At 48.6% G+C, this 42,980-nt stretch carries 32 protein-coding genes and 1 pseudogene (1 of these 33 cut by a window edge); 28 read left to right on the top strand and 5 right to left on the bottom strand.

Translation table 11 applies throughout. The annotated features are described in order from the left end of the window. Positions 1 to 243: 243 nt before the first annotated feature. The 8 genes from DWX26_RS07495 (at position 244) to pulA (ending at position 14,334) form a co-directional block, all read left to right on the top strand. On the top strand, positions 244 to 639 hold the full coding sequence (locus DWX26_RS07495) for a hypothetical protein (RefSeq protein WP_117761309.1): 396 nt from the start codon (positions 244 to 246) through the stop codon (positions 637 to 639). Between the two features lie 198 nt (positions 640 to 837). Then, positions 838 to 2,361, top strand: coding sequence for a response regulator (locus DWX26_RS17375; protein ID WP_117761307.1), 1,524 nt, complete (start codon positions 838 to 840; stop codon positions 2,359 to 2,361). Between the two features lies 1 nt (position 2,362). Next, on the top strand, positions 2,363 to 4,093 hold the full coding sequence (locus DWX26_RS07485) for a sensor histidine kinase (RefSeq protein ID WP_158568552.1): 1,731 nt from the start codon (positions 2,363 to 2,365) through the stop codon (positions 4,091 to 4,093). Then, complete coding sequence (locus tag DWX26_RS07480) at positions 4,090 to 5,835, top strand: extracellular solute-binding protein (protein ID WP_117761303.1); 1,746 nt, start codon at positions 4,090 to 4,092, stop codon at positions 5,833 to 5,835. The genes DWX26_RS07485 and DWX26_RS07480 overlap by 4 nt, the downstream gene beginning before the upstream one ends. Positions 5,836 to 6,112: 277 nt before the next feature. Next, complete coding sequence (locus DWX26_RS07470; protein ID WP_117510163.1) at positions 6,113 to 7,426, top strand: extracellular solute-binding protein; 1,314 nt, start codon at positions 6,113 to 6,115, stop codon at positions 7,424 to 7,426. 101 nt (positions 7,427 to 7,527) lie between these two features. After that, the gene (locus tag DWX26_RS07465) at positions 7,528 to 8,901 is read left to right on the top strand and encodes a carbohydrate ABC transporter permease (protein ID WP_117761299.1); all 1,374 of its coding nucleotides are present in this window, start codon (positions 7,528 to 7,530) and stop codon (positions 8,899 to 8,901) included. Further along, positions 8,901 to 9,779: a sugar ABC transporter permease gene (locus DWX26_RS07460; RefSeq protein ID WP_227094136.1), complete on the top strand. Its 879-nt coding sequence runs from the start codon at positions 8,901 to 8,903 to the stop codon at positions 9,777 to 9,779. The genes DWX26_RS07465 and DWX26_RS07460 overlap by 1 nt, the downstream gene beginning before the upstream one ends. Before the next feature lie 589 nt (positions 9,780 to 10,368). Beyond that, the gene (gene pulA, locus DWX26_RS07455) at positions 10,369 to 14,334 is read left to right on the top strand and encodes a type I pullulanase (RefSeq protein ID WP_118601171.1); all 3,966 of its coding nucleotides are present in this window, start codon (positions 10,369 to 10,371) and stop codon (positions 14,332 to 14,334) included. A 221-nt stretch (positions 14,335 to 14,555) separates the two neighbouring features. Here the strand turns inward: pulA and DWX26_RS07450 are convergent, their stop codons facing one another. Then, on the bottom strand, positions 14,556 to 14,936 hold the full coding sequence (locus tag DWX26_RS07450) for a 4Fe-4S binding protein (RefSeq protein WP_022463049.1): 381 nt from the start codon (positions 14,934 to 14,936) through the stop codon (positions 14,556 to 14,558). A gap of 314 nt (positions 14,937 to 15,250) precedes the next feature. Between DWX26_RS07450 and DWX26_RS07440 the strand changes: the two genes are divergently transcribed. From DWX26_RS07440 to DWX26_RS07415, 6 genes are all read left to right on the top strand, one after another. Beyond that, positions 15,251 to 16,090 carry a C39 family peptidase gene (locus DWX26_RS07440; RefSeq protein ID WP_118595557.1) on the top strand — a complete coding sequence of 280 codons (840 nt, stop codon included), beginning with the start codon at positions 15,251 to 15,253 and terminating at the stop codon, positions 16,088 to 16,090. Between the two features lie 68 nt (positions 16,091 to 16,158). Beyond that, positions 16,159 to 16,416, top strand: coding sequence for a sporulation transcriptional regulator SpoIIID (gene spoIIID / locus DWX26_RS07435; protein ID WP_055220903.1), 258 nt, complete (start codon positions 16,159 to 16,161; stop codon positions 16,414 to 16,416). A gap of 86 nt (positions 16,417 to 16,502) precedes the next feature. Next, positions 16,503 to 17,249: a copper homeostasis protein CutC gene (locus tag DWX26_RS07430; RefSeq protein ID WP_117510171.1), complete on the top strand. Its 747-nt coding sequence runs from the start codon at positions 16,503 to 16,505 to the stop codon at positions 17,247 to 17,249. Positions 17,250 to 17,282: 33 nt separating this feature from the next. Next, positions 17,283 to 18,542 (top strand): M20/M25/M40 family metallo-hydrolase, encoded by a 1,260-nt coding sequence (locus tag DWX26_RS07425; RefSeq protein WP_117510157.1) that lies wholly within the window; start codon positions 17,283 to 17,285, stop codon positions 18,540 to 18,542. 15 nt (positions 18,543 to 18,557) lie between these two features. Then, the gene (locus DWX26_RS07420) at positions 18,558 to 19,487 is read left to right on the top strand and encodes a nucleotidyltransferase family protein (RefSeq protein ID WP_055220899.1); all 930 of its coding nucleotides are present in this window, start codon (positions 18,558 to 18,560) and stop codon (positions 19,485 to 19,487) included. A gap of 98 nt (positions 19,488 to 19,585) precedes the next feature. Continuing rightward, positions 19,586 to 20,311 (top strand): glycosyltransferase family 2 protein, encoded by a 726-nt coding sequence (locus tag DWX26_RS07415; protein WP_117510155.1) that lies wholly within the window; start codon positions 19,586 to 19,588, stop codon positions 20,309 to 20,311. An 89-nt stretch (positions 20,312 to 20,400) separates the two neighbouring features. Here DWX26_RS07415 and DWX26_RS07410 read toward each other — a convergent pair whose 3' ends face one another. After that, positions 20,401 to 21,528 carry a hypothetical protein gene (locus tag DWX26_RS07410; protein ID WP_118601170.1) on the bottom strand — a complete coding sequence of 376 codons (1,128 nt, stop codon included), beginning with the start codon at positions 21,526 to 21,528 and terminating at the stop codon, positions 20,401 to 20,403. 562 nt (positions 21,529 to 22,090) lie between these two features. Here DWX26_RS07410 and DWX26_RS07405 point away from each other — a divergent pair. Then, the gene (locus DWX26_RS07405; RefSeq protein ID WP_118601169.1) at positions 22,091 to 23,065 is read left to right on the top strand and encodes a cell wall hydrolase; all 975 of its coding nucleotides are present in this window, start codon (positions 22,091 to 22,093) and stop codon (positions 23,063 to 23,065) included. A 236-nt stretch (positions 23,066 to 23,301) separates the two neighbouring features. On the opposite strand, the gene DWX26_RS07400 is transcribed toward DWX26_RS07405, so the two are convergent. Beyond that, entirely contained in the window at positions 23,302 to 24,498 is a 1,197-nt protein-coding gene (locus DWX26_RS07400) for a nucleotidyltransferase domain-containing protein (RefSeq protein WP_117510152.1), read from the bottom strand. A 288-nt stretch (positions 24,499 to 24,786) separates the two neighbouring features. On the opposite strand from DWX26_RS07400, the gene DWX26_RS07395 reads away from it, so the two are divergent. From DWX26_RS07395 to DWX26_RS07345, 11 genes and pseudogenes are all read left to right on the top strand, one after another. Then, positions 24,787 to 25,056 (top strand): PqqD family protein, encoded by a 270-nt coding sequence (locus DWX26_RS07395; protein WP_158555018.1) that lies wholly within the window; start codon positions 24,787 to 24,789, stop codon positions 25,054 to 25,056. Positions 25,057 to 25,104: 48 nt separating this feature from the next. Beyond that, positions 25,105 to 27,282, top strand: a complete 2,178-nt coding sequence (locus tag DWX26_RS07390; protein WP_118601168.1) for an NAD-dependent epimerase/dehydratase family protein — start codon at positions 25,105 to 25,107, stop codon at positions 27,280 to 27,282. After that, positions 27,282 to 28,235 carry a hypothetical protein gene (locus DWX26_RS07385; RefSeq protein WP_118601167.1) on the top strand — a complete coding sequence of 318 codons (954 nt, stop codon included), beginning with the start codon at positions 27,282 to 27,284 and terminating at the stop codon, positions 28,233 to 28,235. The genes DWX26_RS07390 and DWX26_RS07385 overlap by 1 nt, the downstream gene beginning before the upstream one ends. A 43-nt stretch (positions 28,236 to 28,278) precedes the next feature. Continuing rightward, a complete protein-coding gene (locus DWX26_RS07380) occupies positions 28,279 to 30,585 on the top strand; it encodes a hypothetical protein (RefSeq protein ID WP_118601166.1) in 2,307 nt (768 codons plus the stop codon). Between the two features lie 89 nt (positions 30,586 to 30,674). After that, entirely contained in the window at positions 30,675 to 32,543 is a 1,869-nt protein-coding gene (locus DWX26_RS07375; protein ID WP_118601165.1) for a DUF2194 domain-containing protein, read from the top strand. Continuing rightward, positions 32,540 to 34,003, top strand: a complete 1,464-nt coding sequence (gene pelF / locus DWX26_RS07370) for a GT4 family glycosyltransferase PelF (RefSeq protein ID WP_118601164.1) — start codon at positions 32,540 to 32,542, stop codon at positions 34,001 to 34,003. Before DWX26_RS07375 ends, pelF begins: the two co-directional genes overlap by 4 nt. Before the next feature lie 35 nt (positions 34,004 to 34,038). Continuing rightward, a complete protein-coding gene (gene pelG, locus DWX26_RS07365) occupies positions 34,039 to 35,511 on the top strand; it encodes an exopolysaccharide Pel transporter PelG (protein ID WP_117510145.1) in 1,473 nt (490 codons plus the stop codon). Continuing rightward, positions 35,508 to 35,891 (top strand): DUF2304 domain-containing protein, encoded by a 384-nt coding sequence (locus tag DWX26_RS07360; protein ID WP_117510144.1) that lies wholly within the window; start codon positions 35,508 to 35,510, stop codon positions 35,889 to 35,891. The genes pelG and DWX26_RS07360 overlap by 4 nt, the downstream gene beginning before the upstream one ends. Further along, positions 35,888 to 37,090, top strand: coding sequence for a glycosyltransferase (locus tag DWX26_RS07355; RefSeq protein ID WP_118601163.1), 1,203 nt, complete (start codon positions 35,888 to 35,890; stop codon positions 37,088 to 37,090). Before DWX26_RS07360 ends, DWX26_RS07355 begins: the two co-directional genes overlap by 4 nt. Positions 37,091 to 37,100: 10 nt before the next feature. Next, the gene (locus DWX26_RS07350; protein WP_118601162.1) at positions 37,101 to 37,931 is read left to right on the top strand and encodes a glycosyltransferase family 2 protein; all 831 of its coding nucleotides are present in this window, start codon (positions 37,101 to 37,103) and stop codon (positions 37,929 to 37,931) included. Continuing rightward, positions 37,843 to 39,087, top strand: a pseudogene (locus tag DWX26_RS07345) (DUF4874 domain-containing protein); the annotation flags it as partial. The gene DWX26_RS07350 and the pseudogene DWX26_RS07345, both read left to right, overlap by 89 nt. 118 nt (positions 39,088 to 39,205) lie before the next feature. Here DWX26_RS07345 and DWX26_RS17140 read toward each other — a convergent pair. Continuing rightward, positions 39,206 to 40,609, bottom strand: a complete 1,404-nt coding sequence (locus DWX26_RS17140) for a DUF4832 domain-containing protein (protein WP_118601160.1) — start codon at positions 40,607 to 40,609, stop codon at positions 39,206 to 39,208. A gap of 34 nt (positions 40,610 to 40,643) precedes the next feature. Between DWX26_RS17140 and DWX26_RS07335 the strand changes: the two genes are divergently transcribed. Then, positions 40,644 to 42,305 carry a lipopolysaccharide biosynthesis protein gene (locus tag DWX26_RS07335; RefSeq protein ID WP_158580593.1) on the top strand — a complete coding sequence of 554 codons (1,662 nt, stop codon included), beginning with the start codon at positions 40,644 to 40,646 and terminating at the stop codon, positions 42,303 to 42,305. Between the two features lie 29 nt (positions 42,306 to 42,334). On the opposite strand, the gene DWX26_RS07330 is transcribed toward DWX26_RS07335, so the two are convergent. Next, entirely contained in the window at positions 42,335 to 42,772 is a 438-nt protein-coding gene (locus tag DWX26_RS07330; protein ID WP_118601158.1) for a S24/S26 family peptidase, read from the bottom strand. 80 nt (positions 42,773 to 42,852) lie between these two features. Between DWX26_RS07330 and DWX26_RS07325 the strand changes: the two genes are divergently transcribed. Next, positions 42,853 to 42,980 carry the start of a PqqD family protein gene (locus tag DWX26_RS07325; RefSeq protein WP_118601157.1) on the top strand. Its footprint extends 1,039 nt past the window's final position, so the window shows 128 of its 1,167 coding nt (coding positions 1–128); the start codon lies at positions 42,853 to 42,855; the stop codon falls past the right edge of the window.

The following is a 42,980-nucleotide window of genomic DNA, read 5'->3' as shown; positions in this document are numbered from 1 at the left end:
TAACTGGGAGAAAGGAAAAATCCAATTACCATCTAAGATAATTGGATTATACGAGGTATTATGAATATTGAAAATCGTAATATTCGTTTTACTTCAACGGTAATTTGCAGGATCTTTTTGGGGATTTGCTGTTGTTTTTTAGCTGCATGTTCCTCACAGAGTTCCCAAAATAACAGCAACATCTTTCTGTATGCCGTTGATTTCAGCCATTCCACCCTGTCGCCCGGGAATGTGAAATTTGATATGTCTATGGAAGATGTTTTGCAGAAGACGCAGCTTTCGGAAGATGATGTTGATACCACGTTAGGAGAAGCGTATCCGCGAATCATTCATTCGATCAGCATTTCCAGTCTGTCGGATGATATTCAGGAAATCTTTTCTTTTCAGAATGATCAACTGGTATCTGTGGAATATGCCATAACGGTTCCGGAATCTGAATTTCAAACGGTACTGCAGACGCTGGCTCATCAGGCGGCAGAATTACTTGAAGATTTGCTGGTGGGAGAGAATCAGATTCTTGAGGGAAAGACGACAAGGTGGGAAGATGAGCAGAAAAACAGTCTGATCCTGTCTTTCCCGGACACGGATACATCGGAAGAGCGCGTTATTTTTCTGGGCTTATACAGGACGAAGGCCTGATTCGGGACAGGATGAGTGGTGTCCTGAAATCATGTAATAGAAAAACCAGAGTCGGATGAGAATGTTTTCACCGGCTCTGGTTTTGCGTTTCCGGTAACGGTTTTGAGCGGTAAATGCTATGCAATTCTGCCGCGGGAATGGTATAATAAAACCAGTATGCGCCGCTTTAGGCAGGCTGCTTAGAAAGAGGATCGATGCATGTACACATATCTGATTGTAGATGATGAAATGATAGAGCGAAAGGGCATTCGGATGCTGCTTTCGCGGATGAATATCCGGGAGAATATTCTGGAGGCCTCCAATGGAGAGGAAGCGCTGGAGGTGTTTGAAAAAGAGAAAATTGACGTGCTTTTGACCGACATCAATATGCCGTTCATGGATGGAATTGAGCTTCTTTCCCGGATTCATGAGGAGTATCCGGGGACGGAAACTGTGATTTTCAGTGGGTATGATGAGTTTTCCTACGCAAAAAAGGCGATTTCCTATGGGGTTTCCGCCTATATTTTAAAACCGGTCAACCCGGAAGAATTTGAAAAGGTGGTTGGTGAAATCAACGAAAAGCTTGCAAAGAGTGAGCGTGAGGAAAAACGGAAGGACGAAAGTATGGAGTTTCTGCGGGAACATTTGCTGTATCTGATGGTCAATGGGCAGAGCCGCAACGCAATGCAGGAGAAAACACAGACGCTTCTCGATATGAGCTTTGTCCGGGATTTTTGCCGTATGGTACTGCTGGAGTGTGCCAACAACTATTTTGAACAGGTAAACAGCGAACAGATTGAAAAGATGCAGAGCGATTTGCAGATGCCGTTTCACTATCTGAACCTGAACCCACAGCAGTCCATCCTGTTTTTTAGCGAGGAGCCGGATGGCGGCTGGGAAGCGTTCGGACGGAAGCTGTACCATTATATTCGTGAAATGTGGGACCAGGAATGCTTTCTGGCCGTGTCGGGCGAGATCACGCCGGACGGTGAGCTTTACGATGCATTTGCACAGACGGAGCAGCTCATGGAGCGGCGCTTTTATCACACGGGAAACCATGTTTTTCTTCCTTTTCAGGAGGAGCAGTCCGAGGTGCTGGTGCAGATTGATGCTGAAATCCTGATCCGCCAGATCCAGCAGGACATTCGCATGAAGGATCTGGAGAGCCTGCGTGAACACTTTGACCAGTTCTGCGAGAAGTATGAACATCAGACGATTTTCTCCCAGATTTACATTAAGTTTATGTTTTCCAATCTGCTGAAAGAGATTTACGACAATCTCGAGAGAAAAGATGAGCGAGAGCTGGACCGTGAGATCGACGCCCTGTATCACAGCAGCAACATGGCCGGTGTGATTCAAGCGGTCCGTATGGGTATTGACCGGCTCGAAACGGTCTTCCGCGCAGACGGCGGTGTTGCGAAACGCAGAGAAGTCGAGCAGATTAAACAGTATATCCGTGAGAACTATTCTGACAGTGGCATGGGTGTTGACCAGCTTGCGCGCGAGGTTGGCATGACACCGAATTATCTGAGCAGCATTTTCAAGAAAAATACAGGAGAAAACCTGAGCCGCTACTTAAAAGGTTTCCGTATGGAGCGCGCACGGGAAATGCTCGAAAATACAAACGAAAAAATCGGCGTAATCTGTGAAAAGTGCGGTTTTGTGAATGTGTCCTATTTCTGTCAGAGCTTCCGCGAATATTTTGGAATCAGCCCGCAGAAATACCGGGATCAGGGGGAGTAAGATGACATCATTTGCCGCTAGAATAAAAAAAGCATTTTCAGATATGAAGGTACACCGGAAGCTTATCGTGGCTTACGTTCTCACAGGACTTTTCCCAATGTGCCTGATGTTCACACTGTTTTACACCCAGATGCGTCGTGTACTTGTCGAGCGTGAGATCAAAAATCTGCAAACCACCTTTGATCAGGCAGTGGACGATGTGAATACGGAGCTTGCGCTGCACCAGAGTATGTCGGACTATCTGGCATTCGACCAGACAATTGTTCAGATTGTAAAGGCAGAAGACAAAAACAGCTTCGAAGCATACGAGCGCATGGTGAAAGAGTTTGATCCGATGATGGATTCCTTAAGTTATTTTTACCCGGAAATCCGACAGTCTACGGTCTATGTGCGTGATTTCGTCATTCCGCACGGCACGTATCTGCGTCCGGCGCGGGAAATGGAAAATGATGAATGGACAGCACCGGCAGACAATGATGTTCACTGGTATGCTGATATGGATCAGGGAACGGTGACGCTGGTGCGGTCTATGCCGCTGATTGATGACGGAAAAGGCGGTTTTTTATACATTTCCATGGACTACAGTAAGATTTTTGGCTCCATGGAGCTTACAGTTAATGAGGATTACGGTGTTTTCGTCTACAATGAGGACAAAGAAGTGCTGTATGAAAATCAGAAGATGACCAGGAATGCAAAATACCAGATGGAATTTTCAGACTTTCAGAAGATACAAAAAAAAGAGAAGCAGAATACAGCGAACTACATTCTCCTGGAAAAGGAGATTGAGCAGAATGGATGGCATGCCGCGTGCTATCTGCCGAAAAAAGGCATCATCAGTCCGATGCAGCCGATTCTTCTGATGGTTCTTCTGATGTGGGCAGGCTGCGTTATTTTCTCTGCGGTCGTGATTATGAAATTCTCCGGAAACATGGCGCACCGCCTTGAAAAGATAAAAATGACAATGTCCGAGGTAGAAGAAGGAAATCTGGAAGTGGAACTGGTTTCTACAGAAAGGGATGAAATCGGTGATCTGACGCGTGGCTTTAATCAGATGCTGTCACGCATCCGTCAGCTGATTCAGGAAGTCTATGAGAGCCGCATCCGCCAGAAACAGTATGAGATGACGGCGCTCCGCGCACAGATTAACCCGCATTTTCTGTATAATTCCCTGTCGCTGATCAACTGGAAAGCGCTGGAAATCGGTTCGGATGATATCAGCAAGGCGACGCTGGCGCTTTCGCGGTACTACAGGACTTCCCTGAACAAAGGCAAAAATACGATGTCCATCCGCGAGGAGATCGACAATGTGCGTTCGTATCTGCAAATTCAGGAAATGTTTCATGACTACAGCTTTACGGTTAAAATGGATGTAGCGGAGGATATTCTGGATTACCGTACATTGAACCTGATTCTGCAGCCGCTTGCCGAAAATGCGATTGCGCATGGAATTGACCGGCGGCGCGGCAGTGAGCCCGGCGTGATCACAATCAGCGGACGGCGTGACGGAAATTGTGTGGTACTTTCCGTGGCAGATAATGGTGTTGGTATGGAACAGGAGAAAGCACAGACAATTTTGACGGAGAAGAGCAGCGGCTACGGTGTGCGGAATGTCAATTCCCGGATTCAGCTCGAATACGGAGAAGCGTATGGTCTTTCGATTGAGAGTGAGCCGGGAAAGGGAACAAAAGTGACGGTGCGGATTCCGGGCGTGGAAAGGGAGGTACAGGCATGATGCAAAAAAAACTTGCGGCAGGCCTTGCTGTACTGCTGGCAGCGGGAATGGCGCTGAGCAGCTGTGGAGAAAGTGGCGCAGCAGGAAATGATTCTGTTTCCGATGCTGCCGGAAATGAGGCTGCGGCTCTTACGGAAGCGAAAACAACGCCGTACGGACGTTACCCGGAAACCATCACGTACACGCTGGCAAAAATGACGGGTGTGAATAATTCCAATCTCCCGGAGGGAGAAACCTATGAGGACAATGCCTATACACGCCTGATCCGCGAAATCATTAATGTACAGAACGAGGATGTTTATGAAAACTACGGTGATACCTATAACGTTGGCATTTCTACCATGATTGCAACAGGAAACATTGCCGATATCATGGTTGTGGATCAAAAAACGATGAATGCCATGCAGAAAAACGATCAGCTTGCCGATCTTACAGAGGTTTATGCAAATTGTGCCAGCGACCGTATCAAGGATATTTATGCAAGCTACGGTGAGGAGATTCTGCAGGGCTGTACCTTTGACGGAAAGCTGATGGCATTCCCGGAAACCAACATTTCGGACGGTCCGAATCTTCTATGGGTGCGGAAGGACTGGATGGAAAAACTGGGACTTTCCGTACCGGAAACGATCGATGATGTGAAACATATTGCGTTGACGTTTGCAGAGGAGAATCCGGCAAACCAGGAGATGGGTAACATCGGTCTTGCAGTCAGCACAACTCTGTACGGCGGCACGGGCATTTCTTCGGAATACGGCATGAATCTTATTTTTGCCTCATTTGGTGCATATCCGGGAAGATGGCTGACGGATGCGGAAGGAATGCCGGTTTATGGTTCCGTTCAGCCCAATGTAAAAGACGCACTTGGCATGCTGGCCGACTGGTACCAGGAGGGCGTCCTTGACCGGGACTTTTTGATCCGCACACAGGATGACATTGCCGAGCTCATTGCCCAGGGACGCTGCGGCATTTTCTTCGCACCGTGGTGGGCACCGAACAACCCGCTCTGGCGCTGTCATGAGACGGATCCGGAGGCCGACTGGCAGCCGTTTCTGATTCGGACCGGGAAGGATGGAAGTGTGCGATACTGCAACGAAAAGCTGACCGGAAATTATGTGGTAGTGCGAAAAGGGTATGAATATCCGGAGATTGTGCCGAAGATTCTGTCGGTGATGTTTGATTATATGCGCTATTCCTACGATGATCCAAGGGGAGAATTTCAGCAATATTATACGGGAAATATCGATCCGACGGCACGCCCCTTAGCAATCAATCTCGACTATAATCAGGCACTGACGATCTGTTACGAAAATCTGCAGGCGGCACTGAACGGGGAAAAATCGGAGGATGAGCTGGAGATTTTGGAAAGATCGTTCGAAAAGGTATGCCGCGCCTATCTGGAGAACCCGAAAACAGCGAGTGCGGAGGAGTGGAGCGCGTATTTATCCCGTATCACAGCCTGCTCGCTTTTAAGCGACGAAAAGATTCAAAGAGTGAATACGATTTATCCGACCCGGACGAAGACCACAGAAACATATCGTTACACCTTAAAAGAACTGGAATCGGAGACCTTTTTAAAAATTATCCGGGGCGAGTCTGAGCTTTCTTCTTTTGACGACTTTGTAAAAGAGTGGCAGGAGGAAGGCGGAAATGAGATCATTCAGGAGATGATTCAGGAAAGGAAAAGCCTGAGTTCACAGGAAAATCAGAAGACAGAAGAAAAAGCCGAGCAGAAGGCGGAATAAAAAACAGAAGAGGAGGCAGGACGCACCGGAAAAACGGTGCGCGGCCTCTTTTTTTGTTGCGGAAAAGAATTCTGCAGATTGCGGAAATGATTTTCCGGATACGCTCCGGTGTAGAAATGTAACGTAGAAATCCAACATAGATCATAGATTCTTGATATTTCAGAAAAATCCGCCAACTGCTATAATAAAATCAATAAGAACGAGAGATACCAAGCAGCAAATGCGATATGACAGCAGACGTTCCAGAAAGAAAAATCATATAAGGAGGATTTTCAATATGAAAAAGAAAGTAGTATCTATTATGATGACCGCAGCACTTGCAGTTGGCATGCTGGCAGGATGCGGAAACAGCGACAGCGGTTCTTCAAATGCCGCTTCCGGAAACGATTCCAAGAGCACATCCGAGGCAGGAAGCACAAGCGCATCTGCTTCCAACGCAGCAGAGGAAGAGGAAATTACCACAACCCTTACCGTATGGTCTCCATCAGAGGATCAGGCAAGCGACAGCGGTGAGTGGCTGCAGACCATGTGCAATCAGTTTGCAGAGGAGCATCCATCCTGGCACATTACCTTTGATTACGGTGTATGCGCAGAGAGCGATGCAAAAGATACCGTAACACAGGACGTTGAAGGAGCAGCAGATGTTTACATGTTTGCAAACGACAACCTGACATCCCTGATCGCTGCAAACGGAATTTCAAAACTCGGCGGACAGACAGTTGAGGAGGTAAAAGAGAACAACTCTCAGGCAATTGTAGATTCCGTATCCGTTGACGGCGATATCTACGGTGTACCATTCACCACAAACACCTGGTTTATGTACTATGATAAATCTGCATTCACTGAGGATGAAGTGAAAAACCTGGATACCATGATCGCAAAAGACAAGATTTCCTTCCCGATTACAAACTCCTGGTACATTGCTTCCTTCTACGTAGCAAACGGCTGTACGCTGTTCGGTGAGGACGGAACAGACGAGGCAGCAGGCGTTGACTTCGAAGGCGATAAAGCAAAAGCAGTGACCGATTACCTGGTTGACCTGGTAAACAATCCGAACTTCGTATCTGATGCAGACGGATCCGGTCTTTCCGGTCTGCGTGACGGTTCTGTAAAAGCAATGTTCTCCGGTTCCTGGGATGCATCCGCAGTTAAAGAGGCACTCGGTGATAATTACGGTGTTGTACAGCTTCCGACCATCACCATCAACGGCGAGGAGAAACAGATGAAATCCTTCTCCGGTTCTAAAGCAATCGGTGTGAATCCGAACTGTGAATATCCGCAGGTTGCAGTTGCTCTTGCAAGATATCTCGGAAGCGCAGATGCTCAGAAAGCACACTATGAAATGAGAAACGTAGTTCCGTGTAACGAAGAGCTGCTTTCCCAGATCACAGACGATGCACTGGTAACTGCTCAGAACGATACCTTCAACAATACTTCTATCATCCAGCCGTTCGTTAAGAATATGAGCAACTACTGGACTCCGGCAGAGAATTTTGGTAAATCTCTGGTCAACGGTGAAGTTACCCATGATAACGCTGCAGAAATGACAGAGAAACTGAACACAAGCATGAATACTTCTGCAGTCGAGTAAGCAAGACAGGCACTGAAGTGTTCGGAAATCAACAGGATTGAAACCACAGGCATTGTCAGACACCAGGATTGACAATGCCTGTCTTTCGGAAAGGATAGATTATGGCATCATTGAAAAAACGCGCCAAAGAGTTTGAGACTCCCTATCCGGTGACAAAAGCCATCACAAAGGGCGATGCGGTCACGAAACTTTCCATGTTTGTCATGGGACTGGGAAATCTGGCTCACAAACAGATCGTAAAGGGTATTTTATTTCTGGCAGTAGAAATTGCGTATCTCCTGTTTATGATCGAAGGCGGTATCAACAATCTCTATCATCTCATCACCCTGGGCGGCCGTGCGCAGGAAGAGGTGTGGAACGAGGCCAAGGGTATTTATGAATATACCGGCGGCGATATGACAATTCTGTTCCTGCTCTACGGAGTAGCAACGATTTTTATTACGGTTCTCTTCTTTATGATCTGGCGTGTCAATATGAAGAGCGCTTATGAGGTAGAGTGTCGTGCAAAGGAAGGGAAACATATCAACACCATCAAAGAGGATCTGGAAGCACTCGTTGACAAGAGACTGCACTGGACCCTGCTGACACTTCCGATTCTCGGTATTGTGATTTTCACAATCCTTCCACTGGTCTTTATGATCTGTATGGCTTTCACCAGCTACAGTAAAGTCGGCGACCATCTGACGATTTTTCACTGGGTTGGACTGAAAAATTTCAGTACGGTTCTTGGCATGGGCAACTCGATCGGCAAGACATTCTGGTCTGTTCTTGGATGGACCCTGATCTGGGCTGTGCTCGCTACCTTCCTGAACTATATTCTTGGTATGATTCTTGCGATTGTCATCAATCGTAAAACAACCCGCATCAAGGGATTCTGGAGATTCTGTTTTATGCTCTCCGCTGCAATTCCGCAGTTCGTTTCTCTTCTTCTGATGCGTACGATGTTAAAGGACAACGGCCTGATCAACAACCTCTTGGTTCAGGCCGGTCTGATCAGCAGTCCGCTTCCGTTCCTGACAAATGCGACCTGGGCGAGAGCAACGGTTGTTATCATCAACCTCTGGGTTGGTATTCCGTTTACCATGATGCAGGTTACCGGTATCTTACAGAACATTCCGGGTGAGCTTTACGAGGCAGCCCGTGTTGATGGCGCAGGTCCTGTGACAATTTTCTTTAAGATTACGCTGCCGTATATGCTGTTTGTCACGACTCCGTATCTGATTACGACGTTTACGGGTAATATCAACAACTTCAACGTTATTTATCTGCTGACTGCAGGAGCACCGGTTCCGGTCGGAGCAACCGCCGGAAAGACGGACCTTCTGGTTACCTGGCTGTACAAGCTGACGGTTGACTTACAGTACTTTAACGTTGGTGCGGTTGTCGGTATTCTTACCTTTGTCATTCTGGCTGTGGTTTCACTGATCACGTACCGGAATACTGGTTCTTACAAGAACGAGGAGGGATTCCAATAATGAATAACAAAGAGAAAAAAACACACTCCATGAAAGCGCGTGGAATGATTTCCGATGTGATTGTACATGTGGTTCTGGCACTGCTTGCGATTGTGTGGGTGATTCCGGTTCTGTGGATTGCACTCTTAAGCTTCAGTACACAGAAGGGATCTTATGTTACCAGCTTTTTCCCAAAGGGATATACGCTTCATAACTATGTGCGTCTGTTTACAGATACGCAGGTGTTAGACTTTCCGCAGATGTTTAAGAACACATTTATCATTGCGGTGTTCAGTTGTCTGATTTCTACAATATTTGTGCTTTCGGTTTCTTACTGCATGTCGAGAATGCGGTTTAAAATCCGTAAGACTTACATGAACATCGCGATGATCTTAGGTCTGTTCCCGGCATTTATGTCGATGGTTGCTGTCTACTATATTTTAAAGGCAGTTGGCCTTTCGGAGGGATCGATGATCCGTGTGGCATTGATTCTGGTGTACTCGGGCGGTTCCGGAGCGGGATTCCTGCTTGCAAAGGGATTTTTTGATACGGTTCCGAAGGCACTGGATGAGGCGGCTTATCTGGATGGAGCAACGAGATTCCAGGTATTTACGAAGGTGACAATTCCACTGAGTAAGCCGATTATTGTGTACACGACTTTGAGTGCATTTCTGGGACCGTGGCTGGACTTTATTTTCGCAAAGGTTATCTGCAGGGCGAATGCGAAGTATTATACGGTTGCACTGGGTCTGTGGAAGATGCTGGAGAAGGAGTATATCGACAGCTGGTATACTTGCTTTGCGGCGGGAGCGGTTTGCATTTCGGTGCCGATTGCGATTTTGTTTGTTGTAATGCAGAGATATTATACAGATGGGCTTTCAGGAGCCGTCAAAGGATGATTTGTGGAGCAGCCGATGAGGGGTCGGCTGCTCTATTTGTGTGGGGGGGAGGGACGGATCTGGCTCCGGCGCCGTGGCACCTGCCGCACAGACGGGCGCGGTGGCATCGGCGGGCGGATGATGACGTGTGGGAGGCGGTGGATTGAGGAACCGAGGCTATTCGACAGGAAATCTGATGATTTCCCGTCTCAGAGCCTCTTGACTTCCGGCCTGGATGGCCGTCCGTCATCCTCAATCCACCGCCTCCCACGTGTGCATCATCCGCATGCCGCCGATGCCAATGCGCCTGTCTGCGCGGCAGGTGCCACGACGCCGGAGCCAGATCCTGGGGTTGGAGGACGGGAGGAGTGGTCTGGATCTGCCCGGAGGGCAGATCGGCGTGAGATTGTTGTATGTGGAAGGGGAGAGTGTGTTGGAGGACGGGGAGAGGGGCTGGATTCGCCTGGAGGGCGAATCGGCGTGAGTTTGTTGACTGGTGCAAAGTTTGGAGATAGAATGAAAAAAATATTTTCGGAGTTTTTTGTGCTTGATTTTATGAGAACAGAAAAGTTTCGGGAAGATATTGTGTGAAATTTGGAGGTTTTTGGGTATGGATAGGATTCGACTGAATGCTTCGGAGTGGATGGATTTCCGGAGTGGAGAAAAGAAGTGTTTTTTGCTGACAAACGGACTGGGAGGTTATTGTTCGCTGACGGTGATGGGGAATGCGGCGAGGAATGATCAGGCGCTGTTAATGGGAGCATTGAAGGCGCCTACGGTGCGGGAGCATCTGATTTCGAATGTCTGGGAGACGTTGGAGGTGGATGGTGAGGAGACGGAGCTGTTTTCACAGGAGTTTGTGAATCGGACGCAGAATGTGGAGGGGTTTCGGTTTCTGGAAGGATTTGAGATGGGGAGTCTGCCGGTATGGTTTTACCGGGTGAAGGGGGTTGAGATTGAGAAGACGATTGGGATGGTTCAGGGGGAGAATACGGTTCTTGTCCGGTATCGGGTGAGAAGTGGGAAGAAGGGGAGTTTTTCGGTTCGGCCGGTGATGCGGTTTGCGGCGAAGGGAGAGCAGCTGCAGGAGGGGCAGAATTTTGCGGTGGACCGGAAGTGCATTGCGAGTAATGGTGTGATTCTTTCTTATGGAACGAATGGGGAGCTTCAGATGGAGAAGGAGAGGATCTGGAGGGATTTGTTTTTTGAGCAGGATGCGCGGGATGGAAGAGATGGCATCGGAAGTGCTGTCGTGAATCATCGGATTCGGTTTGAGATGACGGGAGACGGCAGGGAGCAGGTCTTTTTTGTTGTGTATAGTCTCGCGGATGATGTGGATAAGTGGGATGAGGAAAGGATTGCGCTGTGGATAGAAGAGGAAGAGAAGCGGCAGGAGGCGATTGCGGAAAAGTCCGGGATTTCTGATCCGGTGGGAAAGCGGCTGGCGGTGAGTGCGAGTCAGTATATTACGGAACGTGCATCGACAGGTGGGAAGAGTATTATGGCTGGTTTTCCTTATTTTGCGGACTGGGGGCGGGATACGATGATTTCGCTGCCGGGGTGCACGCTGGCAATTGGGGAATATGAAGAGTGCAAGAGCATTCTTCGAACCTTTATGGCATATACAAAAGAAGGACTGATGCCGAACCTGTTTCCGGAGGGGGATGCGCTTCCGATGTATAATACGGTGGATGCGGCCCTTTTGTTTTTGGATGTGGTGTATGAGTATTACCTTGAAACAGGAGATCTGGAGTTTGTGTGCGAGGCGTTTCCGGTGATGGAGGATATTGTGTTCTGGTATCAGAAGGGAACGGATTTCCATATTAAAATGGACAGTGACGGGCTGATTATGGCCGGGGGCGGTCTGGAACAGGTGACGTGGATGGATGTGCGGATTGACAAGGAGCTGCCGACACCGCGTCACGGGAAGCCGGTGGAGATTAATGCGTACTGGTATAATGGTCTGAGGATTCTGGAAGAGCTGGCGCCGTTTGTCGGAAAGGATGGATCGGCGTATGGGAAGCTTGCGGAGCAGGTGAAGAAGAGTTTCCTCGAAAAGTTCTGGATGGAAGAGGAAGGATATCTGAAGGATGTGCTGAACGGCACGTATGAAGAGAAGCAGTTTCGATGCAATCAGGTCTTTGTGCTGGCGCTTCCGTTTCAGATGATGAGTCAGAAGCAGGGGCAGCGGATCTTACAGGCGGTTAAAGAAAAGCTGTATACGACAGCAGGACTGCGGTCATTGGAGATGGAGGATCCGGCATTTCATCCATGGATCGGCGGAAGCCAGCCGGAGCGTGACAGGGCATATCATCAGGGGACAGTCTGGGGATTTCCGCTTGGGGCGTATTTCCGTGCGGTGCTGAACTATTTCCCGAAGGAGGGAAAACAGGAAGTGCGCCGCGGACTGGACCGTCTTGCGAGCTGGATGCAGGAAGGATGCCTGTTTCATCTGGCGGAGATTTATGATGGTGCGGCGCCGGTGATGTCGAAGGGCTGCTATGCGCAGGCGTGGAGTGTCGGAGAGATTCTGCGGGTTTACAAAGAAATGGAGGGAAAGAAGATGAATGCGGTGGTGAAAAGAACGCCGGCGGAGTGGAAAAGCTTTTTTGAATCGGAAGAATTTGTGGAAAACTTTACGTATGAAGGGGATGACCTCGGTGTCTCGGTGAAGAAGAGCAGGGAATGTGATGGAAACTGGCAGATGCCGAAAAAGGATGAGCAGTTTGTGACAGAGTGGAAGCTCTGGGCGCCGACAGCAATGGAGGTTTCGCTGGAGCTGTTTTCACGTGGCAGCAGCCGGGAGTACGGGGACCGAAAAATAGCCTCGATTGCGATGACGCGCGGCGAAAAGGGTGTCTGGAGTTGTGCATTGCAGGGAGCGCGGTATGGAACGTATTATACGTATCACATTCTGCACTCAGATGGCGTTTTTGATACGGTCGATCCGTACGGCGTGGCTTCCGGTGTTGATTCGGAGCGGAGTATGGTAGTAAATCTTGCAGAGACGGACCCGGTGGGCTGGGAGCAGGATAAAAGACCGGAAATCCGGCCGGAGGACCGCTGTGTGTATGAGCTTCATGTGAAGGATTTTTCAAGCGATCCGAATTCCGGTGTTTCGGATAAGCACCGTGGAAAGTTTCTGGCATTTACGGAAGAAGGCACAACACTGAATGGAGACGGAATTCATGCGACAGGGCTCGATTATCTGAAGTCGCTTGGCATTTCTCATGTGCATCTGCTTCCTGTTTTCGATTTCGGAAGTGTGCCGGAAGACGATGCGGAAGCGTTCAACTGGGGCTACGACCCGGTGCAGTACAATGTGCCGGAGGGATCCTATGCAACCGATCCTTTCCACGGAGAGGTACGTATCCGGGAAATGAAGGAAATGGTTCAGGCACTGCATAAAGCCGGCATCGGCGTGATTATGGATGTGGTATACAATCATACGTATAATCTCGATTCGCCGCTTCAGAAAACAGTTCCTTATTATTATTACCGTGAATGGGAGGACGGCACGATTTCCAATGGCTCCGACTGTGGAAACGAGACGGCAAGTGAGCGGGAGATGTTCCGCCGCTTTATGGTTCACTCGGTTTGTTACTGGGCGAAGGAATATCATATCGACGGTTTCCGCTTCGATCTGATGGCACTGCATGACACGGAGACCATGAATGCGATCCGCACAGCTCTGAACCGGATGCCGCGCGGCGAGGAGATTCTGGTTTACGGTGAACCGTGGAAAGCAGCGGCAAGCGCAATGCAGGAGGGATATTTCCCTTCGGATAAACAGAATATCGGAAAGCTGATGGATGGCATTTCCATGTTCTGTGACGATACGAGAGATTCCATCAAGGGAAGTGTTTTCATTGCCGCAGAGGGAGGCTATGTCAATGGAAAAGAGCGTCTTTCAGCAGGAATACTTTCCGCGACAGACGGCTGGCTGGACGGAAAAGGAGCCTATGAGCCGCGCAATGCGAGCCAGCTGATTCCGTATGTGTCGGCACATGATAATTATACACTGTGGGATAAATTAAAACTGTCCGATCCGAAGCGGAAGGAGGATGCGGAGCCGGATTTTGACAAGATGGATGAGCGGACGCTTTCGATGAACCGTCTGGCGGCGGGCATTGTGATGACCTGCAAGGGAATGCCGTTTTTCCAGGCGGGTGAGGAATTTGCGCGCACGAAGCATGGCGAAGGAAACAGCTTCAAATCGTCGTGGCAGCTCAACAAAATTGACTGGACACGCGCCTTAGAGCAGGAAGAGCTGGTGGACTATTACCGTGGTCTTCTCGCTCTGCGCCGAAAATTTCAGGCATACGGAACGTGCGAGCCGGACTGTAAAAAGACATTTTTCCGTGAAAACCAGATCGCAGGTTACGAACTGGAATACCCGGATGGCCGCGCAGTCTGCGTCTTCTACAATCCATGGGAAAAAGAAGCTTTTCAGAAACTCCCGGAAGGAAACTGGAAACTGCTCTGCGATGGAAAACGCTGTGCAGAGGATGGAGCAGAGATGAAAGAAAGCATGATGCTTCCGGCAAAATCGATGGTTCTGCTGGCGTGGGAGTAAAATTGTAAATTTTGTCCCTTTTTGTCGGAATGCCGTCTGTGGAAACGGGCATCGATCATTCTGCCAGGCAGCGAGCGGGAATCAATTGTTTTTCGTTTAAGATAAAAATGCACTGTGAAATTGTCCGACGACGTTCCACAGTGCATTTTTATGTTTATGTGAGCAATGAGTCAGGATCTGTGCTTACACGAGATCCTGGCGATATCTAAGAGTTCGGATCATTATTCGTCCACAACTTCCAGTACATCCATCGGGCAGGCTTTCGCGCAGATACCGCAGGCGATACATTTGGAAGCCGGATTTCCCTCGGTTTTTACGATCAGGCCAAATGGACAGGCCTTCGCACAGGCTCCGCATCCCGTACATTTTTTCTTGTTGATCATGTAAACGCCCTTCGGGTTCTGGGTAATGGCGCCTTCCGGACAGGCCTCGGCACATTTACCGCACTGCGGACAGGCGATCGGGCGGACAGCCTTTTTCTCTACGATCTGCAGACATGCCTTGTCCGGATCAAATACCTTATAAAATGCCTCAGAACATGCTCCCACACAGGCAAGACAAGCCATACAGGTGCTGCCTTTTTTTACTTTCAGTTTTTTCATTTTGTTTTATCCTCCGCTTAAAGATGTTGTTTTTCCTATTTTACCATTTTTGAACTTTTTTCTCAATGATATTTCCGGAATTTGCCATCTTTTTCCTGCTTGCGGTTTTGCTTCCGTTTCGCATGGCTTTGCACAGATACAAAAAATCTTAAGAAAGCAGACGGAAAAAAAGCAGTTTTTCTTCGGAAAATATACAAAAAGAAAAATCGGAAATTTGTTATGATGAAAAGGAAGAATGTACTCTCAATCATCTCACAAAATCAGGCACAGAAAGATTTTGGGAGTACACCATAAGATCGGGAGGGGGATTTTTCATGATCCGTGAAAACAATACACTGGAATGGCAAGAGATAGCAGAACAAAAAAGAATGACACAAAGAAGGATAATACAAAGAAGAGAAAGAGCACGGAGACGAAAAAGAAAGGTATGGCGGATCCGCGGGCTGCTATTGCTGTTCGGCTGTCTTCTGTTTTTGGGCGGTGTGCGGCGCTTCCGGCAGAATCCGATCCAACGGTATGCGAAAGCAAACGGCATTTCAATGGATCGGTACCCGGAGGAGCTGTTGTCGCTTTACGAGAGAAACAATGAGACGGAGACGTTCGTCGAAGAATATCCGTTGAAAAAAGAGGAGGAGCCGGAGATTGACCTGAGCGACCTGTCATCCGCATCGGAGGTTCCGCTTCTCTTGCAGTGGGATCAGAGATGGGGCTATCACCGATATGCCGGTGAAGTGATGGGATTAAGCGGCTGCGGACCGACAGCACTTTCCATGGTTGCCATTTTCATGACTGGCGATATCACAAAAAATCCGCGCTGGGTCGCCGATTTTGCCTCACAGAACGGCTATGCCGTAGACGGCAGCGGAACCGCCTGGTCTCTGATGCTGGAAGGAGCCCGGCAGATCGGCCTTTCCAGCAAAGAAATCCCTGTGGAACGGGAACGGGTGGAAAACAACCTGCAGGCCGGAAACCCCATCATTGCCCTGATGGGACCCGGGGAGTTTACCAGCAACGGTCATTTTATCGTTCTTACCGGATTGCAGAATGGCAGACTGAAAATCAACGACCCAAACAGCAGAAAAAATTCCGAAAAAACCTGGGATATCGATCAGGTGCTGGAACAGACAAAAGCGGTATGGGTATATTACAAATAATAAAATAGAAGACATACCCATCAAAGCCTCCGAATACACTGTAAAAACAGCGTCTTCGGAGGCTTTTTGTGAGGGACTATATCGAAGAGCGTGCTGTGGAGACAGCAATTTACATGATTGAGACGAAAGCGACCGTACGGCAGACGGCGAAAAAATTCGGAGTGAGCAAAAGTACCGTGCATAAGGATCTGACATCACGTCTGGTACAAGTGAATCCGGGTCTGGCGGCAGAGGCAAGGAAAATTCTGGATGTGAACAAGTCTGAACGCCACATTCGCGGCGGCATGGCAACGAGAGAAAAATATCTGCATCAGAAGCAGAAGTGAACGAAAGTGAACCAAAGAAGCTCTTTCCTAATTGCCTCAAATAGGGTATGATAGAGAAAGAAAATTACGAAAACAGAGGGAATTTTATGAACGATTATATCCTGGAAGTCTGTGTGGACTCGGCGGAGTCGGCGCTTGCGGCGGCAAAAGGCGGGGCAAGCCGGCTGGAGCTGTGTCAGAATCTGGTGATCGGCGGAACAACGCCGGGTTCGAAGCTGTTTGAGGTGATCCGCAGACAGACAACCATTCCGATTCATGCATTGATCCGCCCGCGGTTCGGGGATTTCTGCTACACCCCATATGAATTAGAAGAAATTCGCGAGGAAGTTGCGATGTATCGCGAACTCGGTGCAGAGGGCGTTGTGATCGGCGTGCTGAAAGAGGATGGAACAATGAATATGACAGCGATGGAACAGCTGATGGAGGCAGCCGACGGCATGTCCGTGACGCTGCACCGCGCGTTTGATGTCTGCCGCGATCCCAAAGAAGCGCTTGAGCAGGCGGTATCGCTCGGTATGAACACCATTCTTACCTCCGGTCAGCAGAACAGTGCGGTAAAAGGAGCAGAGCTTCTCGCCGAACTGCAGCGCCAGGCGGCGGGACGCATCCGTATTCAGGCGGGCGGCGGTATCTGCGCGGATGCGATCCGCGAGCTGTATCCGAAAACCGGCGTGACCGCCTACCACATGTCCGGAAAAATCGAACTGGCGAGCCCGATGCAGTATCGGAAAGAAAATGTGAACATGGGACTTCCATCCTTAAGCGAATACACCCTCTACCGCACGGACGTCAAAGCCGTGCGCAGCGCGAGAGCGGTACTGGAAGAACTTTAAGAAAATAAAAAAAGAAAAGGACATAACATTATTATGAAAGCAAATACCATCAGCGGCCAGCGGCAGTATGCGTTCGTCAGCCAGTTTAACTACATCCGCGAAGCCGGAACGGAAGGCGAAGAAAAAGCAGCCTGCCGGATCGAAAAAGAACTTTCTGAAATCGCAGAAAAATGGGGGCAGGGCGAATTGCAGATCCGCCGCGAGCCGTTCGAGATTGAGACATGGCAGGTTGACGAAGCTGTCTTTACGGTCACAGAGCCATATGAGAAAACATACACCGTCCGCGGCTGCTTCGCGGCAGCCAATACCGCTCCGGAAGGCGTGGAGGCGCCATTCCTCTACGTAGAAAACGGCGACCCGGTCAGCCTTTCCCATGCAGAAGGGAAAATCGTCCTGATCAACGGCGGTGCCAATGCAGAAAACTATGAAAAACTGGAAAAAGCAGGAGCCGTCGGATTTCTGATCCTGACCGGAACGCCGCTGGACAAAGACGAGGACCGCCTGCCGGACTACCGCACCCTGCGCGGCGTAAAAAATCCGAAACTGCCGTGCGCCGTCATTCATTATCTTGATGCGATGGAACTGGTAGAACGGGGAGCGAGCCGTGCACGCCTCGTTTTACAGCAGAAAAAAATCAGGAGAACGTCGAAAAATATCATCCTGCGCATCCCGGGAACCGAGCAGCCAGAGGAAATCCTGACGCTGACGGCTCATTACGATTCCGTTCCGCAGGGACCTGGTGCATACGACAACATGGCGGGCGCAGCGATCATCATGGAGCTGGCACACTACTTCGCCGAAAACCGCCCGAAACGGACACTGGAATGCATCTGGTTCGGCGCGGAGGAGCTGGGTCTCTGCGGAAGCCGGGCGTATGTGAAAGCGCATGAAGCCGAGCTGACGCAGCACCGCTTCAACATGAACGTCGACCTCGCCGGACAGGCCATCGGCGGAACCGTGCTTGGCGTGGCAGCAACGAAAGAGGCATGCGACGCGATCATGGAGCACTTAAAACAGGCGGACAAAGGCGTATCGCTCATCAACAACATCTGGAGCAGCGATTCCAACACCTTCGCATGGAAGGGCATCCCGGCGATGACGCTGAACCGCGATGGTTTCGGCATGCACACCTGCCACGATACGATCGACTGGATCTCCGCCTGGTCACTGAACCGGAGCGCCGGTGTCCTGGGCGAAATTGCCGAGTATCTGGCGGATGCAGAACCATTTCCATTTGAAAGAGAAATCCCGGCAGACTTTGCGGAGAGATTAAAAGCTTATTTTGGAGAATAAAAAGGAGAGAACATCATGAGCAAAAAACCAGTATTAGTCATCATGGCAGCAGGAATGGGAAGCCGTTACGGCGGATTAAAACAGATTGATCCGGTTGACCCGTACGGAAATATGATTATCGACTTTTCCATTTATGATGCAAAACAGGCAGGCTTTGAGAAAGTCATCTTTATCATCAAAAAAGCCATCGACGAGGCATTCCGCGAGGGCATCGGCAAGCGAATTGAGAAATACATGGATGTAGAGTATGTTTACCAGGAACTCGACGTTCTCCCGAAAGGCTACGAAGTGCCGGAAGGCCGCGTCAAACCGTGGGGAACCGGTCATGCGATTCTCTGTGCGGCAGAAGCCATCGACGGCGCACCGTTCGCCGTCATCAATTCCGATGATTATTATGGAAGAACGGCATTCGAGGAGATCTACCGCCAGCTGACAACCGAGCAGGACGGCGCGACCTATCAGTACGCGATGGTTGCCTACGACCTGTACAAAACCCTGACCGACAATGGCCACGTAGCCCGCGGCATCTGCACCGCAGACGACCAGAACCACCTTGTCGGCATTCATGAGCGCACAAGAATCGAAAACCACGGCGGACAGGCCGAATACACCGAGGATGACGGCGCAACCTGGACCGGACTGCCGCAGGGAACCATCGTTTCCATGAACCTCTGGGGCTTCACACCGAGCATTCTGATCGAGCTGAAACGCCGCTTCCTGCCGTTCCTCGAGAATGTATACAAAACCAACCCGTTAAAAGGCGAATACTTCCTGCCGTTCGTTGTCGATGAACTGCTGCAGGAGAAAAAAGCGGAAGTCACCGTACTCCGCTCCTATGATAACTGGTACGGCGTAACGTACAAAGAAGACAAAGAAAATGTCATGGCAGCACTGCAGAAATTAAAAGACGAGGGCCGTTATCCGCAGAAACTGTGGGAAGAATAACAAACGAACGGTACTGGGAAATTTTCTCCATGAGCGCATCTTTCGCAATGAAAAGAAATCCTGTATAATGGATGGAAGGAAATGCAAGGAGAATACCAATGGATACCTTATATATTGTAATACCAGCCTATAATGAGTCGGAAAATATCAAAAGAACGATCGAGGAATGGTGTCCCGTCGTGGAGAAGCATAACGGCGGCGGTGCGTCCCGTCTTGTGATCATCAACGATGGAAGCCGCGACGATACGTATGAAATTGCTTCAGCAGAGTGCGAAACCCACCCGTTGCTCACCGTGCTGACGAAGCCAAACGGCGGCCACGGTTCCACCGTTCTGTACGGTTACCGCTATGCACTTGAAAACGGTGCGGACTATATCTTCCAGACCGATTCCGACGGTCAGACCGATCCGGCGGAGTTCGAAAAGTTCTGGCAGATCCGCGAGGGCTACGACGCCATTTTCGGAAACCGCACAAGCCGCGGCGACGGCTTTTCCCGCGCTGTCGTGGAAAAAGTGCTGTGCGCGGTGCTCTGGACCTATTTCCACGTATCCGTGCCGGATGCAAATGCCCCGTTCCGTCTGATGAAAGCAGACTACGTGGCCGAGTATCTGCCGCTGATGCCGGAAAACTACAATCTGCCGAACGCACTGATGACTGCCTTCGGAGCGTATTTTCACCGGAAAATCCGTTTCATCCCGATCAGCTTCAAGCCGCGTCAGGGCGGAACAAATTCCATCAACATCCGTAAAATCGTAAAAATCGGCCGTCAGGCGCTGCACGATTTCTGTGAGATTCAGAAAGCGGCTGCGAAAAAAAGAGGATAAAAAATAATATAAGAGAAGGAACGTATCCCATGTTTCATGAGATACGTTCCTTCTTTTTGTATGCTTATTTTTTATTATGGACCTTATTTTTAATAGAAGCGATGCGATCTTTTCTGATTCATGGAATCCTTTAGTGCCAGAAGTGATTCGATCAGGATCAGAAGCAGGATCACAGCGATCATGACTGCGAGGATCTGATTTGTTCGCTGATGGAACCAGGAGCCGATTCCTGTGTGTGCAGTCTGTGTATTCTCGGCCTGTGCGGCATTTTCAAGAGCTGCAGTTTCCGAAGTAATAATCTGTGCATCCGGGTCTGTTGTTCTGGCAGATGGTACAATCTGCGTTGCGGCTGGAAGCTGGCTGGAAGAAGTAACAGCGGATGCGGTAACTTCCGGGTGGATGGTGGAAAGATCAACTTCTTCGTCTTCTGTAACAACTGCGCTGGCAATCGGTTCTGCTGCGATCGGTTCGGATGCAGGAACCTGTTCCGGTGCGGTTTTGGATGCAGGAGCTGCGGTTTCCGGAAGAATATTTTCCTGTGCCGGCTGTTCCGAAGCAGATGGCTGTACCACGGTCGGGGTTTCTGCCGGTGCGGATGGCTGTTCCGGAACGGATGGTTCTGGAGCGGCCGGTTCTTCCGGAACTTCCGGTGCAGATGGCTCTTCTGGAAGAGATGGCTCCGGGTCAGTTGCCGGTGTTTCCGGGATTGCGGTACAGTAAACAAGAGAAGTCATCGCCGCCGAAGAATCCGTAATCACAACGGAACCACCATTGGAAACGGCCTGTCCATTAACATAGAAGGAAATCTGATCCATATCCAGTGTGTAGCCAGGTTCCGTAACCATCGATACGGAGAACGTTCCGTTTACTTCCTCGACCGGTTCGCTGTTCTGATACAGGACATAGGAACCATCATCGGAAAGATATGACATGGTGACCGGCGCATCCATTGTGGAATCCTGAAATGTCAGGGCAGCATCGGTAAAAGCAAGAGCCGCCTGATCGGTGTTCAGATAGAATTCCAGGTTCTGTGCATCGTAATGGGTGAAGTGAATGGTAATTTCACCGGCGTCTGTATTTTCTGCACTTGGAACTGTCTCGGCTGCTGCCGAATACGGAGCGGAAAAAAATAATCCGGCCGCCAGGAGGCCTGCCATTCCGAATCTCAGAATCAAATTTCCTGTGTGTTTTTTCGTTGTCTGTGTGCTGTGTAACATATGACATCCTCCTTTCACCTGATCGGTTTCTAATGTCGGTCTGTTTTATTTTCCTGCGGTAAGTTTCAAGTATAAATTGAAAGAAAAATAATTGATAAAATATAAATTTTCTTTCTTTTTAAAGATTATACCATATGTAGAAAGAAATATCATGTAAAAATAAAAAGTTAAAAGAAAATTTGAAAATGCGTCAAAAGTGGAAAAGGTTTGTAATGCATGTCGAAAAATAGAAAAAGAACTGTCATAATTTCTTAAAAAATATTTGCGGAAAAAGATGGCAGAAAGGGCAGAATGTGAAACAAAAGCAAAATAAAAAGAAGGAAACAAGACACGGAAAAGTATTCCAGGCAGGCCGCATGCAGAAGAAAAAGTGGGAATAAAAACCGATCCAATTCGTCAAAAAAGCGGAAAAGTGGTGAAAAATTGTGGGTCCTATGAAAAAAACGATGGGAAAAGGCAGGAATGTTGTCGAAATATTCTAGTTGACAAAAAGATGTAACACTGGTAGAATCGGTTTGTAACAAGATGTAACAAAAACGTAATAATTGTTCAGGAGGTAAGTATGACATTCAAAAAAAGTTATGTGCCGGGCATCCTGGGGAGCGTGCTCACACTGACTGTCATCATGGCTGCACCCGTAAAAGCAGAGACAAAGGAAGAAACCATTTTAAATAAAACAGACTGGAGCACAATGGCTGCAGCAAACGTAGAAGGATATGTCAACATCCGCAGCGAGGCAAACGCAGATTCCGAGATCGTCGGAGTTCTGATGCCGGGCTATGCGGTTACTGTAACAGAAAAAGGAGACGAGTGGAGCAAGATCTCTTCCAATGGTGTAGAAGGCTACATAAAGAATGAATATCTGGTATTTGGGGAAGAGGCAAAAGCACATTACCGCAATATGTGCGGTATCACCGGAGTTGTTCAGGCGGACAGCCTTCGTGTCCGTGAGGCAGCATCCACAGATTCCGCGCAGGTTGGAACACTGACACAGAATGGTGAAGTCAGCATATTCGGCGAAGAGGCTGACTGGTATCAGATCCAGTACAGCGGAAGCAGCGCATACGTTCATGGAGACTATGTGACACTTTCAGAGGAGTTAAAAGGTGCTGTTTCCATGGAGGAATACCAGGCATCACAGGCCTGTGCGGCAAGCAGCGCAGCAGCAGCCTCCACAGCAGGCAGTGCATCGGTAATTTCCGCAGACAGCAATGATGTGGCAATGCTTGCAGCACTGATCGAGTGCGAGGCAGGCGGCGAGAGCTACACAGGAATGGTGGCAGTCGGAGCGGTTGTAGTAAACCGTGTCAACAGCGGTTCCTTCCCGAACAGCATTTCCGGCGTTATTTATCAGGGTGGACAGTTTACACCGGTTGCGACCGGAACTTTCCAGAGTGTGCTCGCACGCGGAGCGAGAAGTGACTGTTACGCAGCTGCACAGGCTGCACTTGCAGGTGAGAGCCCGGTTGGCGGATGCCTGTATTTCAACAGCGGCTACGGCAGCGGAATTCAGATCGGATATCAGCATTTTTATTAAAAACAGGCGTGGAACCTTTGCAAGGGGATAGGCGGAGGGAGCATGCATTTCCATAGATTGTGATCGGTTCAAAGTCATGAAAAATGAGATGGAATCGACGGTATAGAAAAAAGAGTAAGTGAACAAGGGGAGACGTTCACTTACTCTTTTTTTACTCTGAAACAAATACTACCGGATAGTCAAAAAGTGCAGACCATCCTTATGGAGTTTTACAGGAAATGTTGTTGGATTTCCAGTTACGGGACATCGTTATTTTCAAAAATTTTCAACAGCTTGGTTTTCTGGTTATCGGCGCGGAAGTCTGCTAATGTCTGACGCAGTGTTGTATGGCGGACGCGGTAGGTATTGGAGAGAAAACAGAAAAAAGTGATTCCCCAAAATACCGGCCAGAGCAACACACATTTATGAAGCTTGGAAAATCGAAGCTTCATCTGAACATGCCCTTCGTGGAACCAGGCACGGACACCGGCGTGCCGGTAAGAGCCGCGGCTTACGATTTTCCGCTCCGTGTCACTGCCAAAGTCGCCGTCTGCGAGAATTTGTTCCAGAAAGGCAGCACAGTCAGCGGCAGAAGAACGAATCTGCGGGTCAATCGAAGCGGAAAGACCGAAATAAAGATGGCAGGATCCGAGAATCAGCTCATAAAGATGAAAAATTTTTGATTCCCGGCACCAGGAGTGGATTTTCTCAAAATCAATCTCAGATGCATACTGCTTCAGATACAAGGTAAAATCGCAGAGCAGACGGCTGCCGAAACCACTGTAGAGATAGTGTTTGAGCATATGGTGCAGCATATAAAATACATTTTCCGTGGGCGGAAGAACAGGATAGGTCTGACCGTAAAGTTCCACGAAAGACGGCTTCAGATGATCCGGGGAGAAGATCTCATCTATCAGCTCGTTGGCACGGGCAAACTGATAGATGCCAACGATACGGTAATGGAGTTCCAGGGTAAAGGAACGGCCGGTTTCCGGAAAGGTAAAGCGGTAGGTAACATGATGATCACTGTCTTCCGGCTCCTCTGTGTATCCATTCGTCTCGAGAATACGACAGGCACGGGAAAAAGCCTCTTTTTCGGGAATATAAAGGTCCAGATCTCCCAATTTTCGGTATTCGGGAACAGGATAATTGGCGGCGAGGCTCATACCCTTTAAGAGAAAACAGGGAATCTTCTCTGCAAGGAGGAGCGAAAAAGTAAGGCGTGTGAAATGTTCCAGCTGATAATAGGAGAGCAGCATCTGTTTTGTCTGCTGTTTTATCCCGGAAAACGATGGCTGCTGTTCAAAATAAGGCAGAAGAAAAGGAAGTGAACAATGTTTTTCTGCCAGACGGTACAAAGCAGCGGTATCCACCCCATCGAGTGGGATCGGTTCAGACGAATCGGTGCATAAATTTTTCAGAATCTGTAGATAAACGGTATCAAGCGGCTGCATGAGAGACTCCTTTGAAGATTTTTTGTGAAAAGAGAGATATGGTTCAGTATACCACAAAAATGCCGAAATTTGAGCGATAAAATAAAAAAATATTACAGATAACGATAAAAAATAAAATAAAGTTTACAATGAAATAAGTTGGGGCTATAATAAATCTGTCAGTACAGCATTTCATAAACAGCTGTATCAAACACTCAGACAAGTGTAGGGTATAGTCATTTTGAAATGTTCTGGAATGATGGCCTTTCCCACCATCGGGAAGAAAAACGTAAGTGAATGGAGAGAAAGATGACCAGAAAAGGTGAGTTTGTACTCAGACAACTCGCAGATGAATATATTCTGATTCCTTATGGGACAACGACAGAAAAAATGAATCGGGTACTTACCCTAAGTGAAACTGCGGCTTTTATTTATGAACAGACAGGTGATGCCGCGTCTGAGGAGGAGATTGCCAGACGGCTTGGAGAAGCTTATGATGTGCCGGCGGAGGACGTGCAGGAGGATGTAAACGCCGTGCTGCAGACATTGCAAAATTGTGGGGTTCTGGAGTGTGCCTGAAAAACGAAAAATCATTTTCGTAATCTGCAAAAACGAAGAGGATAGTATATGATAGTATTTTTGGTCGGTGGCGAGAGCAGACTGATGGATGATCTGATTACCAAGATGGAAAAAGAAGGACATAAGACGTATCTGTTAACGGGAAAACGGGACAGAAGAGGAAAATACCGTCGTGTCTTTGAACGCTACGATTTTCCTTATGAAAGTGAGAGTGTGCAGGAAATATTCTCGAATGTCAATCCGGATCTCGTGCTTTTTCTCGGCGCCTATGATACAAATTATGACTGGAGTGATGCGAGAAAAGAGTCTGTCCGCTATACGGCGGATCTGACCAATATTCTGTCGGCGTATGCATTTAAGCAGGATGGCCGGTTTATTTATTTGTCGTCCGAAGCAGTTTATGGCCGTTCCTACAGCAGTGATATCCACGAAACGGAACCGGCATCCGCGAAAAGCTTTCAGGCAATGGCGCTTCTGCAGGGAGAAAACATCTGCAGAAGCTACCGTGATACCAGAGGGATGGACACGCGGATTCTTCGTTTTGACCATATGTACGGCATTCCGCGAAAAGGAAAAACAGACAGAAATCCGTGTTTTTGGATGACACTGGAAATGCTGAAGACGAATCAGATCGCAGCCAACAGCAGAACTGCTTTTTCCATGATTTACCAGGATGATGCCGTTGCGTTTGCCTATCGCGCAATGATGGAGGAGAGTCCCAAATATCCACTGTACCATATCACATCCGGTGAAGCGATCACACAGATGGATCTGGCGGAGCTGATCCGGCAGAACGCAGACGGCGTGGAGATCCGTGACGATACAGTCGGTGAAGGTTTCCGTCTTGTGCTGGATGGCAGCCGGTATCAGGAAGAGTTTGACGGAAGGATTTTTGTCCCATATGAGAAGGGCGTGAAAGCCGTTGTCACATATATGCAAAAACACAGCAGCTCATTTCTGCAGCGTGATGATGCGGGGGCGGGTTGGGGAAACCGGGTATGGAGTCTGTTATGCCGGATTTTCCGTATGCTGGTTCCGTACATCGAAAATCTGATTTGTTTTATCCCATTTTTTATGATCAACAACCGTGTAGTCGGCAGCCAGTATTTTTCAAAGCTGGATGCGTACCTTCTCTATGTGTTGCTGTTTGCCATCGTATATGGTCAGCAGCAGGCGATTTTCTCGGCCCTGCTGGCGACTGTGGGCTACTGTTTCCGCCAGATGTACCATCAGAGCGGACTGGAGGTGCTGATGGACTACAGTACCTACATCTGGATGGCACAGCTTTTTATCCTGGGAATGGTTGTCGGTTATATGCGGGATCAGATTCTCCAGATTAAAAAGGATGATGAAGAGGAGATCGGGTATCTGCGCGGACAGCTTGGCGATATGACGGAGATCAATGACAGCAACGTGCGCATGAAACAGCTTTTTGAGCTGCAGCTTGTCAACCAGAAGGACAGTCTTGGAAAAATCTATGAAATCACATCGTCGCTGGAACGCTACGGCGCCTATGAGGTGCTTTTCTATGCGGCGCAGACGATTTCGAAGCTGATGAATACAGAGGATGTGGCAATTTATACCGTCGCCAACCGCGTCTATGCGCGTCTCTTTTCGTTCACATCACCGACAGCGCGAAAAATGGGAAATTCCATCCGCTATCCTGAGATGGAGGAAATGTATGAAGACCTCAAAGAGCATCGCGTTTACATCAACAAAACGATGGATGAGCGCTATCCGCTGATGGCGCAGGCTATTTATGCAGAAGATGAGATGCAGATCATCCTGATGCTGTGGGGACTTCCGTGGGACCGCATGAATCTTGCGGAATCCAACCGTCTGACGGTCATCAGCTATCTGATCCAGAATGCAGTGGTGCGGGCAAACCGCTATCTGGAAGCGCTGCACGAACACAGGTATCTGGAAAACAGCAAAATTCTCGAAAAAGATGCCTTTACGCAGCTGGTAGCGGCATTTTTCGAGGCGAAGCGAAACGGTCTGACAGAATGCTCACTGGTTCGGATTGTGTGCAGCAGCGAAGATTATAAAAAAGCAGGTGAGATTCTGGAACAGAAGCTGCGTCAGACGGATTATATCGGGATCCTGGATGGCGGGCTGCATGTATTGCTTTCCAATACCGATGAAGAAAATGCGAAAGGTGTGATCTTGCGCTTCGGGGAAGAGGGTCTGAAAAGTATCCTTGTGAACAGGGAGGTGGCAGCGTGATGAGCCATGAAACCCTGACTTTTGTGGTTCTGTGGATTGTCAATGCCCTGATCGCCCTGATCTATCTGCTGATCGGAGCTCTGGTTTATGTTCCGGCGTGTGATTTGAAACAAGAGCAGGGAGAAGAGGTGCAATACGATAACCGGAGAGCCTTTTTGATCCGTTTTATCGTCATGGTGCTCTGCCCGGTCGTCGGTCCGGCGTTTTTTCTGTGCAGTTATCTTCTTTTCAAAACCGTATTCCGTCAGGCAGTCGATCTGGAGGATGTTGTGTTTGGTAAGGAACGTGTGCGGACACATCTGAAGGCGGATGAGGAGCGGGAGCGCAACATAGCACCGCTCGAGGAAGCACTTGCCGTCAGCGATAAACAGAATCTGCGTATGCTGATGCTGAATGTGATCCGCGGCGATCTGCAAAAATCGCTGGAATCGATTACTATGGCACTGAACAGCGGGGATTCCGAGACATCGCATTACGCCGCATCGGTGCTCTGCGATGAACTGAACAAGTTCCGCTCACAGGTACAGAAAATGTATACCGGGATGCAGCAGGAAGGCGAAGAAGAGACGGATTACGAGAAGATGATGCTCGACTATATGAACAGAGTTTTAAGCCAGAAAGTCTTTACAACTCTGGAGCAGACGAAGTACGTCAAGATGCTGGAGGAGGCCACAGAATCGCTGTATCGGAAAAACAGAGAGCGGATCTTCGTAAAACAGTATGAGGGGCTCTGCCTCAGACTTCTGGAACTGAAAAAATTTCCGGAAACTGAAAAATGGTGCCGGCGTCTGGTACAGCAGCATGGAAATACACTGGAGGCGTATACGTGTCAGTTAAAGCTGTATTTTACCATGGGTGAAAGAGAAAAGTTTTTTCAGGTGATGCAGGAACTGAAACAATCGGACGTTATTATCGATAATGAAACGCTGGAGCTGATCCGCATTTTCAGTTAGAGCGTGTTTGAAAAATCATTTCCGCGAAAGGAGGGACGAAGAGATGTCCATGAGATGGCTGACAATTTTACAATTTCTGGAAATTTTTGCTGCCTATGGCATCGTAACCCTGTTTCTTCCATGGCGGATCCTTGGGAAGAGGTTTCATCGGTTTTCCGTTGCAGAACAACTGATCGCTTATTTCTTCGCAGGGAATTTTTATATCATTTATCTCGTTTATCTGCTGCAGTTTCTTCGGATCAGCAGCCGTGTGACGCTGCTCCTCGGAACTGCAGGGCCATTCCTTTTTATCTGGATCTGGAAAAGAAAAAAACAGATCCCGGGAGCAATGGAGAGCCTGCTGGTGCGGATCGAACGATTGCTTGATGGAGAGCGGGGCAAAAAGACATCTCTGGCGCAGCTTCGGAGAACCGTTTACGAGCGGTGTTTTCGGGGAAAACGAAAGCAATGGCTGCATGCGCTGCCGGAAATAGCAGTGCTGCTGGCGGCAATTGCAGCGATCACGTATGTGTATGGACCGAATATGGTGGAAACGTTCGGCTACAAAGCAAGTGATATTCCGGTGCACAATTACTGGATCAATGAGCTTGAGCGGAATAATATCTGGGTTGCGGGCGTGTATCCGTATGGATTCCATATTGTGATTTATTATCTTCATATGGTATTTGGAATTCCTACCTATGTGCTGCTTCGGATTTTCGGCGTAGTGCAGACGTATTTTGTGTATCTGGCACTGGTCGCGGCGCTGAAAATGGTGTGCAGGGGAAGGTTTACGCCGTATTTTGGGATACTGTTTTATGTGATGGATATCTTCAACCGGAGTACGTACGCCCGTTTTGAAAGTGCACTGCCGCAGGAGTTCAGTATGATTTTTGTCCTGACCTCTGTCTGTATGGCGATCCGTTTTTTTCAGGAATTTGCAAAAGAACGGAACGGAAACTGCCGCTGGTATCTGGTACAGTTTGCGATTGGATTTTCGCTGACGCTGACCGTTCATTTTTACGGTACGATGGCTGCAGGCCTGTTTTGTATTGGCGTTGCTGTTGGCTTCTGCTTTCGTTTTTTCCGGTGGAACTATTTCAGAAGAATCCTGATTACGGGAATATTAAGCGTCCTTCTCTCAGTCCTGCCGATGGCGGCGGGCGTTGCGATGGGAAAGGGGCTGCAGGGATCGCTGTACTGGGGAATGAACGTCATTACCGGTGATAAAAAGCAGGAGGATGCGGATACAGCAGGTACTTTATCACAGGACGGTGTATCCGACAGTCTGACGGCCGGCGAAGCAGAAAGCAGCGGCAACACAACCAAGAACGGTGAAACCGGTTCTGTGCTCAGCCAGTCCCGGATAGAAGAGCTGCGAAAAGCGGCAGAAGAAAGAATACAAAAGCAGCAGAAACCGCTGTCGGAGAGGCTCAAAGAAAAAGGATCGGCAGTGCGGGAAAGCATCCGCGTTAATGTCATGAATGTAAAACCATATATCGCAGAAATTACGCTGGGAAGTATTGCAATTTTGCTGCTTCTTGGCATCCTCCTGGCAGTGCTGCGTGAAAACGATTTTGCGGGAGCTGTTTTGTCTGCGGCTGTTTATCTGCTATGCATGTGTTCTTTGCAGTGTGCATCGCTGCTGCATCTTCCGGCGCTGATGGATGCCAATCGCTGCGGCATTTTCCTGTGCTATGCCATCTGCTTTGCCTGGGCGCTTGGCGTAGATGCAGTGGTGTATCTGGCGATACGCCGGTGGAAGCGAAGATGGCTTGGCGGGATTGCTTCCCTCCTGACACTTGTGACGGCTGTAACAGCCGTTTTATCGCAGGGTCTTATAAGAGAGCCGGTAAAGGTCGGAGCACTGGAAGATAACGGAGCCATGGTATGCGTTACCAATATCTTGCGGGAAAATAAAGATTTTACATGGACAATCTGTTCAGCGAATGATGAGCTTCGCATGACAGAATTTTATGGATATCACTATGAGACCATTACCTTATTAAATCAATTGAAAGATCTGGGGCAGAATCCGGAGATTATAATACCAACGAAATACGTGTATTTTTTTATTGAAAAGATACCAGTTGATTATGGGGAAAGTACGAAACACGAAGAAGTCACAGCCAAGGGAGCGGAAACGCCACTTCCGTTTACCGGTGGACTTCATCCCTACACAGGAGAGAATCGCTGGATCACGATGAGCCATATGTATGAGTGGGCACAGAGGTTCCAAGAGCTTTACCCGAATGAAATGGAAGTTTACTATGAATCCGACAGCTTTATCTGCTATTGCCTTCAGCAGAACGTTAACAGTCCATACAACCTTGCGATTGATTATGGCTACAACAATCCAATGCCAAAGTAGAGAAGACGGGAAAAAACAAAGAGACAGACAGGGCTGAAAAAACTGAAATTTCAACAAAAAAGACTTGATGACAGAAGGAGGAAGAAAAAATGGTTTCCCGCAGAAATTTTGCAGCGATCACAATGCTTATGGCAATCATCCTCTTTTTGTTTCAGGGTCTGAATCTGGCAAAGGAAAAACTGAACCACTATGAAAAAAATGCGTATGCGGCAGAGAAAGAAGATCTGGAAGATGGCAGCGGCGCATTTGGAACAGAAGACGCATCCGGCGAGAAAAACATAACAGGAAGCCGGGGAACGATCGTCTATATCGGAGAAGCCGAGGAGCATTCTGTGGGGGCGGTTGTCTGTGAATGGTGCCGGTATATGAAGTACGAAGCTGCAGTTTATCCATCCATGCGCAAATATGAGCAGGCAATGGAGAAGAAAGGTGCAAAGCAGCCGGAGATGATTGTAGTGAATTCAGAAAGCATCGACTGGACCGCCTTAAAGGATGTCGTAGATCTGCAGAACAGTGTGAATGAGGGGATCCATGTTGTGTTTGCAAATCTCCCGGAGGTGTCTGTGATCCGGAAAAATCAGAAGCTGCGGGAGCTGGTTGGAATTGCAGAAGTAAAAGAGGATTCTACAACCGTAACGGGGCTGGATCTGTATGACAATCTGATGCTCGGCGGAGAAAATATTTACCGGACCGAAAATAAGGAAGAAGAAAACAGGCAGGATCTTAAGCTTACGTTTCCATGGTTTAAGCTTGGAGATGGAACCAAAACTTATATGAAAGGCTTTCCGGAGGATCAGACGCTGAAAACCCAGGATTATCCGGTTGTGATCTGGCGGAAAAATTTCGGGACAGCCAGTGTATTTGCCGTAAATGGAGATTATATGGGGGATGAAACCGGGCTGGGACTGCTGACGGGAATGGTGTATGAAACCAGAAATTATCTGATTTATCCGGTTGTAAATGCGCAGAATCTTGTTGTGCAGAACTTTCCGTCACTTGCAGAGGAAAATACGGACAAAATGCAGGAGATTTACGGAAACGGAACAAAAGGTGTTAACCGCGATATTGTCTGGCCGTCGATTGCAGCAATCTACAGAAAAAATCATTTTGGTCTTACCTGTATGGTGGCACCAAAACTGGATTATGATGCTCCGGCAGAAGCAGATGGCGAGCTGCTGCATTATTATGCGAAGCTGCTCAACGAAGAAAAAGGCGAGATGGGACTTTCCGGTTTTACAGAATCCGAAACATCCGTAAAGGAAAAATTAGACGAAGATCAGAGCTTCATGCAGAAAAATCTTTCGGATTTTTACTTTTCCTCCTTTTTCAGTGGAAACCTGAGTGAACAGGAGATGGAAACAGCTTTACAGCAGTCTGCTCTTGGGAGTGTCCGCACCGTAGTTAAGAGCAAAGATACGGCTGGCGATCTGGTCAGCTACCTGGATGCACAGACGACACAGCAGAAAATTGTCACGGAAGATACCGGACGTTTTACCTATCGTTCCTGGATGAAAATGAAGAGTATTGAAAGTGCGCTCGGCTATGCCAGTGTAGAGCTGGATTTAAGCAGAGTGATTTATCCGAAAACAGAGGAGGACCGCTGGGAAAAAATCGTCAAAGAATTTGCCTCCAACCTCGGAACCTACTGGCAGCCATTTTCCGGATTTGACGGTACCACGGTTTCCACCTGCGATTCCAGAATCCGCACCTTCCTGAACTTACGCTGCGAGGACGAAAGAGAGGGCGACACCATCACCTTAAAGACCACGGGAACAGAGAAAACTGCGTACTATGTGATTCGGACACACAATGAAAGCGTTGAAAAGGTCACGGGCGGAACGGCAGAAAAGCTGGAGGATTCTGCATGGCTGATCCGCGCGGAAAAGAGTGAAGTAACGATTACACTTCGTGCATCCGACCGGCGGTATTACTATGAAGAGGGGGTGAAAAACGAATGAAAGTCTGTATGGTAGCGGAGGGCTGCTATCCCTTTGTGGTAGGCGGTGTTTCCAGCTGGGTACACAGTCTGATCCAGCTTTTCCCAAAAACAGAATTTATCATCCTCGCCATTGCGGCAAACCGTTCCCAGCGCGGAAAGTATGCGTATGAGCTGCCCCAAAATGTCTCCGCCGTCTATGAACTCTATCTGGACGATGTGGACTGGGGCGGAAGTAAAAAACGACATAAACATCGGCTGAGGAAAGAGCAGTATCAGGCACTTCGAAGTCTGCTTCTTGATCAGGATATCGAGTGGAATGTCCTGTTTGATCTGTTCCGGAAAGAAGATGTTTCCCTGAATGCGCTCCTGATGGGAGAGGATTTTCTGAATGCCGTGAAAGAGTGCTACAACCTGAAATACAGCCAGATCGTTTTCTCTGACTTTTTATGGACTATGCGCTCCATCTATCTGCCGCTGTTTCTCACAATGCAGACCGAGCTCCCGAAGGCGGATCTTTATCACTGCGTTGCAACCGGCTATGCCGGCGTGCTTGGCGCTATGGCAAAGCATTTCTATGGAAGCCGTCTCCTGATTTCGGAACACGGTATTTACACCCGGGAACGCGAGGAGGAGCTGATTAAAGCGAAGTGGGTTGCAGGAATCTACAAAAATATCTGGATTGACCAGTTCCGGAAAATGTCAAAGCTGGCGTACAACGAGGGAACTCTGATTACCTCCCTGTTTGAGCACGCGCGGGAGCTGCAGGTTGAGCTTGGCTGTCCGGTGGAAAAGACGATGGTTACACCGAATGGAATCCGTGTGGAAAATCTTCAGAATATCCCGGGAAAGACCGAAGAGGATGCGGGAATGGTGAACATCGGTGCAGTTCTTCGTGTCACACCCATCAAGGATGTGAAAACGATGATCCAGGCATTTGCCTTTGCAAAAGAGCGCGACAGAAGACTGAAGCTCTGGATCATGGGACCATGGGAGGAGGACCGGGAGTATGCCGAGGAATGCTTCCAGCTCGTATCGGATCTGGAAGTTCCGGATGTGGTATTTACCGGAAGAATCAATATCCGGGATTATCTGGGAAGAATGGATGTGACAATTTTGACCAGCATCAGCGAAGGCCAGCCGCTGACGATTCTGGAGAGCTATGCGGCACACAAGCCGGTTATTGCGACAGATGTCGGAAATTGCTATGGTCTGATCTACGGTGAGAGCGATGATTTCGGCGCAGCCGGAATAGTTACGCATATCATGAATATAGAAGAAATCGCACAGGCAATGCTGGATATGGCGGCCGGTGAGAAAAAACGCCTCGAAATGGGAGAAACCGGATACCGCCGTGTTATGCAGAAATACCGTGTGGAATATATGCAGAAAACGTACTGGGAGATTTACCGCGATTTTGCTGAGCAGATGGGCCAGAAATGGCAGGAGGAACCGGTAAAGCTGCCAGAAAAACAGAAATAAAATAAACACCGCAAGGTGGAAAGGGGATAGATGGCATGGCAGGAATCGGCGTTCGCCTGAATCGGATTTTTGAAAAAAATACCATTACGACAAATTTGATTGGATTCTCCTACAGTACCGTTGTAACGATTGCGCCGATGATGGTCGTCATTTTCAATCTGATCTTAATGGAGGAGCTGCTCGAATTTTCCAGTGTCGGATATGCTACGCGTGAGCTGTTTTCCTGTACGATTCTCTATATCTTTATTTTTGCGTTACTGACGGCATCACCGTTTAATGCGGTGCTGTCCCGTTATATGTCCGACGTGATCTACGAGGAACGGTATCAGGACATCCTGCCGTGCTATCAGATCGGAATGCTTCTGAATATCGGATTGAGCTGTCTGGTCGGCATTCCGTTCTGTCTGTGGGAGCATTTTGTCGGGAAGGTGTCAACGGCGTATGTATTTTGCAGTTTCTGTGGCTATATCAGCCTGGTGCTGGTTTTCTATTCCATGATTTATCTTTCCATCTGTAAGGATTATCAGAGGATTTCACAGTATTTCTTCTTTGGAATGCTGGTTGCATTTGTCCTGGCACTGATTCTGCATTTCCTCATGAAATGGGAGACGACGCGCAGCATGCTATTTTCCCTGACGGTTGGATTTTTTGTGACGGCAACACTGGAAAACGCCCTGATCCGGCGGTATTTTGTCAAAAACAGTAACCGCTACCGGCCGGTGCTGCAGTATTTCAGAAAATACTGGAAACTGATTTTTTCGAATTTTCTGTATATTCTGGGGCTGTATATCCATAACTTTGTGTTCTGGACAACCGATATGCGGATGGAGCTGGTAAAGAGCTTTGTCTGCAATCAGCCATATGACATGGCTTCCTGCCTTGCCATGTTTACCAATCTCTCGGCATCGATTATTTTCATTGCACGCGTCGAAATGCGTTTCCATGAGAAATACAAGCTGTATTCCGAGGCGGTGATTGGCGGAAAGGGAGCCGATATTGAAAATGCAAAAAAGCGGATGTTCCGCCAGCTTTCCAGTGAGTTGATGACGCTTGCACGCCTTCAGTTTATGATTTCCGTTGTGATATATCTGATTTGCGTGATTTTCCTGCCGCAAGAAGGCTTTTCCGGCATGACCATGAAAATTTATCCGTCCCTTGCAGTTGGATATTTTATTCTGTTCCTTATGTATGCGGAAATCATTTTTCTGTATTATTTCGATGACCTGACCGGCGCAATCCTGACGGCGATTGTGTTCTGTCTTGTTACCTGGATCGGCAGCCTGATTGCTACCCATCTGCCGGCCGTCTGGTATGGGGCTGGGGTCATAGCAGGATCGTTTGCAGGATGGAGCGTGGCGTTTGCGAGACTGCGATGGGTGGAAAAAAATATGGATGCGCACGTTTTCTGCCGCGGAAATCTGATCAGGCACGGGAAAGGAAAGCGCCCATCCGGTCTGGTATTTCAGAGGGCAGAAGAGCAGAAACAGAAGGATGAGATGAAACGATGAGTACAGCGACAATTATAAAGGTTTGTGTGATCCTGGCAGGGCTTGGGATTATGGCAGTGACGTTTGTGCTGCATGCGAAAAAGAAACTGACGATAAATCTGGCGGTTACCTGGGAGCTGCTCGGCCTTGCGGCAATCTTAAGCGGTGCGGTTCCGAAGTTCTCCGGCTGGAGCAGCCGCTTAAGTCTGGGAAGTCTGGCGGTGCTGCTGCTTACCGGGTTCCTTGTCGTGTGGGGCATGTATCAGATGACAATACAGATTTCTTCTCTGCTGATGAAAAATCAGGAACTGGCAATGCAGGTTTCTCTGCTGAACCAGGAGAATGAGAGAATCATAAAAGAGCTGGAACGTCTGACAGGAAAGCAGGCAAGAGACTTATGAAAAAAATACTGTTTGTAATCAATACGCTTGGCCGTGCAGGAGCAGAAACGGCTTTGCTGGAGCTTCTGAACCATCTGGATACAGAGAAATATGAAATTTCGCTGTATGTATTGCTGGGACAGGGGGAAATGATTTCAAGGGTGCCGCCGGGAGTCCATATAAAAAATAAAAGGATCTGTGAGGATTCCGTACTCTCCGGTGCAGGAAGGCGAAAACTGCTGCAGACATCGGTGATGGCATTGTTCCGGCACGGACACACCATGGAAAAAATCAGGTATCTGATGAAGAATCTGCGCGTGATGAAGAAGGCGGGGAAAATTCAGCCGGATAAACTGCTCTGGAGAGTCCTTTCGGACGGGGCAGACCGGTTGGATGAAACCTTTGATCTTGCGGTTGCTTATCTGGAAGGCGGCTCTGCTTATTACGTTGCGGATCACGTGAATGCAAAGAAAAAAGCTGCATTTGTCCATATTGCTTACGGCGATTCCGGACATACACGGGAAATGGACCGCGACTGCTACGAGAAAATGGATGTTATCTATACGGTTTCCGGGGAGACACGCCGCCATTTCCTGGAGTTTTACCCGGAGTATGAAGAAAAAGTGCAGGTTTTTCACAATATCATAGACAGAGAGCGGATCGGGAGAGAGGCTAAAAAGCCGGGTGGCTTTTCGGATTCTTATGACGGTGTCCGTATTTTAACGGTTGGAAGGCTGGCACACCAGAAAGCATATGATATCGCCATTCTGGCAATGAAACAGATCAGAGATGCCGGATACAAGGCGCGGTGGTATGTTGTGGGCGAAGGTCCAGAACGGAAGGCTCTTGAAAAACAGATTGCAGAGCTCAGACTGCAGAAGGACTTTATTCTGCTTGGCATAAAGGAAAATCCGTTTCCCTACTATGCACAGTGTGATCTCTATGTACATGCGACACGGTTTGAGGGGAAAAGCATTGCCATTCAGGAGGCCCAGGCGCTTGGCTGTGCCGTGATTGCGTCAGACTGTGCAGGAAACCGTGAGCAGATAGAGGATGGAGTCGATGGTCTGCTCTGCTTGCTGACCCCGGAGGGCATTGCCCGGAAAATAGAAGAACTGATCGATGATACCGAAAAAAAAGAGCGGATTGTGGCGGCAGCAAAACAGAAAGGGAACGGACAGACAGAGGAAATTTGGCGGCTGCTGGATCTGATGAAATGAGGCGGGAACTATGGAGCAGAAAGAAGTATTACTGATTATTCCGGCATACAACGAAGAAAAAAACATAGGAAAAGTGATGGATCAGCTGGCACAGCCGGAGATCGCGGAGCTGGTAGATGTACTGGTTATGAACGATGCGTCCTCCGATAACACAATCTGGATGGTAAAACAGCGCGGCTATGCGGTAGTAACGCATGTTTTCAATCTCGGTTACGGAAGCGGTCTGCAGCTTGGCTATAAATATGCGATCCGCAGGGGCTACCGGTACGTGATCCAGATGGATGCGGACGGTCAGCATGATGTATGCAACATTCGAAAAATTTATGAAAAACTGAAAGAAAAAGATACAGACGGAAGAACACCGGATATTGTGCTGGGATCCCGTTTTATGGATGGAAGCGCAGAGTTTTCGGTAGGCTTTGCAAAAAAGCTGGCATTCCGCCTATTCCGGCGTATGCTGTACATCGCGACGGGAAGATGGATTGCAGATCCGACGACAGGACTGCAGGGGCTCAGCCGCAAGGCAGTGCTTTATTATTCAAAATACAATCATTTTGATGACAAATATCCGGATACCAATATGATCACACAGATGATGCTGCTTGATTTTAAAGTGGTTGAAATTCCGGCAGTCATGCATATCCGGACCTCGGGAACAAGCATGCATTCCGGGCTGAAACCCATCTGGTATATGACGCGGATGTTCTACAGCGTACTGGCCGTGATTTTCCGGTGTAAGGTTTTAAAGATGGATGCGGGAGCAGGGCGAAAAGATGTGGAAAGAAAAATGGAACCGTTTTCTGAAAAAGCAGAAAACAGCACAGAGCGAACCGGCGAGTGATCCCGCGTTCTCTCGGGCAGATTTTGCAGAGTGTAAAGGTGCGGTACAGAATCCGGGCTGCGGCTGGTACCATTTGTATACGTTTGATGCGGCAAAAACAGACGAACCCCTGTATCTTGCCTGTAAGGAAGAAGAGCTTGTACTTCTGCGGATTGGGATCGGAGCATTTCGAACCGGCAGGATCCCACAGGAGTCGATGGCGTGGGTGCGGAAAATTCTCGCATTTTTCCGGGACCAAAAGAAGGGAATGATCCTTCGGTTTGCCTATGATCTGGAAGGAAAAGGATTGGAACGCGAGCCGGGCAGCATCAAAACCGTACAGGAACATATGCGGCAGCTTGGCGCGGCAATCCGGGAATTTTCGGAAGATATCTATGTTGTGCAGGGAATCCTGATCGGAAACTGGGGAGAAATGCATGGATCCCGGTATCTGACACCGGACGGGTTCCGGACGCTGGTTCGGACTATGCAAGATGCGCTGGAAGGCGCCTGTCCGCTTGCGGTGCGCAGACCCTCCCAGTGGCGGGAGCTGGCAAGAAACTTTACAGAAGAAGAGAAAAAATATCTGACTCTGTATAACGATGGGATGTTCGGATCGGAAACCGATCTTGGTACATACGGTACTCTGGCGATGGAAACACCGGAGCAGGAGCCGCAGAGCCGTGGGGCGGAACTTGACTGGCAGAGAACGGCAATGCGCGGCCGTTTTTGCGGCGGCGAGGCAGTACAGCGTGCAGCCGGAGAAGAGAATGTTTCGGCAGAGGAAGCAATCAGGGATCTGGAAAAGATGCACATTTCTTATCTGAACAGTACGTATGACCCGCAGCTGCTGGAACAATGGAAAAAAGAAACCGCAAACGGTGTATCCGGCTTCGAAACCGTCGGAAAACGTCTTGGTTACCGGTTTGTAGTGGAAGATGTGGAAATGCTTTCGGAAAATGAGAACCGGATGTGGAAAACGGGGGAAGATTCTTCCGGTCAGATGAGCTTGATGCGGATTACCCTGGAAAACCACGGATTTGCCGGGCTGACGGAAGAAGCCGACTGCTTCCTGGAGATAGAAGAGGAGAACAAAAAGAAGGAAACATATCGGATCCATACCGATGCCAGAACCTGGAACAGTGGAGAAACCACCGTGCTTTGTCAACAAATCAAACTGCCTGCGGTGGCAGAACCAAAAAAATGTTTCTGGCATTATACCGCAGGCGGGATGGGCGTCCGCTCCTGTTTGCCAATCAGAATGCGGAAAGCGGGCGTGTGTTTCTGGGCACGTATCAGAGCAGCTTTTCCAGCGTCAGTGTTCCGAGCCGGAATCCGTAAGAATCATGGGAAAACGTGTTGGCAGGCTGGATTTCCCGCCAAAGTGACGGATCGGTCATCCGAAAATATACCGTATAGGTTCCCTTTTCCAGTTCACGGAACGGAAGTGAAACCGAAAGCTCTGAGGTATTTTTGGGGAGCCAGAATCTGGAATCCCCGGAAAGTGGGAAGGAGAAAATCCTGCCGTCACCGGAAACCAGGGTGATTTTTACGTCAAGTCTGCGGTAGCCGACGGAAAAGCCGACATTTTCAAGTTCTATGTTCAGCCGGGACTGATGCAGGGTGGTGTTGCGAACCACATAGCGGTAACCCATATGGCGGGCGATATAGTCGTAGCCGGATATACCGTCAAAAACCGAAGCTTCATCGTGGTAAACCGAATTTTTCCACTTATCCAGAACCGCCGGATCATGCTCTGAATTCAAATAAGAAACATGCATCCGGGAGAGATCCGAAAGGGCATGGTCAAGGTCATTGAAGGGATTGTCGAGAATCACCTCGCCGCCGTTTGGAACAAAATTGCAGAGCCTGTCCTGAAAGTCAAGCTCATCCTCACGCACCCAGGCAGAGCGATAAGCATCCGCAGAGGCAGGCGTATCTCCGTATGTGCCGGTATCATTTGCTGTTCCGAGCATTCCGTCATTGAAAAGCCCGAGGCGGGAGGAAAGTGAGCCATCAAAAGCAGTTTCTGCGGAAGGCAGCTCTGCCGAATTCAGAATCTTCCGTCGCTGTACCGGTGTGCGGACGGACAGAAAAATCGAAGGATCGATCACGTCTGCCAGATGCTGCATCAGAATGGAGCAGTCTTCATCGGACAGATGGTCGGAGCCATTCATCTCTCCGCAGTTGCCGACAAAAATACCCTGGATCAGAAAAACACTGTCCGTGTAACGGTTCACAATCGCGGCGGTCTGATCCATGTGGCGCAGAATCTGGTCGAGGCTTTGCGGTTCCGATTCTTTCGCTTTGCCGTCCCAGTCGTACAGAAAGCGCAGAATCATCGAATTTCCGTGTTTCTGCCAGGAGGACAAAATCGTGTCAAGCTGTGCAAGTGCCGGATCGGAAAGATCCTGATCGGCAAACCGGCGCAGATTCAGCTCCAGCATCACAAGTCCGGGTGTCTCTTCGGGATTGGAATCCGGGTCGGGAAGATTGGAGAGTGTATCGTTTCCGAGAACGTAGCCGTACATCGAATAAAATCCGATATACGGATTGGACAATTCATCTGCGGATTCCGTACACGCTTCCGGTGTATAACTGACATGATAAAAAGCGCAGATGCAAAGAAAAGCAAACAGGATGAGAAACAACAGGAGCAGAAGCGAGAATAAAATACGGGAAAAAGCTCTTTTTTTCATAAAAATCCTTTCTGGTCAGGCAGATATAAGTCCAGTGACAAAAGCATTTGCGATCGCCTGGTTTTCTGTAAAAACGGTGCCGTATCATTCCATCATACCATTTCGAAACAGTAAAAACCAGAAAAAAGTAATGAGAGTACATAACAAAGAAAAGGAGGACATCATGCGGATTAAAAATCTATTTCGAAACAGCTTTTTCAGTATGTTTTCGCAGTTTGCACTCCTGATTCTTGGATTTTTCAGCCAGCGGGCGATGAATCTGTATATGGGTGCGGAACTTGTCGGCATGAACGGAGTCATTTCCAATGTTATCAACATCCTGTCCGTGACAGAACTCGGCATTTCGACAGCCATTGTTTATCATCTGTACGGAGCACTTGCAAGGAAGGATGAGCATGAGATTGCATCGCTGATGAACCTGTACCGGAAGGCGTACCGTATTTTTGCGGTGATTGTATTCACGGCGGGAATGCTGCTGCTTCCGCTGATTCATCTGTTTATGAAAAACAACAGCTACTCCCTGACGTATATTCGGATCTTGTACGCTATGTGGCTGATTCGCACGGTGCTTTCCTATCTGCTCACCGATCGAAAATCGCTTTTAATTGCAGACCAGAAGGAATACATTGCGAGTATCGCCGGCCTGATTTTAAATGTTGTAAGCTATCTGGCGATTATTCTTCTTGTGACATATCAGCAGAATTATCTTCTGGCACTTGGTATTGGGATTGTGACAGAGGTGATGCTGAACATCTGGATTAACTGGTATGTGGAACGGAAATATCCGTTCCTTCATCAGCTGCGGAAAGAAAAAGGTTCCTCTTTCTTTAAGGAGCTGATCTTAAAGGATCTGAAAAACGTGTTTATCTCCAGGGTTTCGGACAAAATGCTGAACTGTACCGATAACCTGATTATCTCCGGGTTCATCGGCGTCGGTACAGTAGGACGGTATGCGAACTACAGCATGATTACGCAGGCAATTATCAATATTCTTACGATTCTTGCCAACACGATTCAGCCGACCATCGGGGATTATTTTACCGAAAAGAATTATCGGCGGAATTATGAAATTCTGCGGCAGCTGACCTTTGTGTTCTTCTGCATTTCTTCCGTCGTGGCAGTGGGACTTTTTTCACTGATTACTCCGTTTATCTGCGATATCTGGCTGAGTCCCGCGTATGAGCTTGGATGGGGAACAGCAGTGCTTTGTATTGTGGTGCTGCTGATCAAAATCATGGGACTGCCGCTCAGTCTTATGATGGGGGTAACAGGACTGTTTGAAAAAGAAAAAAATGCAGGCGCATCAAGTGCGGTTCTGAATCTGGTCGTATCGCTTGCACTTGTAAGACCATATGGCATGACAGGAGTCCTTCTTGGAACCTTACTTTCCTATTTGCTGCAGATCTCCTATCGCTACGTTATCTTTTTCCGGGATTTTCTGGGAATGAAAGAGGAAGCGATACGCTATGCGAGGGATCTGGGCGAATACACTGCGGTGATGATCCTGGAAGTCGCAGTGACGCGAAGGATCATACCGCTGATCTATGGAAACGGTGGAATGACGCCATTTATCTTCTGTTTTGTCCTCTGTATTCTGGTGCCGCTGGCACTAAATGGTGTGTTCTTTGGAAGAGGCTGGAGACTCCAGAGTATTGTGAAAATGGTGCGGGGAATGAAAAGAAGCGGATGCAGATGATTTTTTGCGGCAGCCTGTCATTTGCAGGCTTACCGCCCGGAAGAAATTTTGCGAAAAAGTGCCATGATACGCCAGAAAAACGGGCGGATGGGGCGCAGGAACAGCCAGAGAGAGGAAAGCATGCGGTAGACCGGATGAGAGACAGAAAACGATTTTCCGTTGCGCACAACACCTGTCAGCTTCCCACGGATCTGATCCGGGCGGAGCGGCCCTTCGATTTCGGTCTGATTGTCCCCGACCAGATAAAAGCCATCCGAAGTAATGCGGCAGATCCGGTGAAGCACAAGAATGCTCTGTTCACGGCGGTAAAGAATGACATCGCCGCGGCGGAGAAGATGAATCGGATACGCCTCAATGACGGCCTCATCCCGTCCGGGATGAAAAAGCGGATACATGCTGTAGCCCTGCGGCTTCAGCCGGATCGCGGAGCCGTCTTTTAAGAGCTGTTCAATGTCGTAGGTATACATATGGAAACTCCGTTCTGAAAAAAAGATAGATTTATTATAGCATCTCTTTTCCGGAGCGAAAAGACAGAAAGGAACAAAAAATGAGAATCAGAAGACAGGAAGGATATCTGCTGCAGAAAATCGGAAAAACCGTTTATCTTTTGCCCTATGGACAGAAAATTGCAGACCAGAAGCGTGGAATGGAACTGAATGAAACGGCTCTGAGGTT

Origin of the sequence: Blautia sp. AF19-1 (assembly GCF_003479155.1) — a bacterium.
Classification (GTDB): Bacteria; Bacillota; Clostridia; order Lachnospirales; family Lachnospiraceae; genus Fusicatenibacter; species Fusicatenibacter saccharivorans.
Note: the sequence above shows the minus strand (reverse complement) of the source record. Positions and strands in the feature narration are given on the sequence as shown.

Excerpts from the sequence above, each read along its gene's own strand:
- pulA (WP_118601171.1), top strand. The coding sequence starts at position 10,369 with ATGGATAGGATTCGACTGAATGCTTCGGAGTGGATGGATTTCCGGAGT.
- DWX26_RS07480 (WP_117761303.1), top strand. The coding sequence starts at position 4,090 with ATGATGCAAAAAAAACTTGCGGCAGGCCTTGCTGTACTGCTGGCAGCG.
- DWX26_RS07410 (WP_118601170.1), bottom strand. The coding sequence starts at position 21,528 with ATGTTACACAGCACACAGACAACGAAAAAACACACAGGAAATTTGATT.
- DWX26_RS07465 (WP_117761299.1), top strand. The coding sequence starts at position 7,528 with ATGGCATCATTGAAAAAACGCGCCAAAGAGTTTGAGACTCCCTATCCG.
- DWX26_RS07395 (WP_158555018.1), top strand. The coding sequence starts at position 24,787 with ATGACCAGAAAAGGTGAGTTTGTACTCAGACAACTCGCAGATGAATAT.
- DWX26_RS07385 (WP_118601167.1), top strand. The coding sequence starts at position 27,282 with ATGAGCCATGAAACCCTGACTTTTGTGGTTCTGTGGATTGTCAATGCC.
- DWX26_RS07400 (WP_117510152.1), bottom strand. The coding sequence starts at position 24,498 with ATGCAGCCGCTTGATACCGTTTATCTACAGATTCTGAAAAATTTATGC.
- DWX26_RS07355 (WP_118601163.1), top strand. The coding sequence starts at position 35,888 with ATGAAAAAAATACTGTTTGTAATCAATACGCTTGGCCGTGCAGGAGCA.
- DWX26_RS07405 (WP_118601169.1), top strand. The coding sequence starts at position 22,091 with ATGACATTCAAAAAAAGTTATGTGCCGGGCATCCTGGGGAGCGTGCTC.
- DWX26_RS07450 (WP_022463049.1), bottom strand. The coding sequence starts at position 14,936 with ATGAAAAAACTGAAAGTAAAAAAAGGCAGCACCTGTATGGCTTGTCTT.
- DWX26_RS07430 (WP_117510171.1), top strand. The coding sequence starts at position 16,503 with ATGAACGATTATATCCTGGAAGTCTGTGTGGACTCGGCGGAGTCGGCG.
- DWX26_RS07460 (WP_227094136.1), top strand. The coding sequence starts at position 8,901 with ATGAATAACAAAGAGAAAAAAACACACTCCATGAAAGCGCGTGGAATG.
- DWX26_RS07360 (WP_117510144.1), top strand. The coding sequence starts at position 35,508 with ATGAGTACAGCGACAATTATAAAGGTTTGTGTGATCCTGGCAGGGCTT.
- DWX26_RS07380 (WP_118601166.1), top strand. The coding sequence starts at position 28,279 with ATGTCCATGAGATGGCTGACAATTTTACAATTTCTGGAAATTTTTGCT.
- DWX26_RS07375 (WP_118601165.1), top strand. The coding sequence starts at position 30,675 with ATGGTTTCCCGCAGAAATTTTGCAGCGATCACAATGCTTATGGCAATC.
- DWX26_RS07390 (WP_118601168.1), top strand. The coding sequence starts at position 25,105 with ATGATAGTATTTTTGGTCGGTGGCGAGAGCAGACTGATGGATGATCTG.
- DWX26_RS07350 (WP_118601162.1), top strand. The coding sequence starts at position 37,101 with ATGGAGCAGAAAGAAGTATTACTGATTATTCCGGCATACAACGAAGAA.
- DWX26_RS07425 (WP_117510157.1), top strand. The coding sequence starts at position 17,283 with ATGAAAGCAAATACCATCAGCGGCCAGCGGCAGTATGCGTTCGTCAGC.
- DWX26_RS07495 (WP_117761309.1), top strand. The coding sequence starts at position 244 with ATGTCTATGGAAGATGTTTTGCAGAAGACGCAGCTTTCGGAAGATGAT.
- DWX26_RS07470 (WP_117510163.1), top strand. The coding sequence starts at position 6,113 with ATGAAAAAGAAAGTAGTATCTATTATGATGACCGCAGCACTTGCAGTT.
- DWX26_RS07485 (WP_158568552.1), top strand. The coding sequence starts at position 2,363 with ATGACATCATTTGCCGCTAGAATAAAAAAAGCATTTTCAGATATGAAG.
- DWX26_RS07330 (WP_118601158.1), bottom strand. The coding sequence starts at position 42,772 with ATGTATACCTACGACATTGAACAGCTCTTAAAAGACGGCTCCGCGATC.
- DWX26_RS17140 (WP_118601160.1), bottom strand. The coding sequence starts at position 40,609 with ATGAAAAAAAGAGCTTTTTCCCGTATTTTATTCTCGCTTCTGCTCCTG.
- DWX26_RS17375 (WP_117761307.1), top strand. The coding sequence starts at position 838 with ATGTACACATATCTGATTGTAGATGATGAAATGATAGAGCGAAAGGGC.
- DWX26_RS07420 (WP_055220899.1), top strand. The coding sequence starts at position 18,558 with ATGAGCAAAAAACCAGTATTAGTCATCATGGCAGCAGGAATGGGAAGC.
- pelF (WP_118601164.1), top strand. The coding sequence starts at position 32,540 with ATGAAAGTCTGTATGGTAGCGGAGGGCTGCTATCCCTTTGTGGTAGGC.
- DWX26_RS07440 (WP_118595557.1), top strand. The coding sequence starts at position 15,251 with ATGATCCGTGAAAACAATACACTGGAATGGCAAGAGATAGCAGAACAA.
- pelG (WP_117510145.1), top strand. The coding sequence starts at position 34,039 with ATGGCAGGAATCGGCGTTCGCCTGAATCGGATTTTTGAAAAAAATACC.
- DWX26_RS07415 (WP_117510155.1), top strand. The coding sequence starts at position 19,586 with ATGGATACCTTATATATTGTAATACCAGCCTATAATGAGTCGGAAAAT.